Raw genomic sequence first — 53,774 nt, 5'->3', positions numbered from 1 at the left:
CCAGGTCGAAAAGGATACGCAGGGGCTGTCCGCCTTCGCCGCGTACCTGTTCAGCAACAACGCGGGGGTCTCGATCCTCGCCTTCGCGCTGGGCTTCGCCTTCGGCATCCCCTCGCTGATGCTGCTGCTGCACAACATGGCGATGCTCGGCGCGCTGCTGTGGCTCTATCACGACGCCGGGCTGACGCTGGAATTCGCCGCCTGGCTCAGCGTTCACGGCACGACCGAGCTGTTCGCGATCCTGCTGGCGGGCGCGGCGGGGATGCATATCGGCCGGTCGATGGCCTTTCCGGGCAACCGCTCGATCCTCGCCGCCGCCGCCGAGAGCGGGCGGCGCGGAGCACAGGTGATGGTCGGCGTGGTTCTGATGCTGGTCTTCGCGGCCTTGCTCGAGGCATTCCCGCGCCAGTTGCTCGGCATGGAAGGGCGCGCGCTGATCGGGGTGACGATGCTGCTGTTCTGGCTCGCCTATTTCTTCGCCTTCGGGCGAGCGCGCAGCCGCGACGAGGCGGTTGAAAGCCCATGAGCGCCAACATACTCCCCCACCTCGCCCACCGCGCGAAGCGCCGCCGGGAGGTAATTACACCTGAGGGCATCGCGCTGTCCTTCACCGTCGCCAGCCGCGGCGCGCGTGCGGGGGCACTGATCCTCGACCTCGTGCTGATGTTCGTGATCGGGATCGGCGTCACCTTGCTGCTGATCTGGATCGGCGGCGGCCTGTTCGACAGCGGCAGTCAGAATATCGGCGGCGCGAGCGAGTTCATCGCGGTGTTCTGGACGCTGTTCTGGTTCCTGCTCTGGAACGGCTATTTCATGGTCATGGAGATGGGCCCGCGGGGCGCGACCTTCGGCAAGCGCGCGGCGGGTATCCGCGTCGCCGCGCGCGATGGCGGGCGGCTGACGCCCGAAGCGGTCGTCGCGCGCAACCTGCTGCGCGATATCGAGCTGTTCCTGCCGCTGATCTTCTTCCTCGTCGCCCCCAGCGGCGAGGCGGGTCTTGCGGGGATTGCTGCCGCCGCATGGTTCCTCGTCTTCGTGCTGTTCCCGTTTTTCAACCGCGACGCGCTGCGCGCGGGCGACCTGATCGCGGGCACCTGGGTGGTCGAAGCCCCGCGCGTCAAGCTGGCCGACACACTCTCGACCGAAGGCGCCGCGCGCGAAGGCGCGAGCACGCTGACCGGCGCCGCCTACCGCTTCGGCGATGCGGAGCTGTCGATCTACGGCGAATACGAGTTGCAGACCCTGGAACGCGTGCTGCGCGACGGACAGCCCGAAGCGCTCGAATCGGTCCACGCCGCGATCTGCCGCAAGATCGGTTGGGACCCCGGCGCTGGCGACGAGCGCGCTTTCCTCGAAGCGTTCTACGCCCAGCTCCGCGCGAAGCTAGAGGGCGAAATGCGCTTCGGCAAGCGCAAGGCGGACAAGTTCAGCTAGCGCTATGGGCTACGCGATCGCACGTGAGTCTCCCGGGCAGGACGACGTGCTCGCGCTGCTTCGGCTCCATCTCGAGGAGATGCACGGCTGGTCGCCGCCCGGCACCGTCCATGCGCTGCCCGTCGAGCGGCTGCGCGATCCCGCCGTGGCGTTCTTCACCGCCCGCGAGGGCAGCACGCTTGCTGCGATCGGCGCGTTGAAGGAACTCGACGCGGAGCGCGGCGAGTTGAAATCGATGCGCGCGGCCCCGGCCTATCGCGGCAGGGGTGCGGGCGAGGCGATCCTGCTCCACCTGATCGCGGAGGCGCGCGGGCGCGGCTATCGCTGGATCGGGCTGGAAACCGGGCGACCCGCCCCGTTCGCCCCAGCGGCGCGGCTTTACGCGAAGCACGGTTTCGCCGAATGTCCGCCTTTCGGCGACTACGTGTCGGACGAATTCAGCCTGTGCATGGGGAAATACCTGAGCATGGAGAAAGAGCCGTGACGATCGACCGCCGCACACTCATCGGATCGGCCATCGCGCTCGCCGCCGGGGCCTGCGTGCCGGTGGAGCGTGACCGCTATGGCCGCTTCGGCGCGCTGCTGCGCATCGTCGAGGCCTCGGCGAACGGCACGCTGGGCGCGGCGGTGCTCGATACGGGCACCGGGCAGGTATGGGGCCACGCGGACTACGCGCGTTTCCCGCACCTCTCATCGTTCAAGTTGTCGCTTGCCGCGCTGGTGCTGCATTTGGACGAGATCGGCGAGATCGACGCGGACGAACGGCTGACGTGGACCGGGGCCGAACTGCTCGACTACGCGCCATTCGCCAGGGAGCGGCTGGCGCAGGGCGCGACCATGCGCGAACTGGCGGAGGCGACCCAGACGCTGAGCGACAACACCGCCGCCAATGTCCTCCTGCGCCGCCTCGGCGGGCCCGAGCGGCTGACCGCCTACTGGCGCGCGCTGGGCGACGAGACGAGCCGCCTCGACCGCACCGAGCCCGAACTGAACAACGTGCCGCCGGGCGAGATCATGGACACCACCACCCCCGCCGCGATGGCCCGCACGCTGGCCACGCTGCTCTACGGCGATGCGCTGGGCGAGGCAGCGCGCACCACGCTCAAGCGGTGGATGGCCGAAACGCGCACCGGCACGAACCGCATGCGCGCCGGGTTGCCGGGCGAATGGCCCGCGGGCGACAAGACCGGCACCTCGATGTGGCCGGGCATGGGCAGCGTCTATGTCGATGTCGGCTACGTCGAGCCGCCGGGTCGTGCCCCGCTCACCTTCGCCGCCTATTTCCGCGCCGCGCAACAGCATACCAAGGCGGAGCCGGCAGCCGAGGCGGTGCTGGCCGAGGTCGGGCGCGTGATCGCGCAATACGCGGGCACCTAATCCTCCGCGAAGATCGCGACCTCGCTCATCCCCGAGCTGTTGGCGCGGGCGCGGTACATGCCCGGCGTGTTGAAGCTGAACACCGCTTCGCCATCCTTCGACACCGCGATCACCCCGCCGTCGCCGCCCATCTGCGCGACGTCGGCCATCACCGTGTCGGCGGCCTGCTGCACGCCCTCGCCCGCCAGCAGCATCCGGTCGCAGATCGCGTGCGCGACGCCGGCGCGGATGAAGAATTCGCCCCACCCGGTGGCGGAGACGGCGCAGGCCCGGTCGTCGGCATACGTCCCCGCCCCGATCACCGGCGAATCGCCGATCCGGCCCCAGCGCTTGCCGGTCATTCCGCCGGTCGAGGTACCCGCCGCGAGGTGCCCCTGCCGGTCTCGCGCCACCGCGCCCACGGTGCCGAACTTGAACTCGACGTCGAGCGCGGAGAGATTCTTGGCCTTCATCTCCTCCAGCTGCCGGCGGCGGTGCTCGGTCGCGAACCATTCGGGCGGCACGATCTCCAGCCCTTTTTCTCCTGCGAACTGTTCAGCGCCGTCGCCCGAAAGGAACACGTGGCGCCCGTCGTCCATCACCGCGCGCGCCAGACGGATCGGATGGCGCACGGTGCCCACGCCCGCGACCGCGCCCGCCGCGCGGTTGCTGCCGTCCATCACCGAGGCGTCCATCTCGTTGGTCCCCTCCCACGTGAACACCGCGCCGCGCCCGGCATTGAACTTGGGATCGTCCTCCAGGCGCACGATCGCCGCCTCGACCGCATCCATCGCGCTGCCGCCCTCGGCCAGCACCTTCGCCCCCGCATCAAGCGCGGCCTGCATCGCGGCGCGATATTCCGCCTCCTGCTCGGGCGTCATGTTCTCGCGCAACAGCGTGCCCGCCCCGCCGTGGATCGCGAGCGACCACTCGGGCGTCTCCTGCGCGGAAGCGGCGGGAGCGAGGGCGAAAAGCGCGAGCAGCGCGGCAGCGGTCCTTATCATGCCAGCCGAATAGCGCGGCGGGTGGTATGGCGGCAAGCTACGAGCCGAGGATGGCCCTTCCGCCGCGCACCGGCTATCCTGGTGCACGAAAGGATGCCGCCATGCCCGATCCCGTCAGCTTCGATCCACCGCTGGAAGGCCGCTGCCTGTGCGGCGCGGTGACGATCACGCTCGCCCGCGTCGCGCCGGGGGTGGAGGCGTGCCACTGCGCGATGTGCCGCCGGTGGTGCAGCGGCCCGTTCTTCTCGCTCCACGGCGCGAAGCACGGCGAGTTCGCGCTGTCGGGGGAGGAGGCGGTCCACAGCTACCCCTCGTCCGAATGGGCCGAACGGGCGAGCTGCGCCACCTGCGGCAGCGCGCTGTGGTATCGCTTCATACCCGGCGAGACATGGGCCTTCGCCGCAGGGCTGTTCGATCTGCCCGCCGACTGGCGCATCGGCGAACAAATCTTCGTCGACGAGATGCCGGATTGGGCCGAACTCGCCGCCGATGGCCCGAGGAAGACCGGTGCGCAGATTATGGCCGAAGCGAAGGCCGCGGGCTTCGATTTCGGCTAGATTCTCGGCATTTCCCCTTCGCGAAGCAATGTGTTAGCTTCCCGCCCATCAACAATTCGGGGGAATTGCGATGCAGGTGGGTAGATACAGGTTCGACGAACAGCTCGCGCTCCAGATCGGCGAAAAGGTGATCTGGGCGCTGGTGATCCTCGTTGCCACGTGGGCCGTCGCCCGCGCGGCCAAGTGGGCCTTTGCCAAGTTGGTCGACAACGTCGCATTTTTCCGCCGCGCTACCGGCAGCGGCCATAGCCTCGGCGAATCGCTGGGGCGCATCGTCAGCCTGCTGATCTGGCTGTTCGGCCTGATGATGATCCTCTCCGTGCTCGGCCTCGGCAGCGCAGTCGGTCCGCTCGACACGCTGCTCGACAACGTGATGGCCTTCGTGCCGCGGCTGATCGGCGCGGGGCTGATTTTCTTCATTGGCCTGATGGTGGCGCGCATCGTGCGCGACATTGTCGTCACCACGCTGCAGACGTTCGATTTCGACAAGTGGGCCAACCGCGGCGGGGTCGACACGGTCACCGGCAACGCGGCGATCAGCAACACGATCGGCACCGTGATCTACGCGTTGATCGTGATCTTCGTCTCGATCCTCGCGCTCGATGCGCTCAGCCTCGAAAGCGTCTCCGCGCCGGCCAGCAACATGCTGCAACTGATCTTCGACGCGATCCCGCGGATCATCGGCGCGGCGCTGCTGCTGGGCATCGGCTATCTCATCAGCCGCTTCGTGGTGCAGCTCATCAAGGACGTGCTGGTCGGCCTCGGGGTCGACCGCGCGCTCGGCGCGACCGAACTGCTGCCCGACAACACCACCGCGACCGACGTGATCGCCCGCGTGGCGCAGATCGCCATCGTGCTGTTCTTCGCCATCGCGGCCACCCGCCTGCTCGGCTTCCCGGAGCTGACCGCGATCCTCGATCAGGTGCTGGAACTGGGCGGGCGCGTGGTGTTCGGCGCGGTCGTGATCCTCGTCGGCTTCCTGATCGCGCGGCTGCTGGTGCGGATGATCTCGGGGGCGGGGGAGGAAAGCCTCGCGGCCACGATCGTCAAGTGGGCGACGATCTTCGTGTTCACCTTCATGGGCCTCAGCTTCATGCAGGTGGGCGACGAGATCGTGCGCATCTTCTTCGGCGCGCTGGTGATCGGCGGCGCGGTGGCCGCGGCGCTGGCCTTCGGCCTCGGCGGGCGCGCCTGGGCCGGCCGCAAGCTGGAGGAATGGGACGGCAAGCTGCCTGCGAAACCCGCGAGCAAGCCGCGCGGCAAGACGGCGAACGATCCGCTGCCGCCCGGCGCCTGACGGCCGCCGTTACACCAGGGAAAGGGCGCGGACCTTCGCGGGTTCGCGCCCTTTCGCTTTCAGAAGCTCAAGCCGCGACTAGCGCCGGAGGCTCGCCGCCAAGCGCACTGCGCCGCCGCCGCGCCGCATCGAACAGCGCGACCGCGATCAGGAACGCCAGGCAGATCATCGCGAATTCGCCGCCGTCCTCGATGAAGGTCTCGAGTTCGATCATCGCCTGCGTATGCGAGCCCCACACCACGACGAGGTCCACGATTACCCCGAAAAACGCTGCCGCGCCGACGCATCCGGCGAGAATCAGCGATTCGACTGCCGGGCGCAGCCGCGCGCCGTGCAGGCTCAGGCACAGCGCCGCGAGCCAGAACGCGCCGATCGCCAGGAACAGGCTCGCCTCGCCGATGTCGTTCGGCGCGACCGGCAGTGGCCAGCCCGCGAACCAGCTCGTGAAGGCGTGGCCGAAGCGCTCGTGGATCTCGATGCTGTTGTCGAGCGTCAGCCAGGCGAACAGCGCGGCGTTGGCGAGATAGACGCTCGCCCCGTCCCACCGCCACATGACCAGCAGCATCGCCGCGACCGCCGCCGTCAGGGCATATTCGAACCATTCGCCGAAGCCCTGATCGGAAGCGAGGAAGAATTGCACCGGCAAGTGCGCATCGGTCAGCTCGCCGTAATGCGCCGCGACGTCGAGCCCCACCAGCAATCCGGCGTAGGGCGACACGAACAGCGCGGCGGTGCGCAGGCTGCGCGCACCGGCGATTTCCTTCAGCACGGCGAGGGTCTCGCGAACGAACGGCGCAATCGGCATGGCGCGTCTCCAGCCGCCCCCGGGTGGACGGAATGCGCCGCTCTAGCGCAGGCGCGCCGCGCGGTCGGTTAATCCGGATGCTTAACGCCGGGCTATCGCAGGCACCATCCCGCCCCGGGACAGCCGCGCGCCGAAGGTTACCGCGTCAGAGCCACTTCCAGCGCCAGAACAGCGCGAGCTGGATCAGCATCACCCCCCCGCACAGGCCGACCACGATCCAGAACGCGCGCGGATCGTCCACCCCCGGCATGCCGCCCACGTTGATCCCGAGCAGCCCGGTGAGGAAGCCCAGCGGCAGGAAGATCGCCGCGACGATCGTCAGCAGGTAGTTGGTCCGTTCGCTGCCGGCGAGCGAGCGGGCGCGCAACTCGTCCATCAGCACGACCGCGCTTTCCTTGCTGATGTCGATATCGTCGAGGAAGCGGCGTAGCAGCGCGATCGTCTCGGCGATCTCGCGCCGGTCGTGCTCTTCGAACCAGGCGGGCGCATCGCGGCCGATCGATTCGAGCGCGACGTGCTGCGGCCCCATGTGCCGCTGGAGCGCGAGGCTGTTGCGCCGGATCGCGACCACCTTGGACAGCATCTCCTCGCCGTCCTCCTCCTCGATGTCGAGATCCTCCAGCCGGTCGATCTCCTCGTTCATGTCGACGATCGCGGCGTTCATCCGGTGGACCATGTGTTCGGTCAGCGACGTGACGAGCGACCCCGCATCGGTGGGCCCGCGCCCGGCGTCGAGGTCGGCCTGCGTGTCGCGCGGAGTCTGCAGCGGGTCGCGGCGCAAGGTGAGCAAGCGCGTGCCGTCGCTCCACAGCTGCATCGAAACCATGTCCTCGGGCTCCGCGCCGGGGTTGAAGTTGATCCCGCGCAGCGTCGCCACCAGCGTCTCGCCCTCGCGGAATGCGCGCGGACGGGTGGCGTCGCTGACCAGCAGCTCGGCGGTCGGCTCGGGAATGGAAAGCGCGGACTGGAGCCACTCGTAGACCCCGCCAGCGGTGCGCCGCAGGTGCAGCCACAGCACCTCGCCGGGCGCGCCGGGCCGCCAGCCCTGCGCCTCCTCCCAGCCGATCGCACGCGCGCCGCCCTTCCCGTCGAGCACCCTGCCGAACAGCAGCGGGGTGCCGGTTTCGCCATCGTCGGTCGGGGGTTCGGCTTCTCGCATCGCTCCTTCATGCCGCAATCGCGGGGCGCTGTCATTGCTCCTTCATCGTGCGCGGCGTATATGCGCGCCATGTCCGAGATACGCCCCTGGCGCACGATAGAGCGCCGCCAGTCCCGCCAGATCATGGTCGGCAACGTGCCGGTCGGCGGCGACGCGCCGATCACCGTGCAGACGATGACCAACACACCCACCGAGGATGCGGCCGCCACGATCGGCCAGATCCGCCGGTGCGAGGATGCCGGGGCGGACATCATCCGGGTTTCCTGCCCCACGGAAGAAGCGACCGCCGCGCTGCCGCTGATCGTGCGCGCCGCCTCGATCCCGATCGTCGCCGACATCCACTTCCACTACAAGCGCGCGCTGGAAGCGGCCGACGCGGGCGCGGCGTGCCTGCGGATCAATCCGGGCAATATCGGTTCGAGCGCGCGGGTGGCCGAGGTTGTGCGCGCGGCCAAGGCCAACGGCTGCGCGATCCGCATCGGCGTCAACGCCGGGAGCCTCGAGAAGGACCTGCTCGAAAAATACGGCGAGCCCTGTCCCGAAGCGCTGGTAGAATCCGCGCTCGACCATATCAAGCTGCTGCAGGACCACGATTTCCACGAATACAAGGTGGCGGTAAAGGCGAGCGACGTGTTCCTCGCGGTCGCTGCCTACATGGGGCTGGCCGAAGCGGTCGACTGCCCGTTGCACCTCGGCATCACCGAGGCGGGCGGGCTGATCGGCGGCACGGTGAAGAGCTCGATCGGCATGGGCAACCTGATGTGGGCGGGGATCGGCGACACGATCCGCGTCAGCCTCTCCGCCGAGCCGGAGCAGGAGGTGCGCGTCGGGTTCGAGATGCTCAAGGCGCTGGGCCTGCGCACCCGCGGCGTGCGCGTGGTCTCGTGCCCCAGCTGCGCGCGGCAGGGCTTCGACGTGATCCGCACGGTGCAGGCGCTCGAAGACCGCCTGAGCCACATCAAGACCCCGCTCTCGCTCTCGGTCCTCGGCTGCGTCGTCAACGGCCCGGGCGAAGCGCGCGAGACCGACATCGGCCTCACCGGCGGCGGCCAGGGCAAGCACATGGTCTACCTCTCTGGCGTGAAGGACCACCATATCGACGACGCCGGAATGCTCGACCACATCGTGGCGCTGGTCGAAGCCAAGGCGGCCGAGATCGAAGCGGGCATGAGCGATACCGGCCACGCGGACGACGGAGCGCAACGGGTGCCCGAAGCCGCCGAATAAGGCGAAGCCGTGCTCCACGTCGTCCATCACGCCGACTACATGGCGCCCGCGCCCACGCGCGGGACGTTCCGGTTCGACAAGTACATGGCGGTCATGGCCGCGCTTCGCGAGAGCGGCTACCCGATCACCGAGCACGCGCCCGATCCGTGCCCGCGCGAATGGCTGGAGGCGGTGCACGATCCCGAATATGTCGAGCAGGTCTTCACCGCCACCGTTCCGCGCGAAAAGGAGCGGCGGATCGGCTTCCCCGTCACCCCGCACATCGCGCAGCGCGTGCGCCACACCAACGGCGGCACCTGGCTCGCGGCGATGCTGGCGATGGAGCACGGCTACGCCGCCAACAGCGCGGCGGGCAGCCATCACGCGCTGCACGATGCCGGCGCGGGATATTGCTTGTTCAACGATCTGGCGGTCTGCGCCAACCGGCTGATCGCGCAAGGGCGCGCCGCGCGCGTGCTGATTGTCGACCTCGACGTGCATCAGGGCGACGGGACCGCGAGCCTCATGGCCGGGCGGGCGGACGTGTTCACCTTCTCGATGCACGCGGAAAAGAACTTCCCGGTGCGCAAGGCGCGTTCGACGCTGGACGTGGCGCTGCCCGACGGGATGGAAGACTCAGCCTACCTCGGCGAACTCGCGCGCCACCTGCCCGCGATACTGGATGATTTCGCGCCGGACATCGTGCTCTACCAGGCGGGCGTCGATCCGCACCGCGACGACCGGCTCGGACGGCTGGCGCTGACCGACGAGGGCCTTGCCGCGCGCGACCGCTTCGTCATCGCCGAAGCGCGGGCGCGCGGGCTGCCGGTCGCCAGCGCGCTGGGCGGCGGCTACGGCGCGGACCCGCGCGTGGTCGGCGCGCGCCACGCCGCCTCGATGATCGCGATGGCGCGGGAGAACGCGCGCTGGCCCGCGCCGGAAACCGCTCAGAAGTAGATATCGACGTAGTCGGTCAGGCTGTCGCACCATTCGAATTCGCGCAGCCGCCAGTACTTGCGCCCCTGCGTCACGCCGAAGCGCCAGACCCTGTCGTCGCTGCATTGGCGCCCCACATCGGGGGTGTCGGAAATCGTCACGCGGCCATCGAGCAGGAAATAGTCCGCGCCGATTTCGGTCACCCGTCCCTCTACCGACACACGGCCCGGCCCATCGGGCGCCGATTGCGCGGCAGAGAGGCGCCACACACCGTCCGGCCCCACCGTCACCCGCGCGTCGCCGCGCCGGTCCCAGTCGATCCATTGCAGCGTGACACCGCTGTTGTTGCGCAGGCGATACGCCGCGTCCTGATTGAGAATGCGCGTCGGCCCGGCGGGTTCGGACGCCGAAGCTTCCGGCGCGGGCGAGGCTGCGGGCGGCGGCGGCGTACCCTCTACAGGCGGCGAGGCGGCGGTGCAGGCGGCCAGCGCCAATGCGAGCGGAAATGCGGCGTGCTTCATGTGCGGCAAACGCCGCCCGTGCCGCAGCCGTTCCCCGTTCACCTGCCGGTTAGGGCTTGCTATGCTATTGCCCGGATATGGATAGACGCAGTATTATCAGGGGCGCCGTGGCCGCTGGCGCCGCGCTGGCGCTCCCCGCCCGCCTTCCCGCGCAGGTCCGCACCGGCGCCGTGCGCGACGGGATGCTGGCGGAGATCGCCAAGCGCGAACAGCAGAAGGCGGGCGACATGCTCTGGCGCACCGACCGGGTCGGCATCGCCGATTACGGCCTGCGCAGTTCGGAGCCGCGCTTCCACTTCGTGAACCTGGAGGCCGGGCGGGTCGATTCGTACCTCGTCACCCACGGCAGCGGGTCCGATCCCGAGCACGACGGCTGGCTCAACTGGTTTTCCAACGTGCCCGAATCGATGTGCTCGTGCCGCGGCGCGTTCATGACCTACGGCTGGTACACCGGCCGCTTCGGCACCTCGATCCGGCTGGAAGGGCTGGAGGCGGACAATTCGAACGCGCTCGACCGCGCGATCGTGATGCACCGCGCTGACTATGCCGAGCGTGCGCACCTCGAACGCTGGGGCAAGCTCGGCCGCTCGAACGGCTGCTTCGCGATGGGCGAGGCCGATTTCAAGCGCGCGCTGCTCGAACTGGGCGGCGGCCGCGTGCTGTTCGCCGACAGCCTCGGCCTTGCGCCCGACGGCTCGACCATGGTCCGTCCACAGCAGGCAATGGGCGAAATCCGCCCGCTGACCGGCGATCCTCCGCGCGGCGAGCAGATACTGAATCCGGGCGTCTACTGAGCACGCGCACACCCGACGCGCCGGGTGCGCTGACTCAGGTCGTCTTCATGTCGTCGATGATCTCGACCGCCTTCTCGTCGGTGCGGCGCGCGCGGTTTTCCTCGCGCGGGGCGTCGAGCGCGGCGAGCACCGGCGCGTCGCGGCCGTAGATGTCCTTGAACGTGCGCATTTCGCCCTCGATGTCGGTGCCCATCGTGAAATAGGTGATGTAGACCGGCATCGTCGTCTCGGCGAAGGGCACCTTGGTGTAATCGCCCGACTTGAGGATCGTGACCGCCTCTTCCGCAGCGGTCTTGCGCGCCGCGTCGTCCGTCGGGTTCTGCGCCAGGATCGCCAGCGTGATTGCCAGCTCGCTCGCCCGCTCGGTGCGGATGCAGCCGTGGCTCAGCGCGCGGTTCTCGCTGTTGAACAGCCCACGCGAAGGCGTGTCGTGCAGGAAGATCGCGTGCGGATTGGGCATGTCGAGCTTCATCAGGCCGAGCGAGTTGCCCGGCCCCGGCTGCTGCACCACGGTGACGAAGCCGGTCTCCTTGTCTCGCGATCCGCGATAGCCGTTCGCCCGCGCCCAGGCGGGATTGCCGAGCACGCGCGCGCCCAGCCCCTCGCCCTTCACGATCGACTGCGGCACCGTCCAGGTCGGGTTGAAGATCACCCCTTCGACCGTCTCGGCGAGCTGCGGGGTCGCGGTGCGGCCCGGCTTGCCGACGATGGTCTTGTAGGTGCGCAGGATCTTGTCGTTGACCGTCAGGCGCAGTTGATACTCGGGCACGTTGGTCATCAGGTACTGGTTGCCCAGATCGCGCGCGAGCCACCGCCAGCGATCCATGTTGGCGCGGATCAGCTTGCGCTTCGTGGTCGCGTCGGCGGGCGTCTCGGCCAGTTCGGCCTTCAGCTTGGCGTAGTCCGGATGGACCGGCGCGACGCTGTCCAGCGCGCCCTGGATATCGCCGCTGGCCAGCGCCTGCTCCATCACGTCGCCGGTGCGGTAGCGGTCGGGATCGGGATCGACCACGAACCACTGCTTGCGCGCGTCCATCGGGGTGCGCCCGTCGCGCATGTCCTCGACCAGCCAGGCGAACGTGCGGCTCGCCACCTGGTCGAGTTGCGCGCCCGGCCCGGCGAGCATCGCTTGGCGCAGACCGGCCTCGTCGTAGTCGGCCGGGTCGAGCCCTTCCGCGCCGATACCCGCGATGACCGTCGCCAGCGCTTCGGCATTGCCCACGCTCCACGGCTGGATTTCGGGCGCGAACTGCTGGACGACCTCGCGCGCGACGGTGCGCACCGGGTCGCCAGTGACTGGAGGCGCGACCGGCGAATCGGGAGCCGGTATGGGCGCGGGGGCGGGCGTCGCCACAGCGTCGTCGGGCTGGACCGGATATTCCTCCAGCGCACGCGATTCGGGCAAAAGGTTCTGCGGCGCGCGATCCTGTGCCGCGACCGTCGCCGCGGGCGCGAGCGCCGCCAGCGATACGGCGGCAAGGAGGGTGGCGTTGGTCTTGCTGATCATGTCATATCTCGATTTTCGGCGACGCGATTTTGCCCGATCGGGGGCCGCGCTTCAAGCATCGCGGCTGACTGCCGCCTGAATCGCAGCGCGAACCCGGCAATGCTGATGACGCGCGGCGACCGCCGGCCTATGGCGCTCCCATGCCATCCGAGCATCGCCTGGCGCCGATCGTGGTCACCGTGCTCGGCATCGCGCTGTTCGCGACGATGGACGCGTTCATGAAGTCCGCCGCGCTCGCGGTGGGGGCCTACAGCGCGCTGATCCTGCGCAACGCGATCGGCTTCGCGGGCGTCGCGCCATTATGGCTCGCGCTCGGCGGGCGCTGGCCGCGGCGCGCGGTGCTGCGCATTCACCTCAAGCGCGGGGTGGTGGTCGCGTTCATGGCGTTCACCTTCTTCTTCGCGCTGGTGCGCCTGCCGCTGGCCGAAGCGATCGCGCTGTCGTTCATCGCCCCGCTGATCGCGCTCTACCTCGCCGCGCTGCTGCTCGGCGAAGTGATCGAGCGCCGCGCGATCGTCGCCGCGCTGTTCGGGCTCGCGGGCGTAGCGGTCATCGTCGGCAGCAAGCTGGGCGCGCAGGCGCTCGACCGCGATTCGGCGATCGGGCTCGCCGCAATGGCGTTTTCCGCGGTTCTCTATGCCTGGAACCTCGTGATCCAGCGCGAACAGGCGCTCGTCGCCGGGCCCGCCGAGGTGGCGACGTTCCAGAATGGCGTGGTCGCGCTGACGCTGCTGCCGCTCGCCCCGCTGCTGTTTTCGCTGCCGGAGGCCGCTGCATGGCGCGACATCGGCGCCGCCGCGCTGCTCGCCACCGGCGCCGCGATGCTGCTCGCCTGGGCCTACGCCCGTGCCGAGGCGCAAGTGCTGGTGCCGGTAGAATATACCGCGTTCCTGTGGGCGGCGCTGTTCGGCTGGCTGTTCTTCCGCGAGGAACTGGGGCCCGGCACGGTGACCGGTGCGGTGCTGATCGTGATCGGCTGCTGGATCGCCGCGCGGCGGCGGCCCGAACCGCCCGAGCAGAGCGCGCTTTAGAACTCGGCCCTCAGCGCCCGGGCTGGATCATGCTGCCGTGCTGGGGCTCGGCGGCTTCGGCGGTGTGGCCCGAAAAGGTGAACGCGGCGCTGAAACACCCGATCATCGCGAGCGCGCCGGCAAGGATCGCCAGGCGCACTGCGCGGGCCGGGCGCTCGCCCGTCGTCGCATGGCTGGTCATGCTCTCTCTCCCTTGCGGGCGGTGCCCCCATGGCCTTGCCCTGTTTTCCGTAGGGTCAATGGACCAGGCCGCGTCATTGTTCCGAAATCGCGCCCGCAACCATGCGCGCCGTCCCCTTGACGCATGGCGCGCGAGCGCGCAGGTGCCGCGGTGAAATCGCGATACAGGCCGCCCCGCTCCCCATGCGCCGGGCGCCACCCACGAAAGGACGACGCATAGCATGACCCAGGTCGGCAAGGACACGCTCGGAACCCGCTCCACCCTCACCGTCAACGGCAAGGACTACGCCTACTATTCCTTCGCCAAGGCGGCGGAGAAAGTCGGCGACGTCTCCCGCCTGCCGTTCAGCCTCAAGGTGCTGCTGGAGAACATGCTGCGCTTCGAGGACGGCGGCTTCACCGTGGGCGAGGAACACGTCCGCGCGATCGCCGACTGGCAGAAGGATCCCAAGACCGGCGAGGAAATCCAGTACCGCCCCGCGCGCGTGCTGCTGCAGGATTTTACTGGCGTGCCCTGCGTGGTCGACCTCGCTGCGATGCGCGATGCGATTTCCACGCTCGGCGGCGACACCGCCAAGATCAATCCGCAGGTGCCGGTCAACCTCGTGATCGACCATTCGGTGATGGTCGACGAGTTCGGCCACCCCAAGGCGTTCGAGAAGAACGTCGAGCTCGAATACGCGCGCAACGCCGAGCGCTACGACTTCCTCAAGTGGGGCTCCAAGAGCTTCCGCAACTTCTCCGCCGTGCCGCCGGGCACCGGCATCTGCCACCAGGTCAACCTCGAGCACATCGCGCAGGGCGTATGGTCGAGCGAGGGCGAGGACGGCCAGATGGTCGCCTATCCCGATACCTGCGTCGGCACCGACAGCCACACGACGATGATCAACGGGCTGGGCGTGCTCGGCTGGGGCGTCGGCGGGATCGAGGCGGAGGCCGCGATGCTTGGCCAGCCGGTCTCCATGCTGATCCCCGAGGTCGTCGGCTTCAAGCTCACCGGCGCGCTGGCCGAAGGCGTGACCGCGACCGACCTCGTGCTGACCTGCGTGCAGATGCTGCGCGAAGTCGGCGTGGTCGGCCGCTTCGTCGAATTCTACGGCCCCGGTGTCTCGACGCTGAGCCTCGCCGACCGCGCGACGATCGCCAACATGGCGCCCGAATACGGCGCGACCTGCGGCTTCTTCGGGATCGACCACAAGACGATCGAATACATGCGCCTGACCGGCCGCAGCGAGGACACCATCGCGCTGGTCGAAGCCTATTCGAAGGAACAGGGCATGTGGTTCGAGCCGGACAACGAGCCGGTCTTCACCAGCACGCTCGAACTCGACATCGGCGCGGTCGTGCCCAGCCTCGCCGGCCCCAAGCGCCCGCAGGACAAGGTCATCCTCCCCGAGGTGGACGAGCTGTTCAATTCGGACCTGAAAAAGCTCTACGGCAAGAGCGAACCCGCGCGCGTCGATGTCGAGGGCAAGGACCACGACATCGGCGACGGCGACGTGGTGATCGCCGCGATCACCAGCTGCACCAACACCTCCAACCCCGACGTGCTGATCGCCGCGGGCCTCGTCGCCAAGAAGGCGCACGAGAAAGGCCTCAAGCCCAAGCCGTGGGTCAAGACCAGCCTCGCCCCCGGATCGCAGGTCGTCACCGACTATCTGGAGAAGGCGGGGCTGCAGGATCACCTCAACGCGCTCGGCTTCGATCTCGTCGGTTACGGCTGCACCACCTGCATCGGCAACTCGGGCCCGCTCGCCCCGCCGATCAGCCAGGCGATCAACGGCAACGACATCGTCGCCGCATCGGTCCTCTCGGGCAATCGCAACTTCGAAGGCCGCGTCTCGCCCGACGTGCGCGCGAACTTCCTCGCCAGCCCGCCGCTGGTGGTCGCCTATGCGCTGAAGGGCACGGTGACGCAGGACATCACCACCACCCCGATCGGCGTGGATCAGTCGGGCAACGACGTCTTCCTGAAGGATATCTGGCCGTCGAACGATGAAGTCGCCGAAATCCGCAGCGGCGCGATCGACCGCGCGATGTTCGAAGCGCGCTATGCCGACGTCTACAAGGGCGACGAGCACTGGCAGGCCATCACCGTCGAGGCGTCCGACACCTACCAGTGGCGCCCGGGCAGCACCTACGTCGCCAACCCGCCGTACTTCGACGGGATGGAGATGACCCCTGCCCCGGTGACCGACATCGTCGATGCGAAGCCGCTCGCGGTCCTGGGCGACAGCGTCACCACCGACCACATCAGCCCAGCCGGCTCGATCAAGGAGGATTCGCCAGCAGGCGAATACCTGCTGTCGAACCAGGTGATGAAGGCGGACTTCAACTCCTATGGCAGCCGCCGCGGCAATCACGAAGTGATGATGCGCGGCACCTTCGCCAACATCCGCATCCGCAACGAGATGGTGCCCGGCGTCGAAGGCGGCGTCACCACCTATGACGGCGAGCAGATGCCGATCTACGACGCCGCGATGAAGCACAAGGCCGACGGCACGCCGCTGGTCGTCGTCGCAGGCAAGGAATACGGCACCGGCTCCAGCCGCGACTGGGCGGCCAAGGGCACGATCCTGCTGGGCGTGCGCGCGGTAATCGTCGAAAGCTTCGAGCGTATCCACCGCTCCAACCTCGTCGGCATGGGCGTGCTGCCGCTCCAGTTCGCGGGCGGCGACACGCGCGAGACGCTGGGGCTGACGGGCGACGACAGCTTCACCATCCACGGCCTCGCCGATCTGACGCCGGGGCAGGACGTGGAGGTCGCGGTCACCCGTGCGGACGGCGAGAGCTTCTCCTTCACCGCCAAGTGCCGGATCGATACCGCGAACGAGATGGAATACTACCGCAATGGCGGCATCCTCCATTACGTGCTGCGCAAGCTGGCGGCCTGACGCGGCGCGCCGCATACTCCGACCATGAAAAAAGGGCGGCTCCCTCGCGGGGGCCGCCCTTTTCCTGTCGAAGCTGTGGGAGTTGCTTCAGCCGCCCATGACGGGGCGGAATTTCGTTGTCCGGAATTTCTTGCGTCCGAGCACCGCCGCGGCGGCGAGACCGAACAGAATCGTCATCGGTGGGGCCGGAACCTCGACCCCACTGGTCGAGCTGTTCGACGAGGACGTGCTGCTGCTGGTCGAGCTGCTGGTGCTGGTGCTGCTGCTCGTGCTGCTGCTCGTCGACGAACTGGTCGAAGTGCTGCTGGTGATGTTGCCCGAGGTGCTGGTGGTGCTGGACTGCTCCTGCTCCTGATTTTGCTCCTGATCCTGATCCTGGTTCTGGCTCTGCTCGTTGTTATTGTTGTTGTTGTTTTCGTTGTTGTTGTTGCTGCTGTTGTCGTTGTTGTTCTCGTTGTCGATGTCGACATTGCCCGAGGTGGTCGAGGTCACGACGACGTTGCCGCCGCTGCTGCTGCCGCCACCGAAGAAGCCGCCGAAGAAGCCTCCACCGAAACCGCCCAGGCCGCCGCTGCCGCCGATCACCGTCACCCCGCCGCTGCTGCCGCCCGATACCGGGGGCGCGGGGGGGAGCGGCACCGGAGCCATCGCCACCGCGTAGACCGGCGGGCATTCTTCCGCATAGGCCGCGCTCGGCGGCGGGGGCGCCATGCCCGGGCCGACCGGGCCGGCGGGCACGCACTCGATCCGCCGCTCGACCACCCGGCGCTTGCGCGTCTCCTTGGGCACGGTGCGCTTGGCGATCTTCTTCTGCTTGACGTAGATCGGCTCCACCTTCCCCTTGGCCGACTTATATGAAGGGGCATCGGTGGCGGGCTTTTCCGCCACGTGGACCGCGCCGCCCGCGAGCAGGGTGACGCCCGCGGCAGTCGCGGACAGTTTCGCCAGGGCCATCTTTACCGACATGGGCAAGCTCTCTCGTTGCGTCTGGGGAACGTCCGCCGCCGGCGAGTCCGGCTTGGGGGCACGTCCCTCTCGCTGCCAAGGAAACCCAATGCGGCTTACCGGGCAACCGGGTTAACCATCCCAGGAGGCGGCAAATTCGAAAAAAATCCCGCAAATCCGTCGTCTGGCGCCGACCTGTCCCGCGATGGGCCGGAAATCGCGGGATTTCTTACGACCGCCGTTAAGGATTCGCGTCGAACAGCCCCGACTGCGCACCCTTCGGCGGCGTCATCTCCAGGTGCTGCCAGCCCGATTCGTTGAGGCAGCGCCCGCGCGCGGTACGCGCCACGAGGCCCAGCTGGATCAGGTAGGGCTCGACCACTTCCTCCACCGTGTCGCGCGGCTCGGCGAGGCCCGCGGCGAGCGTTTCCACGCCCACCGGGCCGCCGCGATAGATCGTGGCGATCATGGTCAGATAGCGCCGGTCCATCGCGTCGAGGCCCAGCCGGTCGATCTCCAGCCGGGTCAGCGCATCGTCCGCCACCTTGCGCGTCACCGTGCCGTCTCCCGCGACGTGCGCGAAGTCCCGCACCCGGCGCAGCAGGCGGCCGGCGACGCGCGGCGTACCCCGGCTGCGCCGCGCGATCTCGCGCGCGCCCGCGGGGTCGATATCCATGCCCAGCAGCCGCGCACCGCGGGTGACGACATGGTCGAGCTCCTCGTGGGTGTAGAAATTGAGCCGCACCGGGATGCCGAAGCGGTCGCGCAAGGGCGTCGTCAGCAGCCCCTGTCGCGTCGTCGCGCCGACCAGCGTGAACGGCGGCAGGTCGATCCGCACGCTGCGCGCCGAGGGCCCTTCGCCGATGATGAGATCGAGCGCGCGGTCTTCCATCGCCGGGTAGAGCACTTCCTCGACCATCGGATTGAGCCGGTGGATCTCGTCGATGAACAGCACGTCATGCGGCTCGAGATTGGTGAGCAGCGCGGCGAGGTCGCCCGCCTTCGCGATCACCGGGCCGCTGGTGGCGCGAAAGCCGACGCCGAGCTCCTTCGCCACGATCTGCGCCAGCGTCGTCTTGCCGAGGCCGGGCGGCCCGAAGAACAGCACATGATCCATCGCCTCCCCGCGCGAGCGCGCGCTCTCAATGAACACCCGCAGGTTCTCGCGCGCCGCCTCCTGCCCGATGAACTCGCGCAAGCTCTTGGGCCGCAGCGCCGCATCGGGATCGTCGGGCTGGCGATCGGGAGTGTGGAGGTGGACGGGTTCGGTCATCGGTTTGAACCCGACTCCACGTCGGCTGCACAGTAGCTCATTTTAGACATTGCACCGATCCACGTGCCGCCATTCTCCCGACAGTTGAAGACGTTCAACGCGATCATTCCAACCCCCATCACGATGAACGTAACTGCCAACACCGCAGGCCCCCAAGTTCTTAGGAATCCCTTCACCCCGCCGCCCGCTTCAGCGCCACGCGGATCAGGTCGCCCTCGCTCGCACCGTCGCCCAGTTCGCCTTGCGCGGCGGCGACGGCGCGGGCGGCGACGGCGGGCTTGAAACCGAGGTTCTCAAGCGCGCTGACCGCGTCGGCGCTGGCCCCGCTCACCGGGGCGGCAGCCGCGCCGGCCATACCACCGCTAGGCAGCGCGCCGGCCTTGTCCTTCAATTCGTTGACGATCCGGCCCGCCAGCTTCGGCCCCACGCCCTGCGCGCGCGCGACCATCGCCGCGTCACCGCCCGCGCAGGCCGCCTGCACCTCACCGGTCGAGAGCGCCGAGAGGATCGCCAGCGCGACCTTGCTGCCCACCCCCTGCACCTGTGTCAGCAGCCGGAACCAGTCGCGCTCGGCGGCCTCGGCGAAGCCGAGAAGGCGTATGTCGTTCTCGCTCACTTGCAAATCGGTGTAGACGGTGCACGCCTCCCCCGTCTCGCCGAGCGCGGATAGCGTCTTCGACGAACAGTGGACGAGGTAGCCGACACCTGCGACGTCAATCACCGCCCAGTCCGCGCCGGTTTCGTCGAGCAGTCCCTTGAGCTTGGCAATCATGCTTTGTTCCTGCCCGAGCGGAACGGATTTGGCCAGCGCGGCGCCAGATTTGTCCGCAAACCCGCGCCATGCGGAGACATGGACCACATGTTACACTGTCCTGGAGCAAAAAACTCCGGCCGCCAAGATCGGCGGAAAATCGCATGGGTGGAGGGGCGGTTGCAGATCATCATGGTGGTCCATGCCAGTGGAGGCCCATGTAGGAAAACGGTTCCTCGCCACTGCTGATGCGGCTTCGTCCGCGAGCGGGTTTTTGCTCACACGAAGACACGAAGGCACGAAGATGCCGCGCCCGCGGCGAAGCCGCATTCCAGCAACGAGCTTGCGTCCGGTACGACCGGAGAAATCGGATAGCGGCTGCGCCGCGAGCAAAACCGCTTCGTGCCTTCGTGTCTTCGTGTGAACCAAAATTTCCTACGCCCCTCCCCATTGGACACGCCAGAAATCTTCCGCCACATCCCCACCATGAGCTGGAATACGTTCGGGCGGGTCTTCCGCTTCACGACATGGGGCGAGAGCCACGGGCCCGCGCTGGGTGCGGTGGTGGACGGGTGCCCGCCGGGGCTGGCGCTGAACGAGGCGGCGATCCAGCCGTTCCTCGACGCGCGGCGGCCCGGCCAGTCGAAGTTCACCACCCAGCGGCAGGAGGCCGACCGGGTGAAGATCCTCTCGGGGGTGTTCGAAGGCCGCACCACCGGCACGCCGATTTCACTGATGATCGAGAACACCGATCAGCGATCGAAGGACTATTCCGAGATCGCGAATGCCTACCGCCCCGGCCACGCCGACTACGCCTACGACGCGAAATACGGCTTCCGCGACTATCGCGGTGGCGGGCGCAGCTCCGCGCGCGAGACGGCGGCGCGGGTGGCGGCGGGCGCAGTAGCGCGGCTGGCGATCCCGGAGGTGACGATCCAGGCCTACGTCGTCCAGATCGGCGCGGACGCGATCGACCGCGCACGCGTAGACCTCGCGACGATAGCCGATAACCCGTTCTTCTGCCCCGACCCCACCGCCGCCGTGCGCTGGGAGGCGCTGGTGGATGAAGCGAGGCTGGCCGGGTCGAGCCTCGGCGCGGTGGTCGAATGCGTCGCCACCGGGGTTCCGGCGGGCTGGGGTGCGCCGGTCTATGCCAAGCTCGACGCCGATCTCGCGGCGGCGATGATGGGGATCAACGCGGCCAAGGGCGTCGAGATCGGCGACGGCTTCGGCGCGGCCGCCCTGCGCGGCGAGGACAACGCCGATGCGATGCGCGCGGGCGACAACGGGCCGGAGTTCGCGGCCAACCACGCGGGCGGCGTGGCGGGCGGCATCTCGACCGGCCAGCCGGTGGTGTGCCGCGTGGCGTTCAAGCCAACCAGCTCGATCCTCACCCCGGTCGACACGATCACGCGCGAGGGCGCGAACACCCAGGTCCGCACCAAGGGTCGCCACGATCCCTGCGTCGGCATCCGCGGTGCCCCGGTGGTCGAAGCGATGATGGCGCTGGTGCTGGCCGACCACAAGCTGCTGCACCGGGCGCAATGTGGGTAGTGGACCTTCCGGTCGCGACTCCATAGCAGACAGCCCCCGTCATCCCCGCGAAAGCTGGGATCGCTGCCGGGTCCGTGATAGCCGGCGAAGATGGCGGTTGGGTCTACATCATGACCAACGAGCGCGAGGGGGTGCTCTACATCGGCGTCACCTCCGATCTGGCTGCGAGAATTCGCCAACATCGAACGGATGAGACCATCTATTCGACCGTCTCGCCTGACCGAGAGCGATCCCAGCTTTCGCTGGGATGACGGTGGGGGAAGAACGTCCGCTTCCCAACCACTCTCTGCCACTGCCGGTGGTATTGATTGGAAACGCTTGCACCATACGCAACGAAATCGAGTTTCTGTTGCACTTTGCGAAAGTTCCCGCCGTTTGATCGAAAATTCCGATGTTCGCTATCGCACAAAAACGCTTTTGTGCATCGCAGCAGCGCCTATCTGATTCCCTGAGTTTCAACCCCGAACATGAGGACATCAGACCATGGGTATCATCGGCAGCACCATCAAGCCGTTCACCGCCACCGCCTTCCAGAAGGGCAAGGACTTCTTCGACGTTTCCGAGAAGGATCTCGACGGCAAGTGGGCCGTGTTCTTCTTCTATCCGGCGGACTTCACCTTCGTGTGCCCGACCGAGCTGGAAGACCTCGGCGAGAAGTACGAGATGCTCAAGAGCATGGGCGTCGACGTCTATGCCGTCAGCACCGACACACACTTCAGCCACAAGGCCTGGCACGACACCTCGGAGAAGATCGGCAAGCTCGAATTCGCCTTCCTGGGCGACCAGCACCACACGCTGGCGAACAACTTCGGCGTGCTGCGCGAAGGCGCCGGCCTCGCCGACCGTGCGACGTTCGTGGTCGATCCGGACGGCGTGATCCAGATCATGGAAATCACCTGCGAGGGCGTGGGCCGCAACGCCAACGAGCTGACCCGCAAGATCAAGGCCGCGCAGTACGTCCGCGAGAACCCCGGCCAGGTCTGCCCGGCCGCGTGGGAAGAAGGCAGCGACACGCTGGCCCCCTCGCTCGACCTCGTCGGCAAGATCTAACGCTACGCCGATAACAAGAACCCGATAGCAAATCGGGTCGCTTGGAAGGCCCGGGGCACCCCCTCTCCCCCCCGCCCCGGGCCTTCATTCCCTTTCTTCCCGCCTGAACGGACGCCCGCCATGCTCGACGACGCGATGAAACAGCAGCTCAAGCAATATCTCGTCAACCTGCGCGAGCCGATCGAGCTGGTCGCCTCGCTGGGCGACGATGCGAAGTCGGGCGAGACGCGCGCGCTGCTGAGCGAGATCGCCGGGCTGGACGACATGGTCTCGGCCAGTTTCGACGGCACCGACGATCGCAAGCCCAGCTTCGTGATCCGCCGCGCGTCGGACGCCGAGACATGGGTCCGTTTCGCGGGTCTGCCGATGGGGCACGAGTTCACCTCGCTGGTGCTCGCGCTGCTGTGGGCCGGCGGCCACCCGCCCAAGGTCGATGCCGAGGCGATCGAGGCGATCGAGCGGCTGGAAGGCGATTTCAATTTCGAGATGTATTTCTCGCTCAGCTGTCACAACTGCCCCGACGTGGTGCAGGCGCTGACGCTGATGGCGCTGGTCAACCCGCGGATCACCGCGACGCTGATCGAAGGCGGCACGTTCAAGGACGAGGTCGACGCGCGCGACGTGATGGCCGTGCCCGCCACGTTCCTGAACGGCGAGCCGTTCTACAACGGCAAGATGACCGTCGAGGACATCCTCGCCCGGCTCGACACCGGCGCGGGCGAGCGGCAGGCGGCCAAGCTGGCCGAAAAGGACGCGTTCGAGGTGCTGGTGGTCGGCGGGGGCCCGGCAGGCGCCTCGGCGGCGATCTACACCGCGCGCAAGGGCTTCACCACGGGCGTGGCGGCCGAACGCTTCGGCGGGCAGCTGCACGATACGCTGGGCATCGAGAACCTCACCGGCACGACCTACACCGAAGGGCCGAAACTGGCCGCGCAGCTCGAAGCGCACGTCGGCGAATACGAGATCGACCTGATGGACCGGCTCGAAGCGGAAAAGCTGATCCCAGCAAGCGAGCCGGGCGGCCTGCACGAGGTCGTGTTCGCGAACGGCGCCAGCCTGAAGACGCGCAGCCTCGTGCTCGCGACCGGCGCGCGCTGGCGCAATCTCGGCGTGCCGGGCGAGGCCGAATACCGCAACAAGGGCGTCGCCTATTGCCCGCACTGCGACGGCCCGCTGTTCAAGGGCAAGCGCATCGCGGTGATCGGTGGCGGCAATTCAGGCGTCGAGGCGGCGATCGACCTCGCCAAGGTGGTCGGCCACGTGACCCTGATCGAATTCGACGACAAGCTGCGCGCCGACGAGGTGCTGCAGGCCAAGCTCGCACGGATGGACAACGTCGCCGTGCTCAAGGGCGCGCAGACGACCGAGATCACCGGGGCGGACGGCCGGGTGAACGGCCTCGTCTACAAGGACCGCGCGAGCGGCGAGGAACACCGGGTGGAGCTGGAGGGCGTGTTCGTCCAGATCGGCCTCGTGCCCAACACCGAATGGCTGAAGGACAGCGGCCTCGCGCTCAGCAAACATGGCGAGATCGAAATCGATGGCGACGCCGCGACCAACCTGCCCGGCGTGTTCGCGGCGGGGGACTGCACCACGGTGCCCTACAAGCAGATCGTCATCGCGATGGGCGAAGGCTCCAAAGCCGCACTGTCCGCCTTCGACTACCTGATCCGCACCGAGCCGGTCGAGGTCGCCGAAGCGGCCTGACGCCGCCGATCACACTGAGCGGCATTTTCGCTTGGCCGGACCGGAACGCCCGGCCCCGCCCCCCGTATCTTTCGTGACAGGTTTTCACGAAACAGGAGGGCATCATGGCCGACAAGAAAGTTCCGCGCACCACCACCGATTCGGGCGCGCCCGCGCAGAGCGACGAGCATTCGCTGACGCTGGGGCCCAACGGCCCGATCGTGCTCAACGATCATTACCTGATCGAGCAGATGGCGAACTTCAATCGCGAGCGCATTCCCGAGCGCCAGCCGCACGCCAAGGGGTCGGGCGCGTTCGGCCATTTCGAGGCGACCGCCGATGTCTCGAAATACACCAAGGCCAAGGTCTTCCGCAAAGGCGCAACGACCGACGTCGCGCTGCGTTTCTCCACCGTGGCGGGCGAGCGCGGCAGCCCCGACACCTGGCGCGACCCGCGCGGCTTCTCGGTCAAGTTTTATACCGAGGACGGCAATTTCGACATGGTCGGCAACAACACGCCGATCTTCTTCATCCGCGATCCGCTGAAGTTCCAGCACTTCATCCGCAGCCAGAAGCGTCGCGCCGACAACGGCCTGCGCGATCACGACATGCAGTGGGATTTCTGGACGCTCAGCCCAGAAAGCGCGCACCAGGTTACCTACCTGATGGGCGATCGCGGCGTGCCGAAGAACTGGCGCGAGATGAACGGCTACGGCAGCCACACCTACATGCTGATCAGCGCCGAGGGCGAGAAGTTCTGGGTGAAGTTCCACTTCCTGACCGATCAGGGCGATGGCAACGCGCACCTGACGCAGGACGAGGCCGATGAAATTGCCGGGCAGGACGGCGACTATCACCGCCGCGACCTGTTCGATCACATCGCGAAGGGCGAATATCCGACCTGGACGCTCAAATGGCAGATCATGCCATACGAGGATGCGAAGACCTATCGCATCAATCCGTTCGACCTCACCAAGGTCTGGCCGCACGATGACTATCCGCTGATCGAGGTCGGCAAGCTGACGCTCGACACCAATCCGGTCGACTGGGACACGCAGATCGAACAGCTCGCGTTCGAGCCGAACAACATGGTGCCCGGCATCGGCCTGTCGCCCGACAAGATGTTGCTGGCGCGCGGCTTCTCCTACGCCGATGCGCACCGCGCGCGGCTGGGCGTCAACTACAAGCAGATCCCGGTCAATTCGGCAAAGAACGCCGAGGTCCATTCATATTCGCGCGCGGGCAGGGGGCGGACGGTGAACGCACTCGACCCGGTCTACGCGCCCAATTCCTACGGCGGCCCGGCGGCGCAGCCCGAGGTCGGGGGCGAGGCGACTTGGCATGCCGATGGCGACATGGTCCGCCAGGCCTACACTCTGCGCGAGGACGACGATGATTTCAGCCAGCCGCGCGCGCTGTTGAACGAGGTGATGGACGATGCGCAACGCGATCGCTTCGTCGACAACGTCGCCGGCCATCTGGCCGACGGGGTGAGCGAGAAAGTGCTCGTCCGCGCGTTCGAATACTGGCGCAACGTGGACGCGAAGATCGGCGAGCGCATCGAGAAGGCCGTGCGCGACCAGATCGGCGGCAAGTCGAAGGCGCCCGGCATGGCGAGCGCGGAATCGATCTCCGGCGGCAAGGCGGACACGCGCGAAGCGGCCGAATAACGCTCAGCGCCGCCGCTTGAGCACCAGATAGAGCGCACCCTCGCCCCCGTGGCGGCGGTGCGCCTTTCGTATCGCGGCCACATCGCTCCCGTGCGGCCCGGCGGCCAGCCAATCAAGGATCTTCGCGCGGATCACGCCGCGCTTCGTGCCGCGATCGGCGGCATCCACCGGGCGCGACTTGCCCGCGATCAGCAGCACCACCCGCGCACCCATCGCCTTGGCCTGGAACAGCCCGTCCTCCAGCCGGGCATAGGCGCTGTCGAGCGTGTGGCCGTGGAGGTCGAGCGTGAAATCGGGCGCCAGCGTGCCGCCCTTGAGCCGCCGGTCCCAATGCGAATCGAGCCCATCCTCCCCCCGTGAGAGAGGGGGACCGCCGGTCCCGAGCTTGTGGAAAGGCCGGGGATGGAGGGGCATGGGCCGCTTTCCGGGCAGGGGTGGCTTGGGCGGAGGGGTTACGAGCGGCTTCTCGGGCTTCTGCGCAACCGCCTGTGCCCCTCCACCATGCTTCGCATGGTCCCCCTCCCCATTCCGGGGAGGATTTATCGGCGTCACCGTTGCCGCCAGCTTTGCCCAGGCAGCCCGTTCCTCGTCCGACAGCCCGCGCGGGGGGCTCATCGCCGGGCGTGGCGCGCGACCGTTCCCTTCGGCAGCAGGATCAGCGCCTGCCCGCGCGCGCTCATTCCGCCCGCGATCGTGCGCGCGTCTTCGCCCGCACCCCAGAATGTGTCGAAGCGGTTGGCGCCCCGGATCGCGCCGCCGGTGTCCTGCGCCACCCACAGCCCGTTCGCCTCGCGCCGGTCGACGTCGAGCCATATCGGCGCGCCATAGGGCACGAACGCCGGATCGACCGCCACCGACGATTCGCGCCGCACCGGCACGCCGAGCGAGCCGAGCGGCCCCACGAGCGCGCTGGGGCCGGTCAGGTCGCGGAAGAAGATCCAGCTCTTGTTGAGCTGCATCAACTCGCGGCCTTCGCGCGGATGCTCGCGGATATAGGCCATTATGCCCTGCATCGATCCGGAATACTGCCCCGGCCCGCTGCCGATCAGCCCGCGCTCGCGCATCACCGAGCCGATGCCGACGTATTCGCGCCCGCTCTGCCCGGCATAGCCGATCCGCATCACGCTGCCGTCGGGCGCGACGAGCCGGCCCGAGCCCTGGATCTGGAGGAAGAAGAATTCCACCGGGTCCGCCGCCCAGGCGATCTCCAGCCCGCGCCCGGCCAGCGCGCCGTTCTCGATCTCGGCGCGCTCGTAATAGAGCTGATAGTCGCCGTTCGCGTCGATCCGGCCCAGTGGCGGGCGGCCCTCGCGCTCGCTCGCGGGCGTGTCCTTCGGCCAGGCGCGCACGAGATCGGCGGGCATGGCGTAGACGGGCACGTCGTAGCCGGGGATGCGCGTGCGGCTGCCACGGATTTCGGGCTCGAAGTAGCCGGTCGCGAAAGCCGCGCCGTCGCCCACGCGGGCGGTCTCGAAATACTGTTCGAAGAACGCCTGGGCGCGGTTGGCCGGCCAAGTGCCCGCGGCCTGGCACGCGGGCTGCCAGTCCGCCGGCGAGGTCAGCCCGCTCGCGTCGCTGCGCGTCAGCAGCTTGGGGCAGCTGTCGAGGAAGGCCACCAGCGCGGTGCCGGCGTCGGCCGCGGCGAGATCGAGCGTTCCCACCGCGGGCCCTGCGGCGACACCCGCCAAGGCGGCACTGGTGGCGCCGGTCGGCGGAGCGGTGCCGGGCGACGTGGTCCTTGGCGGCACGACCGCGCACCCCGCGATCAGCAGAGCCGCCAGCGCGGCCAGAAATCCCCAGCGGCGCATGGCCAGCCCTTTCGCTTGCGTCAGCCTTCGTCGGTTTCGTCGAGCAGCCAGTTCGGATCGGGCGAATCGACCATGCGGCTGAAGGTCCAGACGTCGCGGCTCTCGATCGCGTCGTCGAGCGATCCGGCGACCATGTTGCCGTCCACATCGCGCGTCACCGCGGCGATATCGGCGACGAAGCGCACCGCGATGCGCGCCTGCCGCCCGTCGAGATCGGCGCTGTGGATCATCGCCTCCTCGATGCGGATCAGCCGGTTGTCGAGCGTCTCGCCCGCTTCCTCGCGCGCGGCGATCGCGGCGTCGAACCCGGCATAGACGTCGTCGTCGCACATTTCCTTGAGCGTCTCGCGATCGCCCTGCCAGAACGCCTCGAGCACCATGGCGTAGGCGCCCTTCGCGCCTTCGAGAAATCCGGTGATGTCGAACGAGCGGTCAGCCGCTGCGATCTCCTGCACGCCGCGCTCGACCGCAGGCACCACGCCGGCCGGGCGCGGTAGCGGCGCGGCCTGGCGGCGCACGGGCGCGGCGGCAGGCGGCGGAGCCTGCTTGCCATCCTCGAAACGAGTCGGGATCGCCTCCTCCTCGTGCTCGGCGCGGCGGCCGAGGACCGAGTAGAGCCGCATGCCCAGAAAGGCCGCGATCATGGCGAGGATGACGATTTCGTAGATCACAATTTCCGTCCGTCTTTCGCTTGGCAACGGCGAACAGCCGCGTCCGATCCAATCGTGCCCTAGATAGTGCAAAAATACAAATGAACAACGCGTGTCGCCGCGCGCCCGACGCAGGCCGCCGCGCATGCCGCGCCACGCGCGGCGCCGTGTTGCGGGACGCTGCCGGGGGTGCTAGGCGCGCCCCGAAACTCCAACGCGCCCCCGCACCGCGAGGATCGCACCCGATTCCACTGACGAAAGCGTATTCCACCATGGCCGACGAAGCCGACGTTCTGACCGATCTCAACCTCGATGCCGCGCCCAACGGCGCCGACAACCAGCCCGCCGCCGGGATCATCGCGCAATACGTGAAGGACCTGTCGGTCGAAGTGCCCAACGCACCGGCCTGCTTCCAGTGGAAGGACACGCCGCAGGTCGACGTACAGTTCAACATCGCCGCGCAGCAGGTCGACGGCGAGGTTCACGAGGTCGAGCTCAAGATCAACGCCACCGCCAAAGCCGAGCAGGGCAACGCCTTCATCGTCGAACTCGCCTATTGCGGCCTGCTGGGCATGCGCAACATGCCCGAGGAACAGGCGCATGCCTTCCTCTACGCCGAAGCACCGCGCCTGCTGTTTCCCTTCGCGCGCCGCATCCTGGCCGATGCCAGCCGCGACGCGGGCCAGCAGCCGCTGATGATCGATCCGATCGACTTCAACGGCCTCTACCTCCAGCGCCTCCAGGCCAAGCGGCAGCAGGAGGCCGCAGCGGGCGACGCCCCCGCGGGCGAAGCCTGACGCCACGCGCACGGGGCATGATCCGTGAGCCCTGAGCTCCAGCCGTGAGCCTGGTCAGAAACGTCGGCACGATCGGCGGGCTCACCGCCGTCAGCCGCGTGTTCGGCTTCGTGCGCGACATGCTGCTCGCCCGCGTGCTCGGCGCGGGGCTCGCGGCGGACGCCTGGCAGCTCGCCTTCACCCTGCCCAATACCTTCCGCCGCCTGTTCGCGGAGGGGGCGTTCAGCGTCGCCTTCGTGCCGATGTACACGCGCCGCCTGCACGATGCCGAGGACGGTGGCGAAGCCGCAGCGGACGCCTTCGCGGGCGACGTGCTGTCGGTGTTCGTATGGGTGCTGCTCGGCTTCAGCGCGCTGTGCATGATCGCGATGCCGGGCATCGTGTGGCTGCTCGCGCGAGAATATCAGGACGTGCCGGGCAAGTTCGAGCTGTCGGTGCTGCTCAGCCGCACGACCTTCCCCTATCTCGCGCTGGTCAGCCTGGTGGCGATGCTGTCCGGCCTGCTCAACGCGCGCAGCCGCTTCGCCCCCGGCGCTTTCGCGCCGGTGCTGCTGAACGTGGTGATGATCGCGGGGATCGTGATCGGCTGGCGGATGCGCGGCGAGGGCGGGGACGACCGCGTGGTCGCCTGGGCGCTGGCGATCTCGCTGACGCTCGCGGGCGTGGCGCAGCTCGTCTATATGTGGTGGGCGACCCGGCGCGCGGGAGTGCGGTTGAAGATCACCCGCCCGCGCTTCACGCCCGAGGTGAAGCGGCTGGGGATGCTGATCCTGCCCGCCACCTTCGGCGCGGGGATCTACCAGATCAGCCAGCTCGTCGACACGTTCTTCGCCACCAGCCTGCCGCAGGGCTCGCTCACGCTGCTCAAGATGGCCGACCGGCTCAACCAGATGCCGCTGGGCATCTTCGGCATCGCGCTGGGCACCGCGATCCTGCCGATGCTGGCGCGCCATATCCAGACCGGCGACGACCGCGAGGCGCAGCGCCTGCAATCGAACGCGATCGAGATCGGCACGCTGCTGACCCTGCCCGCCGCCGCCGCGCTGGCGATCTGCGGCGAAGCGTTCGCCACCGGGATCTTCCAGGGCGGCAAGATGACGCTGGGCGACACGCAGATCATGGGCGCGATCGTCGTCGCGCTGGTTGCCGGGTTGCCCGCCTACGTGCTCATCAAGGTGCTCCAACCCGCGTTCTTCAGCCGCGAGGACATGCGCACCCCGGTGTTCGTGGCGGCGGGCGCGCTGGCGATCAACATCGCGCTCAATTTCTACGTCGTGCCGCGCTACGGCATCGTCGGGCTGGCGGCGGCGACCGCGATCACCGCCACGCTGAACGTGGCCGCGCTCTACACCGTGCTCCAGTTGCGTGGCTGGTTCCGCTTCACTGGCAAGCTGGCCGGGCGGATCGCGCGCCAGATCGCCGCGACGGCGGCGATGGCCGCGCTGCTGCTGTGGCTGACCCCCGCGCTGGCGCCATACTGGACGGGGGAATGGTACGAGCGGGTGTGGTCGCTCGCGGCGCTGGTGGTGGCGGGCGCCGGGGTGTTCTTCGGCGTGGCATGGGCGATCGGCGCCCTCGACAAGGACCTGATCGCCCAGCTACGGCGCAAGCGCCCGGCAACGCCGGTCGACCTCGCCGAATAACCCTCCAGTTTATCGAGTTCCTTCCATGCGCCCCAAGACAGTGCGAGTCGTTTCCGGCATCCAGCCCACCGGCAATCTCCACCTCGGCAATTACCTTGGCGCGATCCGCAACTGGGTGCGTATGCAGGACGAGATGCCCGAAGAAGGCGACTGCCTTTTCTTCTTGGCTGACCTGCACGCGATCTCGATGCCGCACGATCCGGCGGAGCTGCGCCGCGCGACGCTGGAAATGGCCGCTGCACTGGTCGCCTGCGGGATCGACCCGGATCGCTCGATCCTGTTCAATCAGGCGCAGGTGCCCGCCCATGCCGAGCTGCAATGGCTGCTGAACGGCACCGCGCGCATGGGCTGGCTCAACCGGATGACGCAGTGGAAGGACAAGGCGGGCAAGAACCGCGAGGGGCAGTCGATCGCGCTGTTCGCCTATCCGGTGCTCCAGGCCGCCGACGTGCTGCTCTATCAGGCGACTCACGTGCCCGTGGGCGAGGACCAGAAACAGCACCTCGAACTGGCGCGCGACATTGCGCAGAAGTTCAACAACGACTTCGCTTCTGCCGATGCGCCGGTGTTCACCCTGCCCGATCCGATCACCCCGCCCGATGCGGCGCGCATCATGAGCCTGCGCGACGGCATGGCGAAAATGAGCAAGTCCGACCCGAGCGAGATGGCGCGGATCGAACTGGCCGACGATGCCGACACCATCATGAAGAAGGTGAAGAAGGCGAAGACCGATCCCGAGGCGCTGCCGTCCGAAGCGGCGGGGCTGGCCGGGCGGCCCGAGGCGGCGAACCTCGTGGCGATCTACGCCGCGCTCGCGGGCAAGACCGCCGATGCCGTGCTCGCCGAATATGGCGGGCAGGGCTTCGGCGCGTTCAAGCCCGCGCTGGGCGACTTGCTGATCGAGAGCTTCGCGCCGATCACCGGCCGCTTCCGCGCGCTGATGGACGACCGCGAGGCGCTCGACGCGATCCTCGCGCGCGGCGCGGCGCGGGCACGCGAGCTGGGCGGGCCGACGCTTGATGCGGCCTATCGCGCGCTCGGCCTCGTTCGCGGCGACACGCAATAGCCGCAATTTCCATACGATCCGGCTGAATTCGCTAAACTTTTGCGAATCGGCATATTCAAACGCCATTCAGCCCGACCGCTTTACAAAACGGTTCATCGATGACAGCGTGCGACTGCCAAGGGGGACGGCCGCGCTGTACGTTACCGTATTCGTAAAGGACTGACACCATGAGCACCCAAAACAGAAAATGGGGTCGCACGTTGAGGCTGGCAGCCGTGCCGGTCCTGCTGGCCGGGCTCGCCGCCTGCGCCACGCCGTTCAAGGCCGACGTGTCGCGCTTCCAATCTCAGCTTCCCGCGCCGCAAGGCCAGACTTTCGCCGTCGTGGCGGACGATCCGGCGCTCGCCGGCGGGCTCGAGTTCGCGCAATATGCCGACTACGTCGAATCCGAGATGTCACAGCTCGGCTATTCGCAGACCTCCCCCGACAACGCCACTTTGCTGGTCCGCTTCGACTACGGCGTCGACAACGGCCGCGAGCGCGTGCGATCGACTCCGGGCTTCCGCGATCCGTTCTACGATCCGTGGTACGGTTTCTCGCGCCGCCCGGTCTACGTCCGCACGCGCAAGGGCTATCGCGTGGCGTATGCCCCCTCCCGCGCTTGGGGCTACGGCTTTTATGATCCGTGGTTCGGTGGCGGCGGCCGCGACGTCTACAGTTACACCATCTACACCAGCGGCGTGAACGTGAAGATCGACCGCGCGGCCGATGGCGAACGCCTGTTCGAAGGCAAGGCGGAAGCGGTCTCGACCTCTGACCGTCTGCAATACCTCGTCCCCAATCTGGTCGAGGCGATGTTCACCGATTTCCCGGGCAATTCGGGCGAGACGGTGCGCATCTCGATCAAGCCGGAAGGCGAGAACACGGTGCGCCGGATCGACTGACCCGGTCACACGACCCGATCACCGAAGGGCGGGCCCGCGCGAGCGGGTCCGCCTTTTCGATATCCGCGGCCTCGATTGAAGTCGCGCGTTCTTGCTTCCTGCCTGCCGAGAGCGCATCTGGCGCGCGGCCTTCATGACGCTTTCCCCCGCCCTCCTGCGCTTCCGCCTCGTCGCCGCCGTGCTGCTGGCCGTCGCGTGCCTGCAGGCGGCGACGCCCGATTCGTTCGGGATCGAGCGGCGGCACGGTTCGGCATTCGCGCTGTCTACGGTCGAGGTCGCGACCGCGCCCGGACAGCGCAAAGCGGACCACGGACAGGTCGTGCCGCTCGATCCGCCCGTGCCGCCCGCGATACCCCGCGAGGCACCGACCCACGTGGCTGCCGCTTCCACCGGGAACACGGCGGCCGCGCTGCCCCCGCAGACCGGCCCGCCGCGGCTGCCCGCGGTCACCAGCCTCACGCTCGCACCGCGCGCACCGCCCCGCGCCTGAGTTGCCCTTCCGCCCGGCCTTGCGGCCGACAGCGAACGCAATTCAGGTGATGACATGCAGACACAACACGACCGGGCGTCCGCGCCCGATGAACGGCGCATGGCGATCGAAGCCATGGTCGCCCGCTACCCCGATCTCGACGACAGCGAACTGGCCGAGGTGCTCGGCTGGTTCGGCAAGGAAGCGACCGCGCACGAGGTGGCGATGGTCGCCAGCAACGAGCGGCTCGCCGCGCCTTACCGGCGGCTGCGCGCCGAGCATCTCGACCGTCTGAGCGCGAAGGAGAAGATCGCCGCCGCGCTGGTCGGCCTTCTCGTGCTCGGCGGCATCGCCGGGCTCTACGTCTCGGTTTGAGCGAGGGCGGGGCGGGCGGCGGCGATCGTCCGCCCCGTTCAGGCCAGCTTGGCGTGGCCGCCGGTCGATCCGAAACCGCCCGCCCCGCGCGCGGTTTCGTCGAGATCGGCGACCTCGTCCCACGCGGCGCGCGTCACCGGGGCGAGCACGAGCTGCGCCACACGGTCGCCGCGCGCGATCGCGAACGGTTCAACCCCGTGGTTGATGAGGATCACCTTCACTTCGCCGCGATAGTCCGAATCGATCGTGCCCGGCGTGTTGGGCACGCCGATCCCATGCTTGAGCGCGAGGCCCGAGCGCGGGCGGACCTGGATCTCGTAACCCGGCGGGATCGCGACCGCGAACCCGGTCGCCACCGCGTGGCGCGCGCCCGGCGCGATCTTAACGTCTTCCGCCGAAACCACGTCCATCCCCGCCGCGCCTTCGGTGGCGTAGCGCGGAAGCTCGAGGCCCTGCCCATGCGGCAGACGCCTGATCGCGACGGGAATCGGCTGGCTCATCGGTCCTCGCTCGTTTGCAGGTGTTGGGCGATCCGCTCGACGAGCGCGCGCGCGACCTCGCGCTTGGGGCTGCGCTCGAGCGTCTCCACACTACGTGCGGTGACGATGTGGACCGCGTTGCTCTCGCCGCCCATGACGTCTCCGGAAACGTCGTTGGCGACGATCCAGTCGGCGCCCTTGCGGTCGCGCTTGGCCTTCGCGTTGTCGACCACGTCGTCGGTTTCCGCCGCGAAGCCGATCAGCAACGCGGGCCGCTGCGTGTCCTTCGCCAGCGCGGCGAGAATGTCGGGATTTTCCGCCAGTTCCAGCGCGGGCGGCGCCTCGCCGCGCTTCTTGATCTTCCGCTCGGCGAAATCTCTACTGCGCCAGTCGGCCACCGCCGCGACCATCACCGCGACATCGGCGGGCAGCGCGCCGTGCACCGCACCGGCCATCTCGCGTGCCGATTCGACGTCGATTCGGTCCACCCCGGGCGGCGTCTCGAGCGATACCGGCCCGGCGACGAGCGTGACCCGCGCCCCGGCAGCGGCGGCGGCGGCGGCGATGGCGAAGCCCTGCTTCCCGCTCGAGCGGTTGGCGATGTAGCGAACCGGGTCGATCGGCTCGTGCGTGGGGCCCGCGGTAACGAGCACGTGGCGGCCGTAGAGCGGGCGATGCTCGGCCTCGGTGTCAAAATCGGGCTGGCCGGAGAGCGGGTCGCCGCCGAGGGAGGCGTGGTGGGGGGCGTCGAGACCCGCCGCGATCGCCTGCCAGATCGTCTCGGGTTCGGGCAGGCGGCCGGGGCCGTATTCGCCGCAGGCCATCGGGCCGTCGTCGGGCTCCATCACCGTAACGCCCGATTCGCGCAGCCAGGCGACGTTGCGCCGGGTCGCGGCGTGCTCCCACATGCGCACGTTCATCGCCGGGACCGCGAGCACCGGCTTGTCGGTCGCGAGCAGCAGTGTCGTCGCGAGATCGCTGGCGATGCCCGCGGTCATCTTCGCCAGCAGGTCGGCGGTCGCCGGGCACACCACCACCAGATCGGCGTCGCGGCTCAACTGGATATGACCCATCTCGGCTTCGTTCTTGAGATCCCACAGCGTGGTATAGACCGGGTTCTCGCTGAGCGCGGCGAGCGTCATCGGAGTGACGAACTGCGCTCCGCCCTCGGTCAGCACGCACGTCACTTCGCCGCCCGCCTTGCGGATCAGCCGCACCAACTCGCACGCCTTGTACGCCGCGATCCCGCCGCCGACGACGAGCAGCACGCGCGGCGAGCCCGAAGGGGTGTCACCGGCCATGGTCGATCGCTCCCGTTGCCATTGCCTTCCCGTGCCATCCTCGCGCGCGATGGTAAAGATTATGCTGGCGAAACCGGCCCCGCGCTCTGTAGACCGGGCGGCGAAACGGCGGAGGGAACATCATGCGTATCGTGCTGACGGCGCTCATTTTCGTGGGCGGGCTGTTTTTCCTGGTGACCGGGGCGGGGTTCCTGATCGACCCGGTCGGATCGGCGCAGAGCTTCGGCATCGCGGCGCAGGGCCCGACCGGGCTCGCCGCGATCCGGGCGGACATGACCGCGTTCTTCGTCGTCGCCGCGGTGTGCATGATATTCGGCGCGTGGCGCCGCAACGGCGACCTGCTGCTGGTGCCCGCCGGCCTGTTCGGCGTGGCGCTGCTCGGCCGTATCGTCAGCGTGGCGGCGGACGGGACCGATCCGGGCTTCTGGGCGCCGATGGCGATCGAGGCGCTGTGCGTTATCGTGCTGCTCGTCGCCAGCCGCGTGCTGCCGCACCCGCAGACCTGAGGCGCTCAGGCGAAGATATCCGCGTCGACCTCGTTCAATGCCGCCACGCTGGCGTTGAGCATACGCCGGCACATCAGCGCACCGACGAGGCCAAGGAAGGCGAGCAGCATAAAAGCGACGAGCACGCTCGTCGTATCTCCCCCCACGCCACCGATCAGGCCGCCCGTCAGACCGCCGACGGCAAAACCCGCGACGGCCCAGGCTCGCCGCGACAGCCAGCGCCGATCGGTTGCGCCGACCCGTAGCATTAGCGCGCCCGATACAAACGCCAGCGGCGTGGCGACCACGAGACCGAGAATCAGGCCGACGATCATCGCCACGATCGCTACGCCTCCTGCGCCCGCCCCTCCCGATCCGAAGATCGCGAGCAGCAGCACGAGCAAGCCGCCAAGGAACCCGAGAAACGGTCCGACCAGCAGAGCGGGTTTCAGCATCGCTCGCAACGCCTCGCCCCACTCCATGCGGGATCAGCCGATCCAGCCCAGCGCCATCGCGCCGGCCACCGCTCCGCCGCCGAGCGCCGCCGCCAGCAGATAGCCCGGCCACACGCGCCGCTTGCGCTCGCGGCGTTCCCACATCAGCTCGATATGCGGCAGCGGCGGCGGTTCGGGCGCGCCGCCCTTGGCGGGAAAGCGGTCCTCGATCCGGCGGACGAGGTCGGGGATGCGCAGCAGCGTCGCGGTATCCTCGCGGATGCGGTCGGCCAGCGCGGCCTCGGGGCCCAGCTCGTCGCGGATCCAGTTGCGCACGAACGGTGCGGAGACGTCCCACATATTGATCGCGGGATCGAGCTGGGTGGCGATCCCTTCGACCATCACCATCGTCTTCTGCAGCAGCAGCAGGTGCGGCTGGGTCTGCATGTCGAAATCGCGGGTGATCGCGAACAACCCGTCGAGCATCTGGCCGACCGACAGCTCGCTCACCGGCTTGCCCCGCATCGGCTCGCCCACCGCGCGCAGGGCGGTCGCGAACTCGTCGACCGAATGGTAGGCGGGCACGTATTGCGCCTCGAAATGGATCTCGGCCACGCGGCGATAGTTGCCGGTGGTGAGGCCATAGAGGATTTCGGCGAGCCACTGGCGCGCGCGGCGGTCGATCCGCCCCATGATCCCGAAATCGATCGCCACGATCGTGCCGCCGTCCTGCACGAACAGGTTTCCCTGGTGCATGTCGGCGTGGAAGAATCCGGCGCTGATCGCCTGGCGCAGGAACGCGAGCACCAGCCGCCGCGCGAGATCCGGCAGATCGTGCCCGGCGGCGATCAGCGCCTCGCGGTCGGAGATCTTGATCCCCTGCACCCATTCGACCGTCATCACCCGGCCATTGGTGCGGTCCCAGTCGATCGCGGGAATGCGATAGCGTTCGACCCCGTGCATCGCCTCGGCCAGTTCGCTGGCCGAAGCCGCCTCGCGCCGCAGATCCAGCTCGCGGTTGGTCCAGCGGCGGAAATTGGCGATCGTCAGCCGTGGGCGCAGCCGCGCCGCCTCGCCGCCCAGCGCCTCCAGATGCGCGGCGGCCCATTCGTAAGTCTGGATGTCCTTGGCGAAGCGTTCGCGGATGCCGGGCCGCAGCACCTTCACCGCGACCTGCCGCCCGTCGGTCGTCACCGCGCGGTGAACCTGCGCGATCGACGCCGCGCCCACCGGCACCGGGTCGATCTCGGCGAACAGCATGTCGATCGGCTGGCCGAAGCTCGCAGCGATCGCGCGTTCTATCTCCTCGAACGGCACCGGCGGCAGGCTGTCCTGCAACGACAGCAGGTTGCGCGCCGCATCCTCGCCGACGATGTCGGGCCGGGTGGCGAGCGACTGGCCGAGCTTGATCGCCGCCGGGCCGATCTCGCGAAACGCGCCCGCGTAGTCGGGCTGCGCGGGCTGGAATGTGCCGAAGCGCGCCACCCGCGCGAGCCGCTGGACCGGGCCGGGGGTGTTCGGATCGTTCTCGATCCCGCGCAGCGCCCCGTGCCGCGCGAGCGTGCGGCCCCACTTGAGCAGGCGGAAAATGTGCGTGGCGGGCTTGGTCATGCGGCGCTTACACCCACTCTCTTGTCATCCCCGCGAACGCGGCAATCCACGGTGCAGCGGCCGGTCCATGGCTTCCCGCCTTCGCGGGAATGACAGAGGGAGAGCATGGCTAAGCCTTCCACCCCGAATGGATCGCCACCAGCCCGCCCATGATCGGCTCCACCCGCGTGTTCACGAACCCCGCCTCGCGGATCATCGCCTCGAATTCGGGCATCGGCGGGAAGCGGCGGATCGATTCGATCAGATAGCGATAGCTGTCCGCGTCGCCCGCGATGGCCTTGCCGATCTGCGGCACCAGCTTGTGCGAGTAGAGGTCGTACACTTCCTTGAAGCCCGGCCATTCGGTGGTCGAGAATTCGAGGCAGTAGAACCGCCCGCCATACTTGAGCACCCGGTGCGCCTCGGCCAGCGCCTGGTCGATCCGGGTCACGTTGCGGATGCCGAAGGCGATCGTATAGGCATCGAACATGGCGCGCGGATAGCCGAGCTCTTCGGCGTTCTGGCACGACCAGGTGAGGCCCGCGATCCCGCGCTCGATCGCGCGCTCTATCCCGACGTCCAGCATGTCCTGGTTGATGTCGGCCACCGTCACTTCGGCGCCGCGCGCGGCCATGCGGAAGGCGATGTCGCCGGTGCCGCCCGCCATGTCGAGCACCGCTTCGCCGGGCTGCGGCTTCACGCGGCGCACGAAGCGGTCCTTCCACAAGCGGTGCATCCCGCCCGACATGGCATCGTTCATCACGTCGTACTTCGCCGCGACGTTGGAGAAGACCGCGCCGACGCGGCTCGTCTTCTCGTCGGGAGCCACCTCTTCGTAACCGAAGGATACCTTGTCGTTCGCGGTGTCGTTCATGGAGGTGGGCCTTACGGACAATTGCCGGCCCGGCAAAGGGTGTTAGAGGGTGGTGCATGCCCGAGCTTCCCGAAGTCGAAACCACGGTGCGCGGGCTGGCGCGTTTCCTCGAAGGCGAGCGGATCGTGCGGGTCGCCGTCAACCGGCCCGACATGCGCCGCCCCTTCCCGCCGCAGCTCGCGCAGATGCTCACCGGCGCGCGCGTCACCGGCCTTTCGCGGCGGGCGAAGTTCGGGCTGATCCACACCGATCGCGGGCAGACGCTGGTGTTCCACCTCGGCATGAGCGGGCGCTGGCGGATCGATCCCGATACGCCGGGCAAGCACGACCACCTCGTGATCGAGACCGCCGATCATCGCTTCGCCCTCAACGACGCGCGCCGGTTCGGCTGGGTCGATCTGGTCGATACCGATTCGCTCCCCGCCTGGCCCTCGTTCGCCGCGATGGGGCCGGAGCCGCTGGGCGAGGCGCTGACCGCCGGGCACCTGCACGCCGCGTTCGCCGGACGCAGGCAGGCGATCAAGCTGCTGCTGCTCGACCAGCGGATCGTCGCCGGGCTGGGCAACATCTACGTTTGCGAGGCGCTGTTCCGCGCCCGGATCAATCCGCGCAAGGCGGCGGGGCGCGTCTCGAAGCCGGCGCTCGCCCGGCTGGTGCCCGCGATCCGCGAGGTGCTCGAACAGTCGATCGCCGACGGCGGATCGTCCTTGCGCGATTATGCCGCGCCCGACGGCGAACTCGGCTATTTCGCGCGCTCGTTCGACGTCTACGGGCGCGAGGGGCAGCCGTGCCGCCGCGACGACGATGGCATCGTGCGCCGCGTGGTGCAGGGCGGGCGCAGCACCTGGTTCTGCCCGTGCTGCCAGAAATGAGCGCCATGCTTGACGATTCGGCACCCCGCAGCTAAGGCGCGCGCTTTCCGGTGGGGCATCCCGCCGCTTCCGCAAGTTTACTCGAAGGAATCCGGCCTCCTCGCAAGGCGGCCCGAGACAAGGACGAACATGGCCAATACGCCGCAAGCCAAGAAGCGCATCCGTCGCAACGCCAACCGCGCCGAAGTCAACGGTGCGCGCATCAGCCGCATCCGCAGCTTCCTCAAGAAGGTCGAAGTCGCGATCGAAGGCGGCGACAAGAAGGCGGCTTCCGAAGCGCTCAAGACCGCGCAGCCCGAAATGGCGCGCGGCGTGGCGCGCGGCGTGCTCCACAAGAACACCGTGGCGCGCAAGATGTCGCGCCTGTCGAAGCGAGTCGCCGCGCTCTGATTCGGCGCCCGCGCAGGCGCGCGGTACCGGCATCTTCTGTTTCATTCCGGGCCGGCGCGGCGAGCGCCGGCCCTTTTCTTTTGCCGGTCCGAACCGGAGCGTGCTGGAAAATGGCGGAACTGCGCGATTCGCATCGCCGCCGCCGCCTTTTTGCAGCAGTTTCATGGACTTGAACGCAAGTCTGCGGGGTTGCATCGAGTCAATCTCTTTATTTCGGATTTTTTACAGCGCGCCCTCTTGCGACTCATCCCAAGCGCTTCAATAAGGGGCCTCGGCACGGGGCGGGACAGCTGGTGCCTCCATAGTACTGGCCGCAGGGGTGCAGCTCGGATCGCATGCGATTCCGGGCGAGGGCGAAGCTTTGGCCGATGCGCACGGAACAATGATGAGTGCCGGCGGGGTCCGGAAGCGACGGGGTCTGGACGAGATGGCAAGCAAGATCGGTGAAGCGAACGCTGCCTGGAACAAGAGGCGAGAGGAATCGATGGAAGATCTCGAAGCGGTGAACCTGGCTGCGGATTGGGCGGATATCAGCCAGGGCCTGCGAAAGGATCTCGGTCACCAGCTCCACAGCCAGTGGATCAAGCCGATCCAGCTCGGCGGTTTCTGCGACGACACCGGCACGCTCGATCTCTACCTGCCGACCGAATTCTCCGCCGACTGGGTGCAGGACCGCTTTGCCGACCGCCTTTCGCTCGCGTGGAAGATCGCGCGCAGCGAAGTGCGCAACGTGCGCATCTCCGTCCATCCCGGCCGCCGCAAGCTGCCCGAACTGAGCCTCAGCGGCGACGGCCGCCGCGCCGCGAACGACAGCGCCGATTCGTCGCTGATCGCGGTCGCCGCGGGCACCGTCGGCGAGCAGGGGTTCACCTCGTCGGTCGGGCTCGACCCGTCGCTGACTTTCGCCGCCTTCGTCACCGGCGAGACCAACGTGCTCGCGTGCAACGCCGCACAGCGCATGGCCGCGACCGAAACCCCGCAGTTCAGCCCGCTCTATCTCAAGGCCGCCACCGGCCACGGCAAGACGCATCTGATTCACGCGATCGGCCACGCCTATCTCGCCAGCCACCCGCGCGCGCGCATCTTCTACTGCAGCGCCGAGCGCTTCATGGTCGAATTCGTCCAAGCGCTGAAACAGAACCAGATGATCGAGTTCAAGGCGCGGCTGCGCAGCTTCGACCTGCTGCTGGTGGACGACATCCAGTTCATCATCGGCAAGGCGAGCGCGCAGGAAGAACTGCTCTACACGATCGACGCGCTGCTGGCCGAAGGCAAGCGGCTGGTCTTCGCCGCCGACCGCGCGCCGCAGGCATTGGACGGGGTCGAGCCGCGCCTGCTCAGCCGCCTGTCGATGGGCCTCGTCGCCGACATCGCCCCGGCCGATATCGAGCTGCGCCGCTCGATCCTCGAATCCAAGCTCACCCGCTTCGCCCCGCTCTCGGTGCCCGAGGACGTGATCGATTTCCTCGCGCGCACCATCACGCGCAACGTGCGCGAACTGGTCGGCGGGTTGAACAAGCTGATCGCCTACGCGCAGCTTACTGGGCAGGAGGTCTCGCTCCAGCTTGCCGAGGAGCAGCTGACCGATATCCTCTCGGCCAACCGCCGCCGGATCACGATCGACGAAATCCAGCGCACCGTGTGCCAGTTCTACCGCATCGACCGTGCCGAGATGTCGAGCAAGCGCCGCGCGCGCGCCGTCGTCCGCCCGCGTCAGGTGGCGATGTATCTCTCTAAGGTGCTCACCCCACGCAGCTACCCCGAGATCGGGCGCAAGTTCGGCGGCCGCGACCATTCGACCGTGATCCACGCGGTGCGCCTGATCGAAGACCTGCGCACCCGCGACGCCGACATGGACGGCGACGTGCGGAGTTTGCTCAGGCAGCTGGAGAGCTGATTTTTTTTGTTTTTCGCCCGCCCATCCGGGCGTGCGTCCTCGGCGCTGTTCCCTCCGCTTCGCTACGGGGCGCCTGCGGGCGGCCGTTCGGCCTTGCGGTCCGCAGGCCGCGGACCGGAATTTCGCCCGACAGAAATGGCTAGGAATGTCCTGGTGCCTGACAGCAATGGCTTGGAAGAGTCCGGTCGGCGACCAGCCGACCGCAAGCGCGAACGCGCGCCCGCAGCGACGCGACCGCAGGTCGCATGAGCGAGGATAGCCAAGCGGGCCGGATGGCCCGCGCCGGCGCTTGAGGCGCAAACAAAAAACTCCGCGCGGATACCTTCCCCCAACCAAAAAATCCGCTTCTCGACACACCCCCCGCACCCTGCCAACAGCTTGTCCATGCCCCTCCCCCCCGAACGCATCGATCGCTTCCAGCGCCATATCGTTATCCCCGAGATCGGCGGCGCGGGGCAGGTCGCGCTGGCTGACGCGCACGTGGCGCTGGTGGGGCTCGGCGGGATCGGCAGCCCGGCGCTGCAGTACCTCGCCGGCGCGGGCGTCGGGCGGCTGACGCTGATCGACGACGGGCGGGTCGAGCTGTCGAACCTCCAGCGCCAGACGCTCTATGCCGAGCGCGATATCGGTCACCGCAAGGCGGTGGCCGCGCGGCGCTGGCTGGCGAATTTCGATCGCGAGATCGCCGTCGAACTGATCGACCACCGGATCACGCCCGCAACCGCGCCCACCGCGATCGCGGGCGCGGATCTCGTGCTCGACGGGACCGACAACTTCGCCACCCGGCTCGCGGTGTCGGACGCCTGCGTCGCGGGCACGGTGCCGCTGCTCTCGGCGGCGGTCGGCCGCTTCCAGGGGCAGGTCGGCGCCTTCGCCGGGCACCTGCCGGGCGAGGCCTGCTACCGCTGCTACGTCGGCGACGCCTTCGACGCCGACGATTGCGACACTTGCGCCGAAGACGGCATGCTCGGCGCGATGGCGGGCTGGACGGGTACCTTCGCCGCGATGCAGGCGGTGCGCGTGCTGCTGGCGGGCAAGGCCGCGCTCGGCGATCCGCAATGGAGCCGCCTCCACCTCCTCGACGGCCTCGCCCCCGCGATGCGCAGCTTCCGCGTGGCGAAAGACCCGGCGTGCCGGGGGTGCTCGGTCACGCCATGATCCCCGAGCCGCAAGAGCGTCCCCACAAGCCATCACATATGTCATTCTCTGGCATGATCTGAACGGCTGAGGTCCCGCGCCATGGATTTCCGCGTGTGCGGGAATGATAAGTTTAGTGAAAGGTCAGCGAAGCATCTCATCCACCCACGCGGGCACCAGTTCGCTTGCCGGGCCGAGGCGGGTCTCGTCGAACCAGGCCGAGCCTTCGCTGCGCGCGAGGTTGAGTTCCAGCGTCCGTGCGCCCAGTTCGCGCGCGTCGCGCACGAAGCCGGCGGCGGGATAGACCGCGCCCGAGGTGCCGATGGAAACGAACAGGTCCGCCTCGCTTAGCGCGGCGTAGATCCGCTCCATCTCGTAGGGCATCTCGCCGAACCACACGACATCGGGCCGCAGCGCGGACGCGCCGCATTCGGGGCAAGCCGGGCGCTCCATCATCGGCGCCAGCCAGGCCCCCCGCGCGTCGCACGCGGTGCACCAGGCGTCGGTCGTGCCGTGCATGTGGAGCACGCGGGCGGAACCGGCGCGTTCGTGCAGGTCGTCGATGTTCTGCGTCACCAGCAATAACCCGCGGCCCTGTTTCTTGGGCCACTCGGCATCGAGCCGCGCGAGCGCTTCGTGCGCGGGATTGGGCCGCTTGCTCGCGATCGCCGCGCGGCGCATGTCGTAGAAGCGCAGCACCAAGTCGGGATCGCGCGCGAACGCCTCGGGCGTGGCGACATCTTCCACCCGGTGCTTCTCCCACAGCCCCATCCCATTTTGGCCCCCGCCACCCCGAAAGGTATCGATCCCGCTCTCCGCGCTCACGCCCGCGCCGGTGAGGATGACGATGTTGCGAATGTCTGCCATGCCCGCCATGAAGCACGGCATTTCGGGGACTGGCAATGGCACGCATCGGCATCATCGGCAGCGACGGGCGCATGGGGCAGGCGCTGGCCCATGCGATCGAGGGCGGGGGGCACGAGAGCGCGGGCGGCATCGACCGCGGGGGCGACGCGGCGGGCCTCGCCGACCGGAGCGAGGCGCTGGTCGATTTCTCCGCCCCCGTCGCGCTGGAAGCGAACCTCCATGCCGCGATCGGCGCGGGCATTCCGATCGTTGTCGGGACCACCGGGCTGGAGGATCGCCACCACACCGCGATCGACAACGCCGCGCGCCAGATCGCCGTGCTGCAGACCGGCAACACCTCGCTCGGCGTCACGCTGCTCGCTCATCTCGTGCGCGAGGCGGCGGCGCGGCTGGGGCCGGACTGGGATATCGAGATCGTCGAGATGCACCACCGCATGAAGGTCGACGCGCCCTCGGGCACCGCGCTGCTGCTGGGCGAGGCGGCGGCGGCTGGGCGCGGCGTGGCGCTCGCCGAAAACCGCGAGAGCGGGCGAGACGGCCATACCGGCGCGCGCGGCGAAGGGTCGATCGGCTTCGCCGCCTTGCGCGGCGGCACCGTGGCGGGCGACCATTCGGTGATCCTCGCGGGCGAGCAGGAGCGGCTGACCCTCTCCCACCACGCCGAAAGCCGCGCGATCTTCGCGCGCGGCGCGGTCCGCGCGGCGGAATGGCTGATCGGCCGCGCGCCGGGCCGCTACACGATGGACGACGTGCTCGGCCTGTGAAGAAAGACGAAATCTTCGAGTTTTTCCGCCTGCTGGCGGAGGACAATCCCGCGCCAGAGACCGAGCTGGAATACGGCAACGCGTTCCAGCTCGTCGTCGCGGTGGCGCTATCCGCGCAGGCGACCGACGTCGGCGTCAACAAGGCGACGCGGCGGCTGTTCGCGCAAGTCGAGACGCCGCAACAGATGATCGCGCTGGGCGAGGACGGGCTGAAGGATCACATCAAGACGATCGGCCTGTTCAATTCCAAGGCGAAGAACGTGATCGCGCTCAGCCACATGCTGGTCGACGAATACGGCGGCGAAGTGCCCGACACGCGCGAGGCGCTGGTCCGCCTGCCCGGCGTGGGGCGCAAGACGGCGAACGTGGTGCTCAACTGCTGGTTCGGGCAGGAAACCTTCGCGGTCGACACGCACATCTTCCGCGTCGGCAACCGCACCGGTCTCGCCAAGGGCAAGACGCCCGAACAGGTCGAGGCGAAGCTGGAAAAGCGCGTCCCCCAGCCCTTCCGCCTCCACGCCCACCACTGGCTGATCCTGCACGGCCGCTACATCTGCAAGGCGCGCACACCCGAATGCTGGCGCTGCCCGGTGGTGGAGCTGTGCAGCTTCAGGAAGAAGGTGCTGGAAAAGCCGAAGGGGCGGTGATCATCCGCCACCCCGTCACCCTGAACGTGTTTCAGGGTCCATTTCTCCTGCCGAGGTGCCGGCCCAGGAGATGGATGCTGAAACGAGTTCAGCATGACGGATGAGGGAGAGTTCAGGCCGTCGCCCCCGCACCCTCCCCCGGCAAATCCGGCGACAGCGTCGAGATCGTCTGCGCCGCCACCAGGTCGCCGACCACGTTCAGCGTGGTGCGGCACATATCTAGGAAGCGGTCGACGCCCAGAATCAGGCCGATGCCCGCCGGGTCCACGCCTACGCCCGCGAGGATCAGCGCGATCACCGGCAGCGATCCGCCCGGCACGCCCGCGGTGCCGATTCCGGCGAGGATGCAGATCAGCATCACGAACGCCTGATCGGCGATCGACAGGTCGATCCCGAAGAACTGCGCGAGGAACAGCACCGTTACCCCTTCGAACATCGCGGTGCCGTTCTGGTTGGCGGTCGCCCCGATGGTCAGCACGAAGCGCGCCACGCGGCGCGGCAGCTTCAGCTCGGTATCAGCGACGCGCAGCGCGGTGGGCAGCGTGGCGTTGGAGCTGGCGGTGGAGAACGCCATCACGCTCGCCTCGCGCGTCTGGCTGAAGAACGCGAACGGGTTCTTCTTCGCGACGAATTTCAGGATCAGCGGGAAGACGCCGAACATCTGGATCGCCAGAGCCGCCAGCACCACCGCGACGAAGGCGGCGAGCTTGAACAAGAGGTCCCACCCGAACTGCGCGGTGAGGTTGAACATGAAGCAGAAGATCGCGATCGGCGCGAGCTGGATGACGAAGCCGATCAGCTTCATCGCCACTTCGAACACGCCCTCGATCGCGTCCTTGAGCGTCTCGGTCCGCTTCGTTTGCACGAACAGCAGGCCGATGCCGAAGAACAGCGCGAAGAACATCACCGCGAGGATATCATTGGAGGACATCGCCTCGACGATATTGCTCGGCACGATGCCGATGACCTGATCGACCCCCGCGGAGCTTTCGCGGCTCGCCGCCACGATGCTGGAAGCGCCTTCCGCCCCTTCGGCCAGCAGTTCGGCGGCGGCGGCCGGGTCGATGCCCTGTCCGGGCTTCACCAGGTTCACCAGCGTGATCGAAATCGCGACCGCGATCGAGGAGACGATCACGGTGTAGAGCAGCGTCCTGAGGCCCACCTTGCCGAGCGAGCGGACCTCCCCCATCTCGGCGATGCCGACCACCAGCGCGCTGAACAGCAGCGGGATCACCAGCATGAACAACAGCCGCAGGAAGATCTGCCCGATCGGGTTGGTGACGTAGGTCACCACCTGCTCGACCCACGCCGCGTCGCGCGCAAAAGTATAGACCAGCAGCCCGGCGGCGAGGCCGAGAATGAAGCCCAGCGCGATCCGCACCTGCAGCTTGCCGTGGCCGGCGGGCGCGGCTTCCTCCGCCATTTCGGCAGCATCCTGGCTGGCCATTCGTCGCGTCCCCCTTCTCGTTCGTGTCAGTCGGTGTGCGTATCGCCGCGCAGCGCGGCAACGGCGATCGCTGCGTAGATGCGGCCTAGCGCATCGAGGTCGCCCAGCGCCACCGCCTCGTCGCGCTTGTGCATCGTCGCGTTGACGAGGCCGAACTCGATCACCGGGCACAGATCCTTGAGGAACCGCGCGTCCGAGGTGCCGCCGCTGGTCGAGGCTTCGGGCACCACGCCCGTCTCCGCCTCCACCGCCGCGGCGATCAGCGCGGAGAATTCGCCCGGCGGCGTCAGGAACGGCTCGCCCGAGATCACCGCGAGCGCCCGCCCGCCGTGGCGCTCGGCGATTTCGGCCACCTTGGCTTCGAGCGAAGCGCCCGAATGCCGGTCGTTGAAGCGGATCGAGATACGCGCCCGGGCCTTGGCCGGGATCACGTTGTGCGCCGGGTTGCCGACCTCCAGATCGGTCACCTCGAGGTTCGAGGGCTGGAACCACTCGGTGCCTTCGTCCAGCACCAGCGCGTCGAGCTCGGCCAGCATCGCGACGAGCTTCGGAATCGGATTGTCGGCGTTGTGCGGATAGGCGACGTGGCCCTGCGTCCCTTCGACCTCGAGCCAGACGTTGACCGAGCCGCGGCGGCCGATCTTCATCATGTCGCCCAGCCGGTTCACGCTGGTCGGCTCGCCCACCAGGCACAGGTCGGGGCGGATTTCGCGCTCGCGCATCCAGTCGATCAGCGCGCGGGTGCCGTGGAGCGCGGGCCCTTCCTCGTCGCCGGTGACGATGAAGCTGAGGGTGCCCGCCTCTTGCGGGACTTCGGATGCCGCCGCGACCATCGCCGCGATCGCGCCCTTCATATCGACCGCGCCGCGCCCGTAGAGCAGCTCGCCTCTCCGCTCCGGCGCGAAGGGGGCGCTGGTCCACCCCTCGCCCGGCGGCACCACGTCGACGTGCCCGGCGAAGGCGAAATGCCGTGAACCTTCCGGCCCCGCCCGACACGCGAACAGGTTCTCGACCGCGCCGCCGTCCGCCGCGTCGCCCCGGCTGAACCGCTGGACCGCGAAGCCGAGCGGCGCGAGCATCCCTTCGAGCACGTCGAACACCAGCCCCGTGGCGGGCGTCACGCTGGGCGCGGCGATCAGCTTTTCGGCAAGCACGGCCGTGTCGGATATTGTCGCGGTCATCGCGAACCGGGTAAACGAGTGCGACGCAGCTTTCCAGCCAGCGGAGCCACGCAATGCCCAAGCTCGACATAGACGCGATCCCGCAGACCAACGCGACCGGCTATCCCGCGCCTCACGACCGCGAGGTGGCAGGCCGCTGGTATCGCCGCCTCGCGCCGCCCTCAGGCCTCACCCGGATGGGCGCGAGCCATGTCGTGCTGAAGCCCGGCGCATGGTCATCGCAGCGCCACTGGCACGCCGAGGAGGACGAACTGCTGGTGATGGTGTCGGGCGAAGCGGTGCTGGTGGAGGACGGGGGCGAAACCGCGATCCGCCCCGGCGATGTCCTCGCCTGGCCCGCCGGCGTGCGCGACGGTCACAACCTGCAGAACCGCAGCGAAAGCGATTGCGCGTTTGTCGTGGTAAGCGCGGGCGACCGCGACGCGGACTACGGCGAATATCCCGATATCGACATGAAGTTCGGGCCCGAAGGCTACGCACACAAGGACGGCACGCCCTATCCGGCGAAGCGTCGACCCTAAGGCAGTTCTTCCATCGCCCCGGGCACGAAGGCGGCGTCGAGCAGATCAGCCATGCGCAGCCCCGCCTGCGTGATCCGGCGTTCGACCACCGGCACGGCGGCGACGATGTCCTCCTGCGTCAGCGCGGCGTGGTCGGGCAATTCGCCTTCGAGCGGCGAGCGGTCGAAGGCGTTAGGATAGACGAAATCGCGCGCGAGCTGCCAGCTCTCGCGCCCCCAGTCGGCCGGGCCGCCACCGGCGAGTTCGCCGCGCTCGGCGGCGGAATAGCGGCGCACCAGCGGGGGATTCGCAGAAGTGATCGCGCGTTCGGCCAGCGCAGTGTCCCAGATCGAATGGAGGTTCAGCCCCGGCACGATGCCGTAGGCGGTCTCGACGTCGTTGCCGCCGCGATCGTCGTGGTCGCCCGAATGGAGCGGCATGTGGATGTCGCCGGTGAAGTGGATCATGAACGCCAACGCCTCCAGCCGCACGTTCGCGGGCAGGCTCTCGTCCGACAGGATGCGGAAGTTGCGCTCGATCTGCGCCGAGACGCAATTGCCGCCCGAGCAGTTCTTCTTCGCGTCGTAGTCCTCGCCCACCGGCTCGGTCTGATAGTGCCAGGCGAACGTGTAGCTCCAGCGCCAGTATTCGCCGCGCAGGCAGTCGGGCCAGGTCGCCGCGTCGGCCAGTTCGCCGATCGCGCATTTCGGCGTGCCGAGTTCGTCGGCGTGCGCGATCAGGCGGCGGATCGCGGTGCGGGTTTCGGGCCGGACGTTGGCCATCGCGATATCGGCGGTGGTGCGGTGGCCGAAATAGCCCCACGCGCTGGCAGCGTTCGGCGCAAGGGCAACGCCGATCAGCGCGAAAACTGCAATCAGGCGAGCGATCATGCGGTGGGGGCGGTTTCGTATTGCTCGATTACCCACTGTTCGCTGTCCGCGCCCGCGATCCACGCCTGCATCCATTCGTGCTCCCACACCGCCTCCATGTAGGCGCGGGCGAAACCGGGCACGCCGATGCCGTAGCTGACGAAGCGGCTGACGACCGGTGCGTAGAACACGTCCGCCGCGCCGAAGGTGCCGAACAGGAACGGCCCGCCCTTGCCGAAGCGCGCCCGGGCTTCCGCCCACAGCTGGAGCACGCGCACGATGTCCGCCTTCGCATCGTCGCTGAGCTGGACGCCTTCGAACCGCTTGCGCACGTTCATCGGGCATTCCTTGCGCATCGCCATGTACGAGCTGTGCATTTCGGCGACCATCGACAGCGCCATGCCGCGCGCGGTGTCGTCCTTGGGCCAGAAGCGGTCGCGCCCGACCTTGTCGGCGAGGTAGTCGAGGATCGCCAGGCTGTCCCAGATCACCGTCTCGCCGTCCCACAGCACCGGCACTTTGCCCGACGGCATGATCTCGCCCGATTCGCGCTTGAGCGCGGCCCAATCGTCGCCGCCGATGTTGACCGTCAGCTCCTCGAACGAGAGGCCCGACTGCTTGGCCGCGAGCCACGCGCGCAGCGACCAGCTCGAATAGTTCTTGTTGCCGATGATCAGCTTCATGCGCTCGCCCACCTTGCTTGCCGCGCGGCCCTACGGCGTCGGCGCGGGCAAGTCGAGGCGGAACCGCTTGTTCGCGCGCGCGGTTCGGCTACCATCCGGGGCATGAGCCTGCGCCCGTTCCATCTCGCCTTTCCCGTCGACGATCTCACCGCCGCGCGCGCCTTCTACGGCGGGGTGATGGGCTGCCCCGAGGGGCGCAGCTCGCAGCACTGGGTCGATTTCGACTTCTTCGGGCACCAGATCGTCGCTCACCTCGCGCCCGGTGCCGGCGATGTCATCGCTAATCCGGTGGACAGCCACGACGTGCCGGTGCCGCATTTCGGCGTGGTGCTGGCAATGGACGACTGGCAGGCGCTCGCCGACCGGCTGGCCGCCGCGGGCACCGAATTCGTCATCGCTCCGACGATCCGCTTCAAGGGCGAGGTGGGCGAACAGGCGACGATGTTCTTCCGCGACCCCGCCGGCAACGCGCTGGAGTTCAAGGCGTTCGAGAACCTCGACCTGATGTTCGCGAACTAGCGCGTCAGACGCGCGCGTCCTCCAGCACCGCGGCGCGCAGCTCGGCGATGCCCATGCCTTTTTCCGAGCTGGTGACGTGCAGCGTCGGGAACGCAGCCGGGTGCTTGCGCGCCTCGGCCGCGACCGCATCGGTCGTCTTCGCCAGTTCGCTCGCCTTGATCTTGTCGGCCTTGGTGAGCACGATGCGATAGCCGACCGCGGTCTCGTCGAGCATCGTCATCATCTCGCGGTCGACATCTTTCAACCCGTGCCGCGAATCGACCAGCACCAGCGTACGCTGGAGCACTTGCCGCCCCTTCAGGTAGGTGCGCACGAGCTGCTTCCAGTGCTCGACCACCTTCACCGGCGCCTTGGCGAAGCCGTAGCCCGGCATGTCGACCAGCCGGAACAGCGTCGGCTCGCCGACCTCGAAGAAGTTCAGTTCCTGCGTGCGACCCGGCGTCACCGAGGTGCGCGCGATCGCCCGCCGGCCGGTCAGCGCGTTGAGCAGCGAGCTCTTGCCCACGTTGCTGCGCCCGGCGAAGGCGATCTCGGGCACCGTCGGTTCGGGCAGGAACTTCAGTTCCGGCGCGGAAAGCAGGAATTCGACCCGGCCGGAAAACAGCCGGGCCGCGCGCTCCTCCGCCTCTTCCCCTGACATTACGCTTCGGCCTTTGCGTCGCGGTCGGCCTTGTCCTTCACCGCCTGCGCCTTGAGCTGCGGGTTCTTCGAATAGAGATAGCTCTGCTGCGCCAGCGTCAGCAGGTTGTTGGTGATCCAGTACAGCAGCAGCCCGGCCGCGAACGGCGCCATCACGAACATCAGCACCCACGGCATGATCGAGAATATCTGCCGCTGCATCGGGTCCATCGAGGTCGGGTTGAGGCGGAACGTCAGCCACATCGTCACGCCGAGCAGCACCGCGAGCGGGCCGATCGCGATCAACGCGGGCACTTCGAACGGCAGCAGGCCGAACAGGTTGAGGATATGCGCCGGATCGGGCGCGGACAAATCCTCGATCCACAGCACGAACGGCTTGTGGCGCATCTCGATCGACAGCATCAGCACCTTGTAGAGGCCGAAGAAGATCGGGATCTGCAGCAGCATGGGAAGGCACCCGGCGAGCGGATTGACACCTTCGTCCTTGTACAGCTTCATGATCTCCTGCTGCTGCTTCTGCTTGTCGTCCTTGTGGCGATCTTGGATCGCCTTCATCTTGGGCTGCAGCGCCTTCATCCCGGCCATCGAGGCGAACTGCTTCTGCGCGATCGGGAACATCAGCAGGCGAACGATCAGCGTGAGCAGGATGATCGCGACGCCGAAGTTGCCGGCGAGATCGTAGAGATGCTTGAGCAGCCACAGGATCGGCCGTTCGATCACGCCGAACCAGCCCCAGTCGATCGCGTTGCCGAAGCCCGGAATACCCGCGTCCTCGTAGGCGTTCAGCACCTCGTTGTCCTTCGCGCCGACGAACAGCTGCGTCGTGCGGCTGACCTGGCGCCCCGGCGCGACGCTGACCGGCTGATAGACGAGCGAAGCGCGATAGCGTTCGCCGCCCAGCGCGCGGAATTCCGCGTCGGCGGCGCTGCCGCCTTGCGGAGCGAGCGCGGACAGCCAGTAGATGTCGGTGAAGCCGATCCACCCGGCCCGCCCGTCGGGCGTCAGCGGGCCGTCCTCGTCCAGCTCGTCGTAGTCGATCCCGAACTGGACCCCGTCACCGAAGAAGCCGATCGGGCCCGAATGCAGCGTCCACGTGCTCGCGCTGGCGGTGCGGCTGGTGCGGTTGAGCAATGCGAACGGGCGCACCACGATCGCGCCATCTCCGGTGTTCGCCACCGTCTGCTCGGCGGTGAGCATAAACTGATCGTCCACCGACAGCACGATGGTGAAGAGCTGCCCTTCGCCGTTGTTCCAGCGCATGGTCACGGGATTGTCGGGCGCAAGCGGGCCGCCCTCCACCTGCCATACGGTGTCCGGCCCCGGCGCGGCGATGCCTTCGCCCACCCAGCCGAACTGCGCGAAGTGCTGCGCCGGCGTGCCCTGCGGCGAGAACAGCCGGACCGGGCCGCTGTCGTCCTTCACCGATTCCCGCTGGCCCTTCAGCGTCACATCATCGACGCGCGCGCCGACCGGATTGACCGAGCCCGCGATCTGCGGCGCGTCGATCGCGACCCGCGTCGGCGCGGCGAGCGAAGTGGCGAGGTCCGCGCGCTCCTGCGCGATCTCGCCCGGATCGGTCAGTCCGCCCTCGCGCGTGTGCTTGGCTTCGACCTGTTCGGCGGGGGTGTCGACCTTGCCTTCGACCGCGGTGCTGGCGGTCTGCGGATAGAGCCAGCCCATCCCCGCATCCCAGCCGAGAATCAGCAAGCCGCTCAGCAGGACGGCGAGCAGGAGGTTACGCTGGTTTGGCAAGGCTTCGATCCCGTGTCGTGACGCAATAAGTGTGTTATATAGGCACTACGGCACCGGATCATAGCCGTGCCCGCCCCATGGGTGGCAGCGCATTATACGCTTCACCGCCATCCATCCACCCTTGATTGCCCCATGCCTGCCCAGCGCCTCGATCGCGTATTGCGAGCACGACGGTGCGTAGCGGCAGCTGGGCGGCAGCAGGCGCGAGGGGCCGAGCTGCCAGCCGCGGGCGATGAGGATGAGAAGGCGCTTCACTTGCGCGGCCGGCGCCGTCCGCGTGGCGGATCGCCCTTGCCCGCGGCGGCGCGGCGCAGCGCCTCGGCAAGTTCGTCCGCCATCCGCGCGAAATCGCGCTCGACCCCACCGTCGCGGCCGATCAGCACGTGGTCGGTATCGGGCAGCCCGGCTTCGGGCAAGGCAGCGCGCAGCAGTTCGCGAAAGCGGCGCTTCATCCGGTTGCGCACGACGGCGTTGCCGATCTTCTTGGTTACGGTGATGCCGAATCGCTTGCCGCGCCCGCCATTGGGATGCGCGAGCAGCACGAACCCCGGCCGCGCGACGCGCAGCCCGCGATTCGCCGCGAGGAAATCGGCACGCTTGCGGATCGTTTCGACGGTCATCGGAAGGGGAGATAAGCGCAAACGCGGCTGGTGGTAAGCGTCGTTTGTTTTCCGCAGGCGCATCCGCGCCTGCGTCCTCGGCGCTAATCCCTCCGCTTCGCTACGGGGCGCCTGCGGGCGGCCGGTCGGCCTAGCGGTCCGCTAGACGCGGACCGGTCTAGCGAGATACGGCGATGGCTTGGAAAGGTCCGGTTGGCGGTTAGCCGACCACAAGCGCGAACGCGCGCCCGGAGGAGCGCAGCGACGGAGGATAGCCAAGCGGCCCGGATGGGCCGCGCCGGCGCTTGAGGCTAAACAAACAGAACGTGAGCGAAGCTCACGCGCAGAGCTTCTTGCGGCCGCGGTTGCGGCGAGCGCGAAGAACCTTGCGGCCGCCCGGGGTGGCCTTGCGCGCGAAGAAGCCGTGGCGGCGGGCGCGAACCAGGTTGCTGGGCTGAAAAGTGCGCTTCATGATAACCTCTGATGCAAAACAAAAAGGGCCGCCCCCGAAGGGCGACCTCCTGTATGGACGCGCGGTTAAGGTAG

59 protein-coding genes (2 of these 59 cut by a window edge) are annotated in these 53,774 nt (G+C 68.1%); 31 read left to right on the top strand and 28 right to left on the bottom strand.

What is annotated here, in order from left to right:
• The 4 genes in view from ACE3QC_RS10565 to bla are tightly spaced (at most 4 nt apart) and all read left to right on the top strand, a layout consistent with a single transcriptional unit that may run on beyond the window.
• A protein-coding gene (locus ACE3QC_RS10565; RefSeq protein ID WP_374407953.1) for a stage II sporulation protein M crosses the window boundary here: on the top strand, nucleotides 1-526 show its end. Its footprint begins 548 nt before the window's first position; 526 of the gene's 1,074 nt are visible here — the last part of the coding sequence; its start codon lies beyond the left edge, outside the window; the stop codon is at nucleotides 524-526.
• Nucleotides 523-1,434: an RDD family protein gene (locus ACE3QC_RS10560; RefSeq protein ID WP_374407951.1), complete on the top strand. Its 912-nt coding sequence runs from the start codon at nucleotides 523-525 to the stop codon at nucleotides 1,432-1,434. Before ACE3QC_RS10565 ends, ACE3QC_RS10560 begins: the two co-directional genes overlap by 4 nt.
• Before the next feature lie 4 nt (nucleotides 1,435-1,438).
• On the top strand, nucleotides 1,439-1,918 hold the full coding sequence (locus ACE3QC_RS10555; protein ID WP_374407949.1) for a GNAT family N-acetyltransferase: 480 nt from the start codon (nucleotides 1,439-1,441) through the stop codon (nucleotides 1,916-1,918).
• Entirely contained in the window at nucleotides 1,915-2,811 is an 897-nt protein-coding gene (bla, locus tag ACE3QC_RS10550) for a class A beta-lactamase (RefSeq protein ID WP_374407947.1), read from the top strand. Before ACE3QC_RS10555 ends, bla begins: the two co-directional genes overlap by 4 nt.
• Here bla and ACE3QC_RS10545 read toward each other — a convergent pair.
• The gene (locus tag ACE3QC_RS10545; RefSeq protein ID WP_374407946.1) at nucleotides 2,808-3,794 is read right to left on the bottom strand and encodes an isoaspartyl peptidase/L-asparaginase family protein; all 987 of its coding nucleotides are present in this window, start codon (nucleotides 3,792-3,794) and stop codon (nucleotides 2,808-2,810) included. The two genes, bla and ACE3QC_RS10545, sit on opposite strands and share 4 nt — an antisense overlap.
• A gap of 101 nt (nucleotides 3,795-3,895) precedes the next feature.
• On the opposite strand from ACE3QC_RS10545, the gene ACE3QC_RS10540 reads away from it, so the two are divergent.
• Nucleotides 3,896-4,351: a GFA family protein gene (locus ACE3QC_RS10540; RefSeq protein WP_374407944.1), complete on the top strand. Its 456-nt coding sequence runs from the start codon at nucleotides 3,896-3,898 to the stop codon at nucleotides 4,349-4,351.
• Nucleotides 4,352-4,421: 70 nt separating this feature from the next.
• A complete protein-coding gene (locus tag ACE3QC_RS10535; protein ID WP_374407942.1) occupies nucleotides 4,422-5,648 on the top strand; it encodes a mechanosensitive ion channel in 1,227 nt (408 codons plus the stop codon).
• 67 nt (nucleotides 5,649-5,715) lie between these two features.
• Here ACE3QC_RS10535 and ACE3QC_RS10530 read toward each other — a convergent pair whose 3' ends face one another.
• Complete coding sequence (locus ACE3QC_RS10530; protein ID WP_374407941.1) at nucleotides 5,716-6,453, bottom strand: hypothetical protein; 738 nt, start codon at nucleotides 6,451-6,453, stop codon at nucleotides 5,716-5,718.
• A 145-nt stretch (nucleotides 6,454-6,598) separates the two neighbouring features.
• On the bottom strand, nucleotides 6,599-7,612 hold the full coding sequence (locus ACE3QC_RS10525) for a zinc transporter ZntB (RefSeq protein WP_374407940.1): 1,014 nt from the start codon (nucleotides 7,610-7,612) through the stop codon (nucleotides 6,599-6,601).
• Nucleotides 7,613-7,681: 69 nt separating this feature from the next.
• Here ACE3QC_RS10525 and ispG point away from each other — a divergent pair, with 69 nt between their 5' ends.
• Both ispG and ACE3QC_RS10515 read left to right on the top strand, forming a co-directional pair.
• A complete protein-coding gene (gene ispG / locus ACE3QC_RS10520; protein WP_374407939.1) occupies nucleotides 7,682-8,839 on the top strand; it encodes a flavodoxin-dependent (E)-4-hydroxy-3-methylbut-2-enyl-diphosphate synthase in 1,158 nt (385 codons plus the stop codon).
• Nucleotides 8,840-8,848: 9 nt separating this feature from the next.
• Nucleotides 8,849-9,775 carry a histone deacetylase gene (locus ACE3QC_RS10515; protein WP_374407937.1) on the top strand — a complete coding sequence of 309 codons (927 nt, stop codon included), beginning with the start codon at nucleotides 8,849-8,851 and terminating at the stop codon, nucleotides 9,773-9,775.
• Here ACE3QC_RS10515 and ACE3QC_RS10510 read toward each other — a convergent pair.
• A complete protein-coding gene (locus ACE3QC_RS10510; RefSeq protein WP_374407936.1) occupies nucleotides 9,766-10,275 on the bottom strand; it encodes a hypothetical protein in 510 nt (169 codons plus the stop codon). The genes ACE3QC_RS10515 and ACE3QC_RS10510 overlap by 10 nt on opposite strands.
• Before the next feature lie 107 nt (nucleotides 10,276-10,382).
• Here ACE3QC_RS10510 and ACE3QC_RS10505 point away from each other — a divergent pair, with 107 nt between their 5' ends.
• A complete protein-coding gene (locus ACE3QC_RS10505; protein ID WP_374407934.1) occupies nucleotides 10,383-11,069 on the top strand; it encodes a murein L,D-transpeptidase catalytic domain-containing protein in 687 nt (228 codons plus the stop codon).
• Between the two features lie 34 nt (nucleotides 11,070-11,103).
• Here ACE3QC_RS10505 and ACE3QC_RS10500 read toward each other — a convergent pair whose 3' ends face one another.
• Nucleotides 11,104-12,576 carry a L,D-transpeptidase family protein gene (locus ACE3QC_RS10500; protein WP_374407932.1) on the bottom strand — a complete coding sequence of 491 codons (1,473 nt, stop codon included), beginning with the start codon at nucleotides 12,574-12,576 and terminating at the stop codon, nucleotides 11,104-11,106.
• Nucleotides 12,577-12,716: 140 nt separating this feature from the next.
• Between ACE3QC_RS10500 and ACE3QC_RS10495 the strand changes: the two genes are divergently transcribed.
• Nucleotides 12,717-13,607 (top strand): DMT family transporter, encoded by an 891-nt coding sequence (locus ACE3QC_RS10495; protein ID WP_374407930.1) that lies wholly within the window; start codon nucleotides 12,717-12,719, stop codon nucleotides 13,605-13,607.
• A gap of 10 nt (nucleotides 13,608-13,617) precedes the next feature.
• On the opposite strand, the gene ACE3QC_RS10490 is transcribed toward ACE3QC_RS10495, so the two are convergent.
• Complete coding sequence (locus tag ACE3QC_RS10490; RefSeq protein ID WP_374407928.1) at nucleotides 13,618-13,788, bottom strand: hypothetical protein; 171 nt, start codon at nucleotides 13,786-13,788, stop codon at nucleotides 13,618-13,620.
• 220 nt (nucleotides 13,789-14,008) lie between these two features.
• Here ACE3QC_RS10490 and acnA point away from each other — a divergent pair, with 220 nt between their 5' ends.
• On the top strand, nucleotides 14,009-16,681 hold the full coding sequence (gene acnA, locus ACE3QC_RS10485; protein ID WP_374407926.1) for an aconitate hydratase AcnA: 2,673 nt from the start codon (nucleotides 14,009-14,011) through the stop codon (nucleotides 16,679-16,681).
• A gap of 87 nt (nucleotides 16,682-16,768) precedes the next feature.
• Here the strand turns inward: acnA and ACE3QC_RS10480 are convergent, their stop codons facing one another.
• The 3 genes from ACE3QC_RS10480 to ruvA all read right to left on the bottom strand — a co-directional run bounded on the left by ACE3QC_RS10480 (nucleotide 16,769) and on the right by ruvA (nucleotide 19,671).
• Nucleotides 16,769-17,635 carry a PEP-CTERM sorting domain-containing protein gene (locus tag ACE3QC_RS10480; protein WP_374407925.1) on the bottom strand — a complete coding sequence of 289 codons (867 nt, stop codon included), beginning with the start codon at nucleotides 17,633-17,635 and terminating at the stop codon, nucleotides 16,769-16,771.
• Between the two features lie 232 nt (nucleotides 17,636-17,867).
• The gene (gene ruvB, locus ACE3QC_RS10475; protein WP_374407923.1) at nucleotides 17,868-18,899 is read right to left on the bottom strand and encodes a Holliday junction branch migration DNA helicase RuvB; all 1,032 of its coding nucleotides are present in this window, start codon (nucleotides 18,897-18,899) and stop codon (nucleotides 17,868-17,870) included.
• 172 nt (nucleotides 18,900-19,071) lie between these two features.
• Nucleotides 19,072-19,671: a Holliday junction branch migration protein RuvA gene (gene ruvA, locus ACE3QC_RS10470; protein WP_374407922.1), complete on the bottom strand. Its 600-nt coding sequence runs from the start codon at nucleotides 19,669-19,671 to the stop codon at nucleotides 19,072-19,074.
• 465 nt (nucleotides 19,672-20,136) lie between these two features.
• Between ruvA and aroC the strand changes: the two genes are divergently transcribed.
• From aroC to ACE3QC_RS10445, 5 genes are all read left to right on the top strand, one after another.
• Nucleotides 20,137-21,204, top strand: a complete 1,068-nt coding sequence (gene aroC / locus ACE3QC_RS10465; RefSeq protein ID WP_374407920.1) for a chorismate synthase — start codon at nucleotides 20,137-20,139, stop codon at nucleotides 21,202-21,204.
• 74 nt (nucleotides 21,205-21,278) lie between these two features.
• Nucleotides 21,279-21,455, top strand: a complete 177-nt coding sequence (locus ACE3QC_RS10460) for a GIY-YIG nuclease family protein (protein ID WP_374407918.1) — start codon at nucleotides 21,279-21,281, stop codon at nucleotides 21,453-21,455.
• 232 nt (nucleotides 21,456-21,687) lie between these two features.
• Nucleotides 21,688-22,254, top strand: coding sequence for an alkyl hydroperoxide reductase subunit C (ahpC, locus tag ACE3QC_RS10455; RefSeq protein WP_374407916.1), 567 nt, complete (start codon nucleotides 21,688-21,690; stop codon nucleotides 22,252-22,254).
• A gap of 120 nt (nucleotides 22,255-22,374) precedes the next feature.
• Nucleotides 22,375-23,961, top strand: a complete 1,587-nt coding sequence (ahpF, locus tag ACE3QC_RS10450; protein WP_374407914.1) for an alkyl hydroperoxide reductase subunit F — start codon at nucleotides 22,375-22,377, stop codon at nucleotides 23,959-23,961.
• Between the two features lie 104 nt (nucleotides 23,962-24,065).
• On the top strand, nucleotides 24,066-25,610 hold the full coding sequence (locus tag ACE3QC_RS10445; protein ID WP_374407912.1) for a catalase: 1,545 nt from the start codon (nucleotides 24,066-24,068) through the stop codon (nucleotides 25,608-25,610).
• Between the two features lie 3 nt (nucleotides 25,611-25,613).
• Here ACE3QC_RS10445 and ACE3QC_RS10440 read toward each other — a convergent pair whose 3' ends face one another.
• The 3 genes from ACE3QC_RS10440 to ACE3QC_RS10430 form a co-directional block, all read right to left on the bottom strand.
• Nucleotides 25,614-26,024 carry a Smr/MutS family protein gene (locus ACE3QC_RS10440; RefSeq protein WP_374407911.1) on the bottom strand — a complete coding sequence of 137 codons (411 nt, stop codon included), beginning with the start codon at nucleotides 26,022-26,024 and terminating at the stop codon, nucleotides 25,614-25,616.
• Nucleotides 26,025-26,221: 197 nt separating this feature from the next.
• Complete coding sequence (locus tag ACE3QC_RS10435) at nucleotides 26,222-27,418, bottom strand: murein transglycosylase A (protein WP_374407909.1); 1,197 nt, start codon at nucleotides 27,416-27,418, stop codon at nucleotides 26,222-26,224.
• 20 nt (nucleotides 27,419-27,438) lie between these two features.
• Entirely contained in the window at nucleotides 27,439-28,089 is a 651-nt protein-coding gene (locus ACE3QC_RS10430; RefSeq protein WP_374407907.1) for a Tim44/TimA family putative adaptor protein, read from the bottom strand.
• 251 nt (nucleotides 28,090-28,340) lie between these two features.
• Between ACE3QC_RS10430 and secB the strand changes: the two genes are divergently transcribed.
• From secB to ACE3QC_RS10400, 6 genes are all read left to right on the top strand, one after another.
• The gene (gene secB / locus ACE3QC_RS10425; protein WP_374407905.1) at nucleotides 28,341-28,865 is read left to right on the top strand and encodes a protein-export chaperone SecB; all 525 of its coding nucleotides are present in this window, start codon (nucleotides 28,341-28,343) and stop codon (nucleotides 28,863-28,865) included.
• Nucleotides 28,866-28,909: 44 nt separating this feature from the next.
• Nucleotides 28,910-30,508, top strand: a complete 1,599-nt coding sequence (gene murJ / locus ACE3QC_RS10420; protein WP_374407903.1) for a murein biosynthesis integral membrane protein MurJ — start codon at nucleotides 28,910-28,912, stop codon at nucleotides 30,506-30,508.
• Nucleotides 30,509-30,548: 40 nt separating this feature from the next.
• Nucleotides 30,549-31,574: a tryptophan--tRNA ligase gene (gene trpS / locus ACE3QC_RS10415; protein ID WP_374408061.1), complete on the top strand. Its 1,026-nt coding sequence runs from the start codon at nucleotides 30,549-30,551 to the stop codon at nucleotides 31,572-31,574.
• 167 nt (nucleotides 31,575-31,741) lie between these two features.
• Nucleotides 31,742-32,458, top strand: coding sequence for a DUF4136 domain-containing protein (locus tag ACE3QC_RS10410; protein ID WP_374407901.1), 717 nt, complete (start codon nucleotides 31,742-31,744; stop codon nucleotides 32,456-32,458).
• A 133-nt stretch (nucleotides 32,459-32,591) separates the two neighbouring features.
• Nucleotides 32,592-32,948, top strand: a complete 357-nt coding sequence (locus ACE3QC_RS10405; RefSeq protein WP_374407899.1) for a hypothetical protein — start codon at nucleotides 32,592-32,594, stop codon at nucleotides 32,946-32,948.
• A gap of 99 nt (nucleotides 32,949-33,047) precedes the next feature.
• Nucleotides 33,048-33,302: a hypothetical protein gene (locus ACE3QC_RS10400; RefSeq protein ID WP_374407897.1), complete on the top strand. Its 255-nt coding sequence runs from the start codon at nucleotides 33,048-33,050 to the stop codon at nucleotides 33,300-33,302.
• Nucleotides 33,303-33,340: 38 nt separating this feature from the next.
• Here ACE3QC_RS10400 and dut read toward each other — a convergent pair whose 3' ends face one another.
• Both dut and ACE3QC_RS10390 read right to left on the bottom strand, forming a co-directional pair.
• Entirely contained in the window at nucleotides 33,341-33,802 is a 462-nt protein-coding gene (gene dut, locus ACE3QC_RS10395) for a dUTP diphosphatase (RefSeq protein WP_374407895.1), read from the bottom strand.
• Entirely contained in the window at nucleotides 33,799-35,082 is a 1,284-nt protein-coding gene (locus ACE3QC_RS10390; RefSeq protein WP_374407893.1) for a bifunctional phosphopantothenoylcysteine decarboxylase/phosphopantothenate synthase, read from the bottom strand. Before ACE3QC_RS10390 ends, dut begins: the two co-directional genes overlap by 4 nt.
• 122 nt (nucleotides 35,083-35,204) lie before the next feature.
• On the opposite strand from ACE3QC_RS10390, the gene ACE3QC_RS10385 reads away from it, so the two are divergent.
• The gene (locus ACE3QC_RS10385; RefSeq protein ID WP_374407891.1) at nucleotides 35,205-35,588 is read left to right on the top strand and encodes a DUF4345 family protein; all 384 of its coding nucleotides are present in this window, start codon (nucleotides 35,205-35,207) and stop codon (nucleotides 35,586-35,588) included.
• 5 nt (nucleotides 35,589-35,593) lie between these two features.
• Here ACE3QC_RS10385 and ACE3QC_RS10380 read toward each other — a convergent pair whose 3' ends face one another.
• The 3 genes from ACE3QC_RS10380 to ACE3QC_RS10370 form a co-directional block, all read right to left on the bottom strand.
• On the bottom strand, nucleotides 35,594-36,049 hold the full coding sequence (locus ACE3QC_RS10380) for a hypothetical protein (protein ID WP_374407889.1): 456 nt from the start codon (nucleotides 36,047-36,049) through the stop codon (nucleotides 35,594-35,596).
• A gap of 6 nt (nucleotides 36,050-36,055) precedes the next feature.
• A complete protein-coding gene (ubiB, locus tag ACE3QC_RS10375; RefSeq protein ID WP_374407887.1) occupies nucleotides 36,056-37,612 on the bottom strand; it encodes a 2-polyprenylphenol 6-hydroxylase in 1,557 nt (518 codons plus the stop codon).
• Between the two features lie 109 nt (nucleotides 37,613-37,721).
• Nucleotides 37,722-38,465 (bottom strand): class I SAM-dependent methyltransferase, encoded by a 744-nt coding sequence (locus tag ACE3QC_RS10370; protein WP_374407885.1) that lies wholly within the window; start codon nucleotides 38,463-38,465, stop codon nucleotides 37,722-37,724.
• Between the two features lie 56 nt (nucleotides 38,466-38,521).
• Between ACE3QC_RS10370 and mutM the strand changes: the two genes are divergently transcribed.
• The 4 genes from mutM (at nucleotide 38,522) to ACE3QC_RS10350 (ending at nucleotide 42,782) form a co-directional block, all read left to right on the top strand.
• Complete coding sequence (gene mutM / locus ACE3QC_RS10365) at nucleotides 38,522-39,337, top strand: bifunctional DNA-formamidopyrimidine glycosylase/DNA-(apurinic or apyrimidinic site) lyase (RefSeq protein WP_374407883.1); 816 nt, start codon at nucleotides 38,522-38,524, stop codon at nucleotides 39,335-39,337.
• Between the two features lie 129 nt (nucleotides 39,338-39,466).
• On the top strand, nucleotides 39,467-39,727 hold the full coding sequence (gene rpsT / locus ACE3QC_RS10360; RefSeq protein WP_374407881.1) for a 30S ribosomal protein S20: 261 nt from the start codon (nucleotides 39,467-39,469) through the stop codon (nucleotides 39,725-39,727).
• Between the two features lie 427 nt (nucleotides 39,728-40,154).
• Nucleotides 40,155-41,624, top strand: coding sequence for a chromosomal replication initiator protein DnaA (gene dnaA / locus ACE3QC_RS10355; RefSeq protein WP_374407879.1), 1,470 nt, complete (start codon nucleotides 40,155-40,157; stop codon nucleotides 41,622-41,624).
• Nucleotides 41,625-42,008: 384 nt separating this feature from the next.
• Complete coding sequence (locus ACE3QC_RS10350) at nucleotides 42,009-42,782, top strand: ThiF family adenylyltransferase (protein WP_374407877.1); 774 nt, start codon at nucleotides 42,009-42,011, stop codon at nucleotides 42,780-42,782.
• 123 nt (nucleotides 42,783-42,905) lie between these two features.
• Here the strand turns inward: ACE3QC_RS10350 and ACE3QC_RS10345 are convergent, their stop codons facing one another.
• Entirely contained in the window at nucleotides 42,906-43,628 is a 723-nt protein-coding gene (locus ACE3QC_RS10345) for an NAD-dependent deacylase (RefSeq protein WP_374408059.1), read from the bottom strand.
• Between the two features lie 35 nt (nucleotides 43,629-43,663).
• Between ACE3QC_RS10345 and dapB the strand changes: the two genes are divergently transcribed.
• Nucleotides 43,664-44,392: a 4-hydroxy-tetrahydrodipicolinate reductase gene (gene dapB / locus ACE3QC_RS10340; RefSeq protein ID WP_374407875.1), complete on the top strand. Its 729-nt coding sequence runs from the start codon at nucleotides 43,664-43,666 to the stop codon at nucleotides 44,390-44,392.
• Nucleotides 44,389-45,039: an endonuclease III gene (gene nth, locus ACE3QC_RS10335; protein ID WP_374407873.1), complete on the top strand. Its 651-nt coding sequence runs from the start codon at nucleotides 44,389-44,391 to the stop codon at nucleotides 45,037-45,039. The genes dapB and nth overlap by 4 nt, the downstream gene beginning before the upstream one ends.
• Nucleotides 45,040-45,151: 112 nt before the next feature.
• Here nth and ACE3QC_RS10330 read toward each other — a convergent pair whose 3' ends face one another.
• Entirely contained in the window at nucleotides 45,152-46,486 is a 1,335-nt protein-coding gene (locus tag ACE3QC_RS10330; protein ID WP_374407871.1) for a dicarboxylate/amino acid:cation symporter, read from the bottom strand.
• Between the two features lie 26 nt (nucleotides 46,487-46,512).
• Complete coding sequence (gene dapE / locus ACE3QC_RS10325) at nucleotides 46,513-47,667, bottom strand: succinyl-diaminopimelate desuccinylase (RefSeq protein WP_374407869.1); 1,155 nt, start codon at nucleotides 47,665-47,667, stop codon at nucleotides 46,513-46,515.
• Nucleotides 47,668-47,720: 53 nt separating this feature from the next.
• Between dapE and ACE3QC_RS10320 the strand changes: the two genes are divergently transcribed.
• The gene (locus ACE3QC_RS10320; RefSeq protein ID WP_374407867.1) at nucleotides 47,721-48,188 is read left to right on the top strand and encodes a cupin domain-containing protein; all 468 of its coding nucleotides are present in this window, start codon (nucleotides 47,721-47,723) and stop codon (nucleotides 48,186-48,188) included.
• On the opposite strand, the gene ACE3QC_RS10315 is transcribed toward ACE3QC_RS10320, so the two are convergent.
• Complete coding sequence (locus ACE3QC_RS10315) at nucleotides 48,185-49,057, bottom strand: S1/P1 nuclease (RefSeq protein WP_374407865.1); 873 nt, start codon at nucleotides 49,055-49,057, stop codon at nucleotides 48,185-48,187. The two genes, ACE3QC_RS10320 and ACE3QC_RS10315, sit on opposite strands and share 4 nt — an antisense overlap.
• Nucleotides 49,054-49,719 carry a glutathione S-transferase family protein gene (locus ACE3QC_RS10310; protein WP_374407863.1) on the bottom strand — a complete coding sequence of 222 codons (666 nt, stop codon included), beginning with the start codon at nucleotides 49,717-49,719 and terminating at the stop codon, nucleotides 49,054-49,056. Before ACE3QC_RS10310 ends, ACE3QC_RS10315 begins: the two co-directional genes overlap by 4 nt.
• Before the next feature lie 102 nt (nucleotides 49,720-49,821).
• On the opposite strand from ACE3QC_RS10310, the gene ACE3QC_RS10305 reads away from it, so the two are divergent.
• On the top strand, nucleotides 49,822-50,238 hold the full coding sequence (locus tag ACE3QC_RS10305; protein WP_374407861.1) for a VOC family protein: 417 nt from the start codon (nucleotides 49,822-49,824) through the stop codon (nucleotides 50,236-50,238).
• Nucleotides 50,239-50,242: 4 nt separating this feature from the next.
• On the opposite strand, the gene yihA is transcribed toward ACE3QC_RS10305, so the two are convergent.
• From yihA to ACE3QC_RS10275, 6 genes are all read right to left on the bottom strand, one after another.
• Complete coding sequence (gene yihA, locus ACE3QC_RS10300; RefSeq protein ID WP_374407859.1) at nucleotides 50,243-50,878, bottom strand: ribosome biogenesis GTP-binding protein YihA/YsxC; 636 nt, start codon at nucleotides 50,876-50,878, stop codon at nucleotides 50,243-50,245.
• Nucleotides 50,878-52,629, bottom strand: coding sequence for a membrane protein insertase YidC (yidC, locus tag ACE3QC_RS10295; RefSeq protein ID WP_374407857.1), 1,752 nt, complete (start codon nucleotides 52,627-52,629; stop codon nucleotides 50,878-50,880). Before yidC ends, yihA begins: the two co-directional genes overlap by 1 nt.
• Before the next feature lie 45 nt (nucleotides 52,630-52,674).
• Nucleotides 52,675-52,884, bottom strand: a complete 210-nt coding sequence (yidD, locus tag ACE3QC_RS10290) for a membrane protein insertion efficiency factor YidD (RefSeq protein ID WP_374407855.1) — start codon at nucleotides 52,882-52,884, stop codon at nucleotides 52,675-52,677.
• Entirely contained in the window at nucleotides 52,881-53,249 is a 369-nt protein-coding gene (rnpA, locus tag ACE3QC_RS10285; protein ID WP_374407854.1) for a ribonuclease P protein component, read from the bottom strand. The genes yidD and rnpA overlap by 4 nt, the downstream gene beginning before the upstream one ends.
• A 316-nt stretch (nucleotides 53,250-53,565) precedes the next feature.
• Nucleotides 53,566-53,700: a 50S ribosomal protein L34 gene (gene rpmH / locus ACE3QC_RS10280; RefSeq protein ID WP_036801591.1), complete on the bottom strand. Its 135-nt coding sequence runs from the start codon at nucleotides 53,698-53,700 to the stop codon at nucleotides 53,566-53,568.
• A gap of 65 nt (nucleotides 53,701-53,765) precedes the next feature.
• Nucleotides 53,766-53,774, bottom strand: the final stretch of a protein-coding gene (locus tag ACE3QC_RS10275) for an alpha/beta hydrolase (RefSeq protein ID WP_374407852.1). It continues 729 nt past the right edge of the window; only the last 9 of its 738 coding nucleotides appear in the window; the start codon falls outside the window, past its right edge; the stop codon is at nucleotides 53,766-53,768.

The organism is Pelagerythrobacter sp. (genome assembly GCF_041912895.1).
In the GTDB taxonomy this organism is placed as follows: domain Bacteria; phylum Pseudomonadota; class Alphaproteobacteria; order Sphingomonadales; family Sphingomonadaceae; genus Pelagerythrobacter.
The sequence above is the reverse complement of the archived record's forward strand: the minus strand, read 5'-3'. Positions and strand labels throughout refer to the sequence as shown.

What these genes read in the sequence shown, in the direction of transcription:
- ACE3QC_RS10560 (WP_374407951.1), top strand. Translation starts at nt 523, where the DNA reads ATGAGCGCCAACATACTCCCCCACCTCGCCCACCGCGCGAAGCGCCGC.
- ACE3QC_RS10555 (WP_374407949.1), top strand. Translation starts at nt 1,439, where the DNA reads ATGGGCTACGCGATCGCACGTGAGTCTCCCGGGCAGGACGACGTGCTC.
- ACE3QC_RS10545 (WP_374407946.1), bottom strand. Translation starts at nt 3,794, where the DNA reads ATGATAAGGACCGCTGCCGCGCTGCTCGCGCTTTTCGCCCTCGCTCCC.
- ACE3QC_RS10540 (WP_374407944.1), top strand. Translation starts at nt 3,896, where the DNA reads ATGCCCGATCCCGTCAGCTTCGATCCACCGCTGGAAGGCCGCTGCCTG.
- ACE3QC_RS10535 (WP_374407942.1), top strand. Translation starts at nt 4,422, where the DNA reads ATGCAGGTGGGTAGATACAGGTTCGACGAACAGCTCGCGCTCCAGATC.
- ACE3QC_RS10530 (WP_374407941.1), bottom strand. Translation starts at nt 6,453, where the DNA reads ATGCCGATTGCGCCGTTCGTTCGCGAGACCCTCGCCGTGCTGAAGGAA.
- ACE3QC_RS10525 (WP_374407940.1), bottom strand. Translation starts at nt 7,612, where the DNA reads ATGCGAGAAGCCGAACCCCCGACCGACGATGGCGAAACCGGCACCCCG.
- ispG (WP_374407939.1), top strand. Translation starts at nt 7,682, where the DNA reads ATGTCCGAGATACGCCCCTGGCGCACGATAGAGCGCCGCCAGTCCCGC.
- ACE3QC_RS10510 (WP_374407936.1), bottom strand. Translation starts at nt 10,275, where the DNA reads ATGAAGCACGCCGCATTTCCGCTCGCATTGGCGCTGGCCGCCTGCACC.
- ACE3QC_RS10500 (WP_374407932.1), bottom strand. Translation starts at nt 12,576, where the DNA reads ATGATCAGCAAGACCAACGCCACCCTCCTTGCCGCCGTATCGCTGGCG.
- ACE3QC_RS10495 (WP_374407930.1), top strand. Translation starts at nt 12,717, where the DNA reads ATGCCATCCGAGCATCGCCTGGCGCCGATCGTGGTCACCGTGCTCGGC.
- ACE3QC_RS10490 (WP_374407928.1), bottom strand. Translation starts at nt 13,788, where the DNA reads ATGACCAGCCATGCGACGACGGGCGAGCGCCCGGCCCGCGCAGTGCGC.
- acnA (WP_374407926.1), top strand. Translation starts at nt 14,009, where the DNA reads ATGACCCAGGTCGGCAAGGACACGCTCGGAACCCGCTCCACCCTCACC.
- ACE3QC_RS10480 (WP_374407925.1), bottom strand. Translation starts at nt 17,635, where the DNA reads ATGGCCCTGGCGAAACTGTCCGCGACTGCCGCGGGCGTCACCCTGCTC.
- ruvB (WP_374407923.1), bottom strand. Translation starts at nt 18,899, where the DNA reads ATGACCGAACCCGTCCACCTCCACACTCCCGATCGCCAGCCCGACGAT.
- ruvA (WP_374407922.1), bottom strand. Translation starts at nt 19,671, where the DNA reads ATGATTGCCAAGCTCAAGGGACTGCTCGACGAAACCGGCGCGGACTGG.
- aroC (WP_374407920.1), top strand. Translation starts at nt 20,137, where the DNA reads ATGAGCTGGAATACGTTCGGGCGGGTCTTCCGCTTCACGACATGGGGC.
- ahpC (WP_374407916.1), top strand. Translation starts at nt 21,688, where the DNA reads ATGGGTATCATCGGCAGCACCATCAAGCCGTTCACCGCCACCGCCTTC.
- ahpF (WP_374407914.1), top strand. Translation starts at nt 22,375, where the DNA reads ATGCTCGACGACGCGATGAAACAGCAGCTCAAGCAATATCTCGTCAAC.
- ACE3QC_RS10445 (WP_374407912.1), top strand. Translation starts at nt 24,066, where the DNA reads ATGGCCGACAAGAAAGTTCCGCGCACCACCACCGATTCGGGCGCGCCC.
- ACE3QC_RS10440 (WP_374407911.1), bottom strand. Translation starts at nt 26,024, where the DNA reads ATGCCCCTCCATCCCCGGCCTTTCCACAAGCTCGGGACCGGCGGTCCC.
- ACE3QC_RS10435 (WP_374407909.1), bottom strand. Translation starts at nt 27,418, where the DNA reads ATGCGCCGCTGGGGATTTCTGGCCGCGCTGGCGGCTCTGCTGATCGCG.
- secB (WP_374407905.1), top strand. Translation starts at nt 28,341, where the DNA reads ATGGCCGACGAAGCCGACGTTCTGACCGATCTCAACCTCGATGCCGCG.
- ACE3QC_RS10410 (WP_374407901.1), top strand. Translation starts at nt 31,742, where the DNA reads ATGAGCACCCAAAACAGAAAATGGGGTCGCACGTTGAGGCTGGCAGCC.
- ACE3QC_RS10405 (WP_374407899.1), top strand. Translation starts at nt 32,592, where the DNA reads ATGACGCTTTCCCCCGCCCTCCTGCGCTTCCGCCTCGTCGCCGCCGTG.
- ACE3QC_RS10400 (WP_374407897.1), top strand. Translation starts at nt 33,048, where the DNA reads ATGGCGATCGAAGCCATGGTCGCCCGCTACCCCGATCTCGACGACAGC.
- dut (WP_374407895.1), bottom strand. Translation starts at nt 33,802, where the DNA reads ATGAGCCAGCCGATTCCCGTCGCGATCAGGCGTCTGCCGCATGGGCAG.
- ACE3QC_RS10390 (WP_374407893.1), bottom strand. Translation starts at nt 35,082, where the DNA reads ATGGCCGGTGACACCCCTTCGGGCTCGCCGCGCGTGCTGCTCGTCGTC.
- ACE3QC_RS10385 (WP_374407891.1), top strand. Translation starts at nt 35,205, where the DNA reads ATGCGTATCGTGCTGACGGCGCTCATTTTCGTGGGCGGGCTGTTTTTC.
- ACE3QC_RS10380 (WP_374407889.1), bottom strand. Translation starts at nt 36,049, where the DNA reads ATGGAGTGGGGCGAGGCGTTGCGAGCGATGCTGAAACCCGCTCTGCTG.
- ubiB (WP_374407887.1), bottom strand. Translation starts at nt 37,612, where the DNA reads ATGACCAAGCCCGCCACGCACATTTTCCGCCTGCTCAAGTGGGGCCGC.
- ACE3QC_RS10370 (WP_374407885.1), bottom strand. Translation starts at nt 38,465, where the DNA reads ATGAACGACACCGCGAACGACAAGGTATCCTTCGGTTACGAAGAGGTG.
- mutM (WP_374407883.1), top strand. Translation starts at nt 38,522, where the DNA reads ATGCCCGAGCTTCCCGAAGTCGAAACCACGGTGCGCGGGCTGGCGCGT.
- rpsT (WP_374407881.1), top strand. Translation starts at nt 39,467, where the DNA reads ATGGCCAATACGCCGCAAGCCAAGAAGCGCATCCGTCGCAACGCCAAC.
- dnaA (WP_374407879.1), top strand. Translation starts at nt 40,155, where the DNA reads ATGGCAAGCAAGATCGGTGAAGCGAACGCTGCCTGGAACAAGAGGCGA.
- ACE3QC_RS10350 (WP_374407877.1), top strand. Translation starts at nt 42,009, where the DNA reads ATGCCCCTCCCCCCCGAACGCATCGATCGCTTCCAGCGCCATATCGTT.
- ACE3QC_RS10345 (WP_374408059.1), bottom strand. Translation starts at nt 43,628, where the DNA reads ATGGCAGACATTCGCAACATCGTCATCCTCACCGGCGCGGGCGTGAGC.
- dapB (WP_374407875.1), top strand. Translation starts at nt 43,664, where the DNA reads ATGGCACGCATCGGCATCATCGGCAGCGACGGGCGCATGGGGCAGGCG.
- ACE3QC_RS10330 (WP_374407871.1), bottom strand. Translation starts at nt 46,486, where the DNA reads ATGGCCAGCCAGGATGCTGCCGAAATGGCGGAGGAAGCCGCGCCCGCC.
- dapE (WP_374407869.1), bottom strand. Translation starts at nt 47,667, where the DNA reads ATGACCGCGACAATATCCGACACGGCCGTGCTTGCCGAAAAGCTGATC.
- ACE3QC_RS10320 (WP_374407867.1), top strand. Translation starts at nt 47,721, where the DNA reads ATGCCCAAGCTCGACATAGACGCGATCCCGCAGACCAACGCGACCGGC.
- ACE3QC_RS10315 (WP_374407865.1), bottom strand. Translation starts at nt 49,057, where the DNA reads ATGATCGCTCGCCTGATTGCAGTTTTCGCGCTGATCGGCGTTGCCCTT.
- ACE3QC_RS10310 (WP_374407863.1), bottom strand. Translation starts at nt 49,719, where the DNA reads ATGAAGCTGATCATCGGCAACAAGAACTATTCGAGCTGGTCGCTGCGC.
- ACE3QC_RS10305 (WP_374407861.1), top strand. Translation starts at nt 49,822, where the DNA reads ATGAGCCTGCGCCCGTTCCATCTCGCCTTTCCCGTCGACGATCTCACC.
- yihA (WP_374407859.1), bottom strand. Translation starts at nt 50,878, where the DNA reads ATGTCAGGGGAAGAGGCGGAGGAGCGCGCGGCCCGGCTGTTTTCCGGC.
- rnpA (WP_374407854.1), bottom strand. Translation starts at nt 53,249, where the DNA reads ATGACCGTCGAAACGATCCGCAAGCGTGCCGATTTCCTCGCGGCGAAT.
- rpmH (WP_036801591.1), bottom strand. Translation starts at nt 53,700, where the DNA reads ATGAAGCGCACTTTTCAGCCCAGCAACCTGGTTCGCGCCCGCCGCCAC.